The sequence below is a fragment of the Microbacterium sp. BWR-S6Y genome (assembly GCF_041379845.1).
GTDB lineage: Bacteria > Actinomycetota > Actinomycetes > Actinomycetales > Microbacteriaceae > Microbacterium > Microbacterium hydrothermale.
Map to the genome: position 1 here is coordinate 170,025 of NZ_JBFECV010000007.1, position 56,121 is coordinate 226,145.

At 71.1% G+C, this 56,121-nt stretch carries 55 protein-coding genes and 1 riboswitch (2 of these 56 running past the window's edge); of the genes, 22 read left to right on the plus strand and 33 right to left on the minus strand.

Annotation, left to right across the window (positions count from 1 at the left end; translation table 11 throughout):
• The 4 genes from AB1K56_RS15195 to AB1K56_RS15210 form a co-directional block, all read right to left on the minus strand.
• On the minus strand, window positions 1–791 hold the beginning of the coding sequence (locus AB1K56_RS15195) for an ABC transporter ATP-binding protein (RefSeq protein WP_371206328.1). It extends 874 nt beyond the left edge of the window; the window shows 791 of its 1,665 coding nt (coding positions 1–791); its start codon is at window positions 789–791; its stop codon lies off the left edge, out of view.
• Complete coding sequence (locus tag AB1K56_RS15200) at window positions 788–1,735, minus strand: ABC transporter permease (protein ID WP_136585288.1); 948 nt, start codon at window positions 1,733–1,735, stop codon at window positions 788–790. Before AB1K56_RS15200 ends, AB1K56_RS15195 begins: the two co-directional genes overlap by 4 nt.
• The gene (locus AB1K56_RS15205; protein ID WP_136585287.1) at window positions 1,725–2,654 is read right to left on the minus strand and encodes an ABC transporter permease; all 930 of its coding nucleotides are present in this window, start codon (window positions 2,652–2,654) and stop codon (window positions 1,725–1,727) included. Before AB1K56_RS15205 ends, AB1K56_RS15200 begins: the two co-directional genes overlap by 11 nt.
• Before the next feature lie 164 nt (window positions 2,655–2,818).
• Window positions 2,819–4,438, minus strand: coding sequence for an ABC transporter substrate-binding protein (locus AB1K56_RS15210; protein ID WP_371206329.1), 1,620 nt, complete (start codon window positions 4,436–4,438; stop codon window positions 2,819–2,821).
• 164 nt (window positions 4,439–4,602) lie between these two features.
• Here AB1K56_RS15210 and AB1K56_RS15215 point away from each other — a divergent pair, with 164 nt between their 5' ends.
• Window positions 4,603–5,460: a CPBP family intramembrane glutamic endopeptidase gene (locus AB1K56_RS15215; RefSeq protein ID WP_371206330.1), complete on the plus strand. Its 858-nt coding sequence runs from the start codon at window positions 4,603–4,605 to the stop codon at window positions 5,458–5,460.
• 79 nt (window positions 5,461–5,539) lie between these two features.
• Here AB1K56_RS15215 and AB1K56_RS15220 read toward each other — a convergent pair whose 3' ends face one another.
• From AB1K56_RS15220 to AB1K56_RS15255, 8 genes are all read right to left on the minus strand, one after another.
• Window positions 5,540–7,285, minus strand: coding sequence for an ABC transporter substrate-binding protein (locus tag AB1K56_RS15220; protein ID WP_371206331.1), 1,746 nt, complete (start codon window positions 7,283–7,285; stop codon window positions 5,540–5,542).
• A 275-nt stretch (window positions 7,286–7,560) separates the two neighbouring features.
• Window positions 7,561–10,470 carry an aminomethyl-transferring glycine dehydrogenase gene (gene gcvP / locus AB1K56_RS15225; protein WP_371206332.1) on the minus strand — a complete coding sequence of 970 codons (2,910 nt, stop codon included), beginning with the start codon at window positions 10,468–10,470 and terminating at the stop codon, window positions 7,561–7,563.
• Complete coding sequence (gene gcvH, locus AB1K56_RS15230; RefSeq protein ID WP_108318411.1) at window positions 10,467–10,841, minus strand: glycine cleavage system protein GcvH; 375 nt, start codon at window positions 10,839–10,841, stop codon at window positions 10,467–10,469. Before gcvH ends, gcvP begins: the two co-directional genes overlap by 4 nt.
• Complete coding sequence (locus AB1K56_RS15235; RefSeq protein ID WP_371206333.1) at window positions 10,838–12,043, minus strand: aminomethyltransferase family protein; 1,206 nt, start codon at window positions 12,041–12,043, stop codon at window positions 10,838–10,840. Before AB1K56_RS15235 ends, gcvH begins: the two co-directional genes overlap by 4 nt.
• 163 nt (window positions 12,044–12,206) lie before the next feature.
• A riboswitch (glycine riboswitch) is annotated at window positions 12,207–12,301 on the minus strand.
• A gap of 60 nt (window positions 12,302–12,361) precedes the next feature.
• On the minus strand, window positions 12,362–12,859 hold the full coding sequence (locus tag AB1K56_RS15240; RefSeq protein ID WP_371206334.1) for a hypothetical protein: 498 nt from the start codon (window positions 12,857–12,859) through the stop codon (window positions 12,362–12,364).
• A complete protein-coding gene (locus tag AB1K56_RS15245) occupies window positions 12,843–14,669 on the minus strand; it encodes an alpha/beta hydrolase (protein WP_371206335.1) in 1,827 nt (608 codons plus the stop codon). Before AB1K56_RS15245 ends, AB1K56_RS15240 begins: the two co-directional genes overlap by 17 nt.
• Window positions 14,654–14,950: a hypothetical protein gene (locus tag AB1K56_RS15250; protein ID WP_371206336.1), complete on the minus strand. Its 297-nt coding sequence runs from the start codon at window positions 14,948–14,950 to the stop codon at window positions 14,654–14,656. Before AB1K56_RS15250 ends, AB1K56_RS15245 begins: the two co-directional genes overlap by 16 nt.
• Window positions 14,951–15,098: 148 nt before the next feature.
• Window positions 15,099–16,274, minus strand: coding sequence for a MarP family serine protease (locus AB1K56_RS15255; RefSeq protein WP_371206337.1), 1,176 nt, complete (start codon window positions 16,272–16,274; stop codon window positions 15,099–15,101).
• A gap of 229 nt (window positions 16,275–16,503) precedes the next feature.
• Here AB1K56_RS15255 and AB1K56_RS15260 point away from each other — a divergent pair, with 229 nt between their 5' ends.
• The 6 genes from AB1K56_RS15260 to AB1K56_RS15285 are packed head-to-tail and all read left to right on the plus strand — an operon-like array spanning window position 16,504 to window position 22,952.
• Entirely contained in the window at window positions 16,504–17,229 is a 726-nt protein-coding gene (locus tag AB1K56_RS15260; protein ID WP_371206338.1) for an NUDIX domain-containing protein, read from the plus strand.
• 12 nt (window positions 17,230–17,241) lie between these two features.
• Entirely contained in the window at window positions 17,242–18,573 is a 1,332-nt protein-coding gene (gene nadA / locus AB1K56_RS15265; RefSeq protein WP_371206339.1) for a quinolinate synthase NadA, read from the plus strand.
• On the plus strand, window positions 18,570–20,081 hold the full coding sequence (gene nadB / locus AB1K56_RS15270) for an L-aspartate oxidase (protein WP_371206340.1): 1,512 nt from the start codon (window positions 18,570–18,572) through the stop codon (window positions 20,079–20,081). Before nadA ends, nadB begins: the two co-directional genes overlap by 4 nt.
• A complete protein-coding gene (gene nadC / locus AB1K56_RS15275) occupies window positions 20,075–20,932 on the plus strand; it encodes a carboxylating nicotinate-nucleotide diphosphorylase (protein WP_371206341.1) in 858 nt (285 codons plus the stop codon). The genes nadB and nadC overlap by 7 nt, the downstream gene beginning before the upstream one ends.
• Complete coding sequence (locus tag AB1K56_RS15280; protein WP_371206342.1) at window positions 20,929–22,059, plus strand: cysteine desulfurase family protein; 1,131 nt, start codon at window positions 20,929–20,931, stop codon at window positions 22,057–22,059. Before nadC ends, AB1K56_RS15280 begins: the two co-directional genes overlap by 4 nt.
• The gene (locus AB1K56_RS15285; RefSeq protein WP_371206343.1) at window positions 22,056–22,952 is read left to right on the plus strand and encodes a glycosyltransferase family 2 protein; all 897 of its coding nucleotides are present in this window, start codon (window positions 22,056–22,058) and stop codon (window positions 22,950–22,952) included. The genes AB1K56_RS15280 and AB1K56_RS15285 overlap by 4 nt, the downstream gene beginning before the upstream one ends.
• Before the next feature lie 90 nt (window positions 22,953–23,042).
• On the opposite strand, the gene AB1K56_RS15290 is transcribed toward AB1K56_RS15285, so the two are convergent.
• A complete protein-coding gene (locus AB1K56_RS15290; protein WP_371206344.1) occupies window positions 23,043–24,986 on the minus strand; it encodes an ABC transporter ATP-binding protein in 1,944 nt (647 codons plus the stop codon).
• 189 nt (window positions 24,987–25,175) lie between these two features.
• On the opposite strand from AB1K56_RS15290, the gene AB1K56_RS15295 reads away from it, so the two are divergent.
• Window positions 25,176–26,666 carry an MDR family MFS transporter gene (locus AB1K56_RS15295; protein WP_371206345.1) on the plus strand — a complete coding sequence of 497 codons (1,491 nt, stop codon included), beginning with the start codon at window positions 25,176–25,178 and terminating at the stop codon, window positions 26,664–26,666.
• A gap of 107 nt (window positions 26,667–26,773) precedes the next feature.
• Here AB1K56_RS15295 and AB1K56_RS15300 read toward each other — a convergent pair whose 3' ends face one another.
• On the minus strand, window positions 26,774–26,911 hold the full coding sequence (locus tag AB1K56_RS15300) for a hypothetical protein (RefSeq protein ID WP_264631130.1): 138 nt from the start codon (window positions 26,909–26,911) through the stop codon (window positions 26,774–26,776).
• A 183-nt stretch (window positions 26,912–27,094) separates the two neighbouring features.
• Here AB1K56_RS15300 and AB1K56_RS15305 point away from each other — a divergent pair, with 183 nt between their 5' ends.
• Window positions 27,095–27,643: a type 1 glutamine amidotransferase domain-containing protein gene (locus tag AB1K56_RS15305; protein ID WP_136585270.1), complete on the plus strand. Its 549-nt coding sequence runs from the start codon at window positions 27,095–27,097 to the stop codon at window positions 27,641–27,643.
• A gap of 318 nt (window positions 27,644–27,961) precedes the next feature.
• Here the strand turns inward: AB1K56_RS15305 and AB1K56_RS15310 are convergent, their stop codons facing one another.
• Window positions 27,962–28,777 carry a DNA-formamidopyrimidine glycosylase family protein gene (locus AB1K56_RS15310; protein ID WP_371206346.1) on the minus strand — a complete coding sequence of 272 codons (816 nt, stop codon included), beginning with the start codon at window positions 28,775–28,777 and terminating at the stop codon, window positions 27,962–27,964.
• 13 nt (window positions 28,778–28,790) lie between these two features.
• Complete coding sequence (locus tag AB1K56_RS15315; protein ID WP_371206347.1) at window positions 28,791–30,194, minus strand: SPFH domain-containing protein; 1,404 nt, start codon at window positions 30,192–30,194, stop codon at window positions 28,791–28,793.
• A 173-nt stretch (window positions 30,195–30,367) separates the two neighbouring features.
• On the opposite strand from AB1K56_RS15315, the gene AB1K56_RS15320 reads away from it, so the two are divergent.
• On the plus strand, window positions 30,368–30,778 hold the full coding sequence (locus AB1K56_RS15320; RefSeq protein ID WP_136585268.1) for a glucose-6-phosphate dehydrogenase: 411 nt from the start codon (window positions 30,368–30,370) through the stop codon (window positions 30,776–30,778).
• A gap of 62 nt (window positions 30,779–30,840) precedes the next feature.
• On the opposite strand, the gene AB1K56_RS15325 is transcribed toward AB1K56_RS15320, so the two are convergent.
• Complete coding sequence (locus AB1K56_RS15325) at window positions 30,841–31,809, minus strand: aldose 1-epimerase family protein (protein ID WP_264631132.1); 969 nt, start codon at window positions 31,807–31,809, stop codon at window positions 30,841–30,843.
• A 117-nt stretch (window positions 31,810–31,926) separates the two neighbouring features.
• Window positions 31,927–32,097 (minus strand): CsbD family protein, encoded by a 171-nt coding sequence (locus AB1K56_RS15330; protein ID WP_136585266.1) that lies wholly within the window; start codon window positions 32,095–32,097, stop codon window positions 31,927–31,929.
• A gap of 173 nt (window positions 32,098–32,270) precedes the next feature.
• Between AB1K56_RS15330 and AB1K56_RS15335 the strand changes: the two genes are divergently transcribed.
• Both AB1K56_RS15335 and AB1K56_RS15340 read left to right on the plus strand, forming a co-directional pair.
• The gene (locus AB1K56_RS15335) at window positions 32,271–33,587 is read left to right on the plus strand and encodes a D-alanyl-D-alanine carboxypeptidase (RefSeq protein WP_371206348.1); all 1,317 of its coding nucleotides are present in this window, start codon (window positions 32,271–32,273) and stop codon (window positions 33,585–33,587) included.
• 134 nt (window positions 33,588–33,721) lie between these two features.
• Window positions 33,722–34,405: a hypothetical protein gene (locus AB1K56_RS15340; protein ID WP_371206349.1), complete on the plus strand. Its 684-nt coding sequence runs from the start codon at window positions 33,722–33,724 to the stop codon at window positions 34,403–34,405.
• A gap of 54 nt (window positions 34,406–34,459) precedes the next feature.
• Here AB1K56_RS15340 and AB1K56_RS15345 read toward each other — a convergent pair whose 3' ends face one another.
• From AB1K56_RS15345 to AB1K56_RS15355, 3 genes are read right to left on the minus strand one after another with little or no spacing between them, the layout of a single operon-like run.
• Entirely contained in the window at window positions 34,460–35,071 is a 612-nt protein-coding gene (locus tag AB1K56_RS15345) for a response regulator (RefSeq protein ID WP_371206350.1), read from the minus strand.
• On the minus strand, window positions 35,068–36,450 hold the full coding sequence (locus AB1K56_RS15350) for a sensor histidine kinase (protein ID WP_371206351.1): 1,383 nt from the start codon (window positions 36,448–36,450) through the stop codon (window positions 35,068–35,070). Before AB1K56_RS15350 ends, AB1K56_RS15345 begins: the two co-directional genes overlap by 4 nt.
• The gene (locus tag AB1K56_RS15355; protein WP_371206352.1) at window positions 36,451–36,981 is read right to left on the minus strand and encodes a hypothetical protein; all 531 of its coding nucleotides are present in this window, start codon (window positions 36,979–36,981) and stop codon (window positions 36,451–36,453) included.
• A 184-nt stretch (window positions 36,982–37,165) separates the two neighbouring features.
• Between AB1K56_RS15355 and AB1K56_RS15360 the strand changes: the two genes are divergently transcribed.
• Complete coding sequence (locus tag AB1K56_RS15360; protein ID WP_371206353.1) at window positions 37,166–38,035, plus strand: hypothetical protein; 870 nt, start codon at window positions 37,166–37,168, stop codon at window positions 38,033–38,035.
• Window positions 38,036–38,143: 108 nt separating this feature from the next.
• Here AB1K56_RS15360 and AB1K56_RS15365 read toward each other — a convergent pair whose 3' ends face one another.
• From AB1K56_RS15365 to AB1K56_RS15385, 5 genes are read right to left on the minus strand one after another with little or no spacing between them, the layout of a single operon-like run.
• Window positions 38,144–38,893 (minus strand): hypothetical protein, encoded by a 750-nt coding sequence (locus AB1K56_RS15365; protein WP_371206354.1) that lies wholly within the window; start codon window positions 38,891–38,893, stop codon window positions 38,144–38,146.
• Between the two features lie 29 nt (window positions 38,894–38,922).
• Window positions 38,923–40,254 (minus strand): MFS transporter, encoded by a 1,332-nt coding sequence (locus AB1K56_RS15370; RefSeq protein WP_371206355.1) that lies wholly within the window; start codon window positions 40,252–40,254, stop codon window positions 38,923–38,925.
• A gap of 23 nt (window positions 40,255–40,277) precedes the next feature.
• Window positions 40,278–40,793 carry a hypothetical protein gene (locus tag AB1K56_RS15375; protein ID WP_371206356.1) on the minus strand — a complete coding sequence of 172 codons (516 nt, stop codon included), beginning with the start codon at window positions 40,791–40,793 and terminating at the stop codon, window positions 40,278–40,280.
• A gap of 49 nt (window positions 40,794–40,842) precedes the next feature.
• Complete coding sequence (gene ychF / locus AB1K56_RS15380; protein WP_371206357.1) at window positions 40,843–41,916, minus strand: redox-regulated ATPase YchF; 1,074 nt, start codon at window positions 41,914–41,916, stop codon at window positions 40,843–40,845.
• Between the two features lie 40 nt (window positions 41,917–41,956).
• Window positions 41,957–42,706, minus strand: coding sequence for a class I SAM-dependent methyltransferase (locus AB1K56_RS15385; protein ID WP_371206358.1), 750 nt, complete (start codon window positions 42,704–42,706; stop codon window positions 41,957–41,959).
• Window positions 42,707–42,950: 244 nt separating this feature from the next.
• Between AB1K56_RS15385 and AB1K56_RS15390 the strand changes: the two genes are divergently transcribed.
• Entirely contained in the window at window positions 42,951–43,544 is a 594-nt protein-coding gene (locus AB1K56_RS15390; protein ID WP_371206359.1) for a 3'-5' exonuclease, read from the plus strand.
• 65 nt (window positions 43,545–43,609) lie between these two features.
• Complete coding sequence (locus AB1K56_RS15395) at window positions 43,610–44,986, plus strand: DNA recombination protein RmuC (RefSeq protein ID WP_371206360.1); 1,377 nt, start codon at window positions 43,610–43,612, stop codon at window positions 44,984–44,986.
• 143 nt (window positions 44,987–45,129) lie between these two features.
• Here the strand turns inward: AB1K56_RS15395 and AB1K56_RS15400 are convergent, their stop codons facing one another.
• Both AB1K56_RS15400 and glpX read right to left on the minus strand, forming a co-directional pair.
• Complete coding sequence (locus tag AB1K56_RS15400; protein WP_136585252.1) at window positions 45,130–45,342, minus strand: UDP-N-acetylmuramyl pentapeptide phosphotransferase; 213 nt, start codon at window positions 45,340–45,342, stop codon at window positions 45,130–45,132.
• A gap of 357 nt (window positions 45,343–45,699) precedes the next feature.
• Complete coding sequence (gene glpX / locus AB1K56_RS15405) at window positions 45,700–46,689, minus strand: class II fructose-bisphosphatase (RefSeq protein WP_136585251.1); 990 nt, start codon at window positions 46,687–46,689, stop codon at window positions 45,700–45,702.
• Between the two features lie 178 nt (window positions 46,690–46,867).
• Between glpX and fbaA the strand changes: the two genes are divergently transcribed.
• Entirely contained in the window at window positions 46,868–47,896 is a 1,029-nt protein-coding gene (gene fbaA / locus AB1K56_RS15410) for a class II fructose-bisphosphate aldolase (protein WP_264631150.1), read from the plus strand.
• A gap of 77 nt (window positions 47,897–47,973) precedes the next feature.
• Here fbaA and AB1K56_RS15415 read toward each other — a convergent pair whose 3' ends face one another.
• Genes AB1K56_RS15415 through AB1K56_RS15435 form a run of 5 tightly spaced genes read right to left on the minus strand, consistent with a single transcriptional unit; the run spans window position 47,974 to window position 51,440 of the window.
• Window positions 47,974–48,519 (minus strand): MOSC domain-containing protein, encoded by a 546-nt coding sequence (locus tag AB1K56_RS15415; protein ID WP_371206361.1) that lies wholly within the window; start codon window positions 48,517–48,519, stop codon window positions 47,974–47,976.
• 30 nt (window positions 48,520–48,549) lie between these two features.
• Entirely contained in the window at window positions 48,550–49,251 is a 702-nt protein-coding gene (locus AB1K56_RS15420; RefSeq protein ID WP_371206362.1) for an anti-sigma factor, read from the minus strand.
• Complete coding sequence (locus AB1K56_RS15425; protein WP_371206363.1) at window positions 49,248–49,751, minus strand: sigma-70 family RNA polymerase sigma factor; 504 nt, start codon at window positions 49,749–49,751, stop codon at window positions 49,248–49,250. The genes AB1K56_RS15420 and AB1K56_RS15425 overlap by 4 nt, the downstream gene beginning before the upstream one ends.
• Before the next feature lie 55 nt (window positions 49,752–49,806).
• Window positions 49,807–50,382, minus strand: a complete 576-nt coding sequence (locus AB1K56_RS15430; protein WP_371206364.1) for a DUF6264 family protein — start codon at window positions 50,380–50,382, stop codon at window positions 49,807–49,809.
• Window positions 50,379–51,440: a 4-hydroxy-3-methylbut-2-enyl diphosphate reductase gene (locus tag AB1K56_RS15435; RefSeq protein ID WP_205822518.1), complete on the minus strand. Its 1,062-nt coding sequence runs from the start codon at window positions 51,438–51,440 to the stop codon at window positions 50,379–50,381. The genes AB1K56_RS15430 and AB1K56_RS15435 overlap by 4 nt, the downstream gene beginning before the upstream one ends.
• Window positions 51,441–51,570: 130 nt before the next feature.
• Between AB1K56_RS15435 and xseA the strand changes: the two genes are divergently transcribed.
• From xseA to AB1K56_RS15465, 6 genes are all read left to right on the plus strand, one after another.
• Complete coding sequence (gene xseA, locus AB1K56_RS15440) at window positions 51,571–52,923, plus strand: exodeoxyribonuclease VII large subunit (RefSeq protein ID WP_371206365.1); 1,353 nt, start codon at window positions 51,571–51,573, stop codon at window positions 52,921–52,923.
• A 1-nt stretch (window position 52,924) separates the two neighbouring features.
• On the plus strand, window positions 52,925–53,161 hold the full coding sequence (locus tag AB1K56_RS15445; RefSeq protein ID WP_136585244.1) for an exodeoxyribonuclease VII small subunit: 237 nt from the start codon (window positions 52,925–52,927) through the stop codon (window positions 53,159–53,161).
• Complete coding sequence (locus tag AB1K56_RS15450) at window positions 53,161–53,793, plus strand: DUF4245 domain-containing protein (protein WP_264631156.1); 633 nt, start codon at window positions 53,161–53,163, stop codon at window positions 53,791–53,793. The genes AB1K56_RS15445 and AB1K56_RS15450 overlap by 1 nt, the downstream gene beginning before the upstream one ends.
• The gene (locus tag AB1K56_RS15455) at window positions 53,790–54,446 is read left to right on the plus strand and encodes a carbonic anhydrase (RefSeq protein ID WP_371206366.1); all 657 of its coding nucleotides are present in this window, start codon (window positions 53,790–53,792) and stop codon (window positions 54,444–54,446) included. Before AB1K56_RS15450 ends, AB1K56_RS15455 begins: the two co-directional genes overlap by 4 nt.
• A 91-nt stretch (window positions 54,447–54,537) precedes the next feature.
• Window positions 54,538–55,932, plus strand: coding sequence for a class II fumarate hydratase (locus tag AB1K56_RS15460; protein ID WP_264631157.1), 1,395 nt, complete (start codon window positions 54,538–54,540; stop codon window positions 55,930–55,932).
• A gap of 46 nt (window positions 55,933–55,978) precedes the next feature.
• Window positions 55,979–56,121, plus strand: partial view of a sensor histidine kinase gene (locus AB1K56_RS15465; RefSeq protein ID WP_371206367.1) — the 5' portion only. 1,273 nt of this gene lie beyond the right edge of the window; 143 of the gene's 1,416 nt are visible here — the first part of the coding sequence; the start codon lies at window positions 55,979–55,981; its stop codon lies off the right edge, out of view.

Here is a 56,121-nt window from a genome sequence, read left to right on the forward strand (position 1 = left end):
GCCGCGGCGACCAGCCGCTGGGTGTACGGGTGCTGCGGGTTCTCGAGGATCTCGCGGCTCGGGCCCGACTCGACGATCTCGCCCTGGTTCATCACGACGATGGTGTCGGCGCGCTCGGCGGCCAGACCCAGGTCGTGCGTGATGAGGAGCACCGAGGTGCCCCTCTCCCGGGTGAGGGATGCCATGTGGTCGAGGATGACGCGCTGCACCGTGACGTCGAGGGCCGAGGTCGGCTCGTCGGCGATCAGGAGCTTCGGGTCGGCCGCGAGGCCGATGCCGATGAGCGCGCGCTGGCGCATACCGCCCGAGAACTGGTGCGGGTACTGGTGCAGGCGACGCTCGGCGTCGGCCAGACCGGCCTGCTTGAGCACCTCGATGGCGCGCTTCTCGACCTCTTTGCGACCGGTGGCGATGCCGTTCGCGCGGATCGCCTCCTTGACCTGGAAGCCGATGCTCCACACCGGGTTGAGGTTGGACATCGGGTCCTGGGGGACGTATCCGATGTCCTTACCGCGGACCGACTCGAACTGCGACGAGCTGAGACCCGTCAGTTCTCGCCCGTCGAGGGTGATGCTGCCGGCCGTGACGTGACCCGTGCCGGGGAGCAGGCCGATCACCGCGGAGGCGGTGGTCGACTTGCCCGAGCCGGACTCGCCCACGATGGCCACGGTCTGGCCGGGGTAGACGTCGAGGCTCACGCCGTGGAGCACCTCGCGGGAGCCCCCCTCGCCCTCGAAGGCGACCTTGAGGTCGCGGACGGACAGCAGAGGCGTCATGGTGGCGTCGCTCATCGGCGGGCCCTCGCTCTCGGGTCGATGGCGTCTCGGATGAGCTCGCCCAGCAGGATGAACGCCAGCACGGTCACGGTCAGCGCAACCGACGGCCAGATGAGCGCGGCCGGCGCGACACGCAGCGACTGCTGCGCCTGGCTGATGTCGTTACCCCACGACATGGTGTCGCCGCCGAGACCGACGCCGAGGAACGACAGGGTCGCCTCGGCCACGATCGCCGCCGCGAGGCTGATGGTGGTGACCACCAGGAGCGGGGCGATGGCGTTCGGGATGACGTGGGTCAGCAGCGTCTTGAAGCGCGACTGGCCGAGCGCCTGCGACGCGGAGACGTAGTCGGCCTGGCGCACGCGCAGCACCTCGGCGCGCACCACGCGCGCCGTGGACGCCCACGCGAACCCGCCGATCGCGAACGCGAGGGTGAGCACGTTGCGGTACTGCGAGAACACGCTCATGACGACGATCGCCGCGAGGATGTAGGGGATCGAGAAGAAGATGTCGCCGACGCGCGAGATCACCGCGTCGAGCCATCCGCCGTAGAAGCCCGACAGCGCGCCCATGATGAGGCCGATGATCGTGCCGATCGCCGTGGCGAGCAGACCCACCGACAGCGAGGTGCGCGCACCCCACACGATGCGGGAGAACGTGTCGCAGCCCTGGAAGGTGAAGCCCAGGATGTGACCCGGCTGCGGACCGCCGTTGCTGTTGGAGAGCTGGCAGTCGTTGTTCGGCGGCACCTGCGTGAACAGGGTCGGGAACGCGGCCATGAGGATCACGATGGCCATGACAGCCAGGGCGATCCAGAACGTCGGGCGACGACGCAGGTCGCGCCACGCGTCGAGCCAGAGGTTGCTCTTGCGGGCGGCGACGCGCACGGCGTCGACCGAGATGGTCTCGGTCTTGATGGGGGCGACGTAGTGCGGCGCCGGGAAGTGACTACTTGACATAGCGGATCCTCGGGTCCAGAAGGCCGTACAGGAGGTCGACGACGAGGTTGACCAGCACGTAGATGATGACGAAGACGGTCACGAACGAGACGACCGTGGGGCCCTCGCCGCGGATGGTCGCCTGGTAGAGCGTGTTGCCGACGCCGGGGATGTTGAAGATGCCCTCGGTCACGGTCGCGCCCACCAGGAGAACGCCGAAGTTGGTCGCCGAGTTCGTGATCACGGGGATGAGCGAGTTGCGCAGCACGTGCACGGGGATCACGCGACGACGCGAGAGGCCCTTGGAGTAGGCGGTGCGCACCCAGTCCTGGTTGAGCGTGTCGATGACCGACCCGCGCATCAGGCGCATGCTCGTCGCGAAGAGGCTGAAGCCCAGCACGATCGCGGGGAGCAGCAGATCGCCCCAGTTGTTCTGGGCTCCCACCGTCGGGCGGAACCACCCGAGTTGGATCGCGAGGAAGTACTGCGCGAGGAAGCACGCGACGAAGATCGGCAGGGCCACGAACAGCAGCGCGACGATCAGCGCGACGTTGTCGAACAGCTTGCCCTTGCGGATGGCCGAGATGGTGCCGACGATGATCGCGAGCACGAACTCGATCGCGAGGGCCATCACGGCCAGTCGCGCCGTGACGGGGAGCGTGCGTGCGAGGACCTCGTTCACCGACTGGCCGGAGAAGGTCGTCCCGAGGTCGCCCTGGAAGATCCCGCCCAGGTACAGGAAGTACTGGATGATGAAGGGCTGGTCGAGGTGGTACTGCGCCCGCAGGGCTTCGACGACCTGCGGAGCGGGGGTCTTGTCACCGAAGAGCCCGAGGATCGGGTCTCCCGGCATGGCGAAGACCATGAAGTAGATCAGCAGCGTGGCCCCGAAGAACACGGGGAGCACCTGCAGCAGACGTCTGAGGATGTAGCCGAGCATCCGCTCTCTTTTCGAACGTGGGAAACGCCTCATCGGACGTTCATGTGGGGGGCGGGGCGCAGAAGGGCCCGTGCCGTTTTATCACACGTCGTGATGAGGCCTGGCTGGCAGACCGCGAGGCGGTGACGAATCCGTCACCGCCTCGCGGCCCGAGATCGGAAGGGTTACTTCGTGATCTCGTAGTACAGCGGAACCGAGTTCCACCCGAACTTGACGTTGTTCACGCCCTCGGCGAATCCACCGGTGACGTTGGAGTACCAGAGCGGGATGGCGGGCAGGTCCTGGAGCAGGATCTCCTGAGCCTTCTGGAAGTCGGCGTTCTGGGCGTCGACCTCGGTCTCGGCGATACCGGCGGAGAGCAGGCTGTCGAACTCGGGGTTCGAGTAGTCACCGTCGTTCGACGAGGCGTCGGTCGCGTAGAGCGGTCCGAGGAAGTTGTACAGACCGGGGTAGTCGGCCTGCCAACCGGTGCGGAAGGCGGTCTGGATGCTGCGGTCGGTGATGGCCGTACGCGCTTCCTTGAACGTCGGGTACGGCGCGCCGGACGCGTCGATGCCGAGGGTGTTCTTGATCGAGTTGGTCACCGCGTCGACCCACACCTGGTGTCCGCCGTCGGCGTTGTACGCGATCTGGAACGTGCCGCTCCACGGCGAGATGGCGTCGGCCTGGGCCCACAGCTCCTTCGCCTTGGTCTCGTCGTACTTCAGCACATCGGCGCCGGTGAGCGAGTCCGACCAGCCGTCGATGACGGGCGAGGTGAAGTCGCTGGCCGGGGTGCGGGTGCCCTGGAAGATCGTCTTGGTGATCTCGTCGCGGTTGATGGCCATCGACAGCGCCTGACGACGCAGCTTGCCCTCTTCGCCGCTGAAGTGCGCGAGGCGCTCCGGGATGGTGAACGACTGGAACACCGCGGCCGGCTGGTTGACCGCGCGGTCGCCCAGGTCGGACTCGAAGGTGGCCTGCGAGGCCGAGGGGATGGCGTCGATCACGTCGACGTTGCCGCCGAGGAGGTCGGCGTACGCGGCATCCTGCGTCGCGTAGAAGACGACCGTCAGGCCGCCGTTGGCGACCGTGCGACCACCCTGGTAGTCGTCGTTCTTGACGAGGTCGATCTGCACGTTGTGCTGCCATGCGCCGTCGCTGGCGAGCTTGTACGGACCGTTGCCGACCGGGTTCTCACCGAAGGCTGCCATGTCGTCGAACGCGCTGTCGGGCAGCGGGAAGAACGCCGAGTAGCCCAGGCGCAGCGCGAAGTCGGCGGCGGGCTTGGACAGGGCGATCGTGAAGGTGTAGTCGTCGACCTTCTGCAGACCGGTCAGCTCCGAGTCGGCGTCGTAGCTGAAGCCGACGATGTCCTCGAAGAAGTAGCTGTTGAGCTGGTTGTTCGACAGCTGCGCGCCGTAGTTCCAGGCCTTGATGAAGTTGTCGGCCTTGACCTCGGTGCCGTCCGTGAACTTCTGGCCCTTCTTCAGGGTGACCGTGAGGTTCTGCGCGTCGTTGGTGACGATGGACTCCGCCATGTCGTTCACCGGGGCGCCGTCGGCGTCGTAGTAGACCAGACCCGCGAAGATCGAGTCGAGGATCTTTCCGCCGCCGACCTCGTTGGTGTTGGTCGGGATCAGCGGGTTCTGCGGCTCCGAACCGTTGGTCCGGATGATGGCCGAGGCGTCGCCGCCCGAGGCCGAGCCGCTGCCGCCGTTGTCTCCGCCCGAGCAGCCGGCGAGCATGAGCCCGACAGCTCCCAGCAGGGCGAGACTGGAGAGGGCAATCTTGTTGCGCTTCACAGTTCCTCCAGGGAAGGGATGATCATCGCCCGCGCAGGGTTTTCACGCAGCACAAGGCGCGGGGAAATCCGTTCGGGCAGGATGAGAACACATTAGGCACGTTTACCCAGGTGCCCCAAACTCCTTGGATAAACGTTACAGAGGATTTACTCGAGAGGCTCTAGATGTGGCAATCTGACAAGTCGTCGCGCCAGACGCTGCCCGTCGGCTGGACGTATCCTCCGACTTTGGCCCCGACCGAGCGCTACGCCCGCACCCGCCTCGCCTGGGAGATCGTCCTCGTCCTGCTCGTGAGCGTCGGCCAGTCGGCGATCTACTCGGTGGTCTCCTTCGTGCGCGCGGCGACGCGGGCGCCCATCTCGCAGCAGCAGACGCAGCTGAACCCCTCGCGCAGCGCGGAGCCGCTGTGGGATGCGATCTACCAGTTCCTCGACATCTTCTTCTCCCTCGCCCTGGTCGCCCTGGCGCTGTACCTGCTGTGGGAGCCGGCGAACAACGCGCTGCGGCGCATCGGTCTCGATTTCCGCAGCTTCGGCTCCGACCTCGGCCGTGGTGTGCTGCTCGTGGTGCTCATCGGCGCTCCCGGCATCGGCGTCTACGCGATCGGCCGCGCGATCGGTCAGAGCATCACGGTGGTGCCCGCGCCGCTGGACTCGTCGTGGTGGGTCATCGCCCTGCTCGTGCTGGCGGCGCTTCGGGCGGGCCTGACCGAGGAGGTCATCTTCCTCGGCTACCTCTTCGACCGCCTGCGCCGTCTCGGGTGGTCGTGGACGGGGATCATCGTCTCGACCGCCCTCCTGCGCGGGAGCTACCACCTCTACCAGGGCTGGCCCTCCGCCCTCGGCAACGTCGTGATGGGGCTCGTCTTCGGATGGTGCTACAAGCGCTGGGGCCGGGTCATGCCGCTGGTGGTGGCGCACACGATCATCGACATCGTCGCCTTTGTCGGCTATCCCCTCGCCGCGGCGTGGTGGCCGGGCATCTTCGCGCCGCCGACGCCCTCGCCGTCCCCGTCCAGCTGACGCGCGGCGCGCTCGGCGCCGCGGGGCGAGGCACCGCCGATCGGCGCGGAGCCGGGGTCCCGGCATCCGGAGACCGAGCTCAGCTCTGCGGCGGCGTCCAGGTCCAGAACGCGGGCGGGATGCCGTCGGGCTCCGACGTGTACGCCACTCCCCCGACGCCCTTCGCGGTGACGACCGCCCCGGTGCGTTCGAGGAGCGGCACGCCCGCGTACGCCGCGAACAGGGACCGGTCGATCTCCTTCGCCTCCGACAGCACGTCGACCGGGTCGGTGTGCACGGTGAGGTCGTCGAACAGCTCGTTGGTGTTCGCACCCTCGATGCCTTCCGCGATGCGGTCGCGCGCCGAGCGGTAGAGGCTCTCGTCTTCGCCGACCCAGGCCAGGGTGGCATCCGCCTCTTCGGGCGTGGTCGCCAGCCGGACCGCAATGCCCGCGCGGGCCCCCATCGACACCAGCCGGGGGAAGACCTGGGCCGAGACGTCGTCGGTGGTGTCGTAGGCCACGCGCAGCACGGCGGCGCGGTCGCCGAGGGCACTGCGCGCCCCGTCGACGTCGCTGCCCGTTCCGGGGGCACCGTTGCCCGACACGAGGTCGGCGTACAGCGAGCCCGCCGCGGGCGACGACAGGAACGACTGCAGCGGCTGCGCGTCGGGGCGCACGGCCCCGAGCACGTCCTGCACGAGGGAGGAGCGGTCGATCGCGAGGGTCATCGCCTGACGCAGATCGGATGCCGTGCGCTCGGCGAACCGCAGGTGCAGGGTCTGCGTGGTCGGACCGACCTGCACCTGGAACCCCGCGTCGGTCAGCGTCTTGTTCTCGGCCACGTCGATGTCGCCGACGTTCGCCACGTCGACCACCCCCGCCTCGATCGCCGACAACTGCGCGGCGCGATCCGCGAAGAAGCGGACCGTGAGCTGCTCGAGGCCCGGGAAGTGCGCCCCCTGGTACGAATCCCGTCGCGCGAGCTGCACGGTGTCGGCGGTGATCTCGGTCACCGTCCACGGGCCCGCCGACACCACTCCCGCGGGATCCGGCGTGCTGCCCGGCGCGATGTCGAAACCGGTGTTCCACGTCTGCGCCGCTGCGAGGAGCACGGGGTTGGGTGTCTGCGGAGCGTCGGGGTCTCCGGCGGGGGTGGTGAGGATCGCGGTCATCAGGTCTTTCACGCTCACGCCCGCGCGCTGCGCGATGACGTGCACGGGCCGGTCGAGCAGCCACTGGCGGTTCCAGTCGGCGAACGGCTGGTCGTAGGTGAGGGTGAGCGTGTCGTCCGCGCGGTCGATGCTGGGGCGGGTCGTGCGCGCGTTCGGGTCGGCCGGCATGGCCGTGTCGAAGTAGCGCGTCCCCGAGACGATCTGTCCGCTCGCGTCGTAGGTCGCGTCGTCGAAATAATGGGAGGTGACGGCCCAGCCGAAGAGGAGGTCGTCGAGGGTGACCGGGGTCCCGTCCGACCAGACACGGTCGGGGAAGAGCTCGTAGCTCACCTTCAGCGGATCGCCCTGCACGCGGGTGATACGCCCCATACCGTTGTTGGGGACCACCTGCAGGTCGCCGTCGAGCGAGCCGAGTCGCTCGTCGAGCAGGGCCGACAGCGCGCGGTTCGCGGGGGTGTCGCCGGTGGCGCTCGCGGCGTTGAAGCTCGTGAGCGAGCCCACGACCCCGACGGTGAGGCTGGTGGGGGCCTGCTCGACGGGGGCCGGCTCCGGCTCCGGCGCGGAGCATCCGGCCAGCAGCACTCCGGTCGCGGCGAGCAGGGCGGCGATCCGTGCCGCTGCGCGGCGTCGTCGAGTCGGTCGAGGATCGTCGTTCAGCCCACGGTGCAGCACAGGGGGAACTGTACTAAACCCGTCCTGAGGGATTCCCGGGGCGCACGCCGCCGGGGCGGGGCGTGTGCCGGCCGGTGGGGCCTGCGGGCCGGCGGGGCGTGCGTTGCCCTGCGGCGCCCGGCTGCCGTCCAGACTGCACGCCACCGACGACTCGGCGGCATCCTGCCCCCGAAACGTCAGCACGCTGCAGTCTCGCGCCTCAGCGCCGCCTGCGTGCGAGGGCACGAGTGAACGGCGGCGGCCCCGGATGCCGGGAACCGCCGCCGCGACGCGGGTCAGGCGAACGCCTCCGGGGGCGGGCACGAGCACACCAGGTTGCGGTCGCCGTAGGCCTGGTCGATGCGGCGCACCGGGGGCCAGTACTTGCCGCGGATGAGCGAGCGCACGGGGTACACGGCGGTCTCACGCGAGTAGGGGTGCTCCCACTCCCCCACGACCACCGTCTCGGCGGTGTGCGGGGCGTTCACCAGCGGGTTGTCGTCGGCGGGCCACTCCCCCGCGGCGACGGCGAGCGCCTCGTGCTTGATCGCGATCATGGCATCCACGAAGCGGTCGAGCTCCGCGAGGTCTTCGCTCTCGGTCGGCTCGACCATGAGGGTGCCGGCGACCGGGAACGACATCGTCGGCGCGTGGAATCCGTAGTCGATGAGGCGCTTGGCCACGTCGTCGACGGTCACCCCGGTCTGCTCCTTGAGCGGACGCAGGTCGAGGATGCACTCGTGCGCGACGAGACCGCCCTCGCCGGCGTAGAGCACCGGGTAGTGCTCGCGCAGGCGCGTGGCGATGTAGTTGGCCGACAGCACCGCCGCGGCCGTGGCCTGACGCAGTCCCTCGGCGCCCATCATGCGCACGTACGCCCACGAGATCGGCAGGATGCCGGCGGAGCCGTGCGGGGCCGCCGAGACCGGTCCGCCATCGAACACGCCGCCGGCGTGCTCGGCACGCTGCGAGAACGGGTGCGAGGGGAGGAACGGTGCCAGGTGCGCCTTCGCGGCGACCGGGCCCACGCCGGGACCGCCACCGCCGTGCGGGATCGCGAACGTCTTGTGCAGGTTGAGGTGCGAGACATCGCCGCCGAGGTCGCCGAAGCGCGCGAAACCGAGAAGCGCGTTGAGGTTGGCGCCGTCGACGTACACCTGCCCGCCGGCATCGTGCACGGCCTGCGTGATCTCGAGCACGTCGTGCTCGTACACCCCGTGGGTCGAGGGGTACGTGATCATCAGGGCCGACAGCTCGGCCGCGTGGTGCGCGATCTTCGCGCGCAGGTCGCCGAGGTCGACGTTGCCGGCCTCGTCGCACGCGACGACCACGACCTTCATGCCCGCGAGGATCGCCGAGGCGGCGTTCGTGCCGTGGGCCGACGACGGGATGAGGCAGACGGTGCGCTCGGTGTCGCCGTTCGCGAGGTGGTAGCCGCGGATCGCGAGCAGGCCCGCGAGCTCGCCCTGCGATCCGGCGTTCGGCTGCAGAGAGACGGCGTCGTAGCCCGTGACCTCGGCGAGCCACCGTTCGAGCTGCTCGATCATCTCCAGGTAGCCGCGCACGTCGGCCTCGGGGGCGAAGGGGTGCACGCGCGAGAACTCGGGCCACGACACCGCCGCCATCTCGGTCGCGGCGTTGAGCTTCATCGTGCACGAGCCCAGCGGGATCATGCCGCGGTCGAGCGCGTAGTCGCGGTCGGCGAGGGTCTTGAGGTACCGCATCATCGCCGTCTCGCTGCGGTGCGCGTGGAAGACGGGGTGCGTGAGGTACTCGTCGTCGCGGTGCAGCGCGTCGTCGACGCCGCGCAGAGCCTCGCCCTCGGGCAGGTCGATCGCCGCCGAGCCGAAAGCGCCGGAGCCGAAGCCCTCGAGGCCGAACGCGTCCAGCACGGCCGCGAGGTCGGCATCCGTCGTCGTCTCGTCCACCGAGACGCCCACGGTCGCATCGTCGACCCACAACAGCTGATAGCCCCGCTCACGTGCGCGATCGACGACGTCCTGCGCCCGACCGGGAACGTGCACGCGCACGGTGTCGAAGAACGCGTCGCTCGCGAGGGTGAGATCGTACGACCGCAGAGCGGATGCCAGGGAGTCGGTCGTGCGCGCGACGCGGGTCGCGATCGCCCGCAGCCCGTCGGGGCCGTGGTACACGGCGTACATCGCGGCCATGACGGCCAGCAGCACCTGGGCGGTGCAGATGTTCGACGTCGCCTTCTCGCGGCGGATGTGCTGTTCGCGCGTCTGCAGCGACAGGCGGTAGGCGGGGGCGCCGACGGCATCCTGGGACACCCCGACCAGGCGCCCGGGCAGCTGGCGCTCGAGACCCGCACGCACGGCCATGTAGCCGGCGTGCGGTCCGCCGAAGCCGAGGGGAACGCCGAAGCGCTGGGTCGTGCCGACGGCGACGTCGGCGCCGAGGGCACCGGGCGAGCGCAGCAGCGTGAGGGCGAGCAGATCGGCGGCGGCCACGACGAGACCGCCGTTCGCGTGCACGGCCTCGGCGACGGCCGAGAAGTCCCACACGCGACCGGTCGCGCCGGGGTACTGCACGAACGCGCCGAACGCTTCGGGCACCTCGCCCCCGAACGACGTCTCGACGATGCGGATGCCGACCGCCGCCGCACGGTGGTGCAGAAGCGCCTTGGTCTGCGGCAGGGCGTCGACGTCGACGAGGAAGACGTCGGTCTTGGCCTTCGAGGCGCGGCGGGCGACGAGCATGCCCTCGACCACGGCGGTGGACTCGTCCAGCATCGAGGCGTTCGCCGTGGCGAGCCCCGTCAGGTCGGTGACCATCGTCTGGAAGTTGATGAGCGCCTCGAGGCGCCCCTGCGAGATCTCGGGCTGGTACGGCGTGTACGCCGTGTACCAGGAGGGGTTCTCGAGGACGTTGCGCGCGATCACCGACGGGGTGAAGGTGTCGTAGTAGCCGAGGCCGATCATCGGGCGGGCGGAACGGTTCGCGATCGCGAGCTCGCGCAGTTCGGCCAGCGCCTCGGCCTCGGTCGCGGCGACGGGGATGTCGCTGGTCTCGCGGGGGCGGACGTGGATGGATGCCGGAACGGCGGTCTCGACGAGAGCCTCGACGCTGTCGTACCCGACGACCTCGAGCATGTGCGCCTGCGCGTCGGGTCCGATGCCAATGTGGCGATCTGTGAAGGCGGCCGGGGTTCCGGCATCCGTGCGGGAAGGAAGGACGGTGCTCATGCGGTGAGGTCCTCGTAGGCGGCGCGGTCGAGCAGGTCGCCGGGGAGCTCGCCCTCGACGCGGATCTTGATGAGCCAGCCGCCGGCGAAAGGTTCGGCGTTGACGAGCGAGGGGTCGTCGACGACGGCGTCGTTCACCTCGACGACGGTTCCCGACAGCGGCGCGTAGAGCTCGCCGACCGACTTGGTCGACTCGATCTCACCGCAGACGTCGCCCGCGCTGACCGCGGAGTCGGCGCCCGGGAGTTCGACGAACACGACGTCGCCGAGCTTGTCCGCGGCGAAGTCGGTGATCCCCACGGTGGCGATGTCGCCCTCGAGGGCGATCCACTCGTGCTCGGAGGTGTAGCTGAGGGCGGTGAGGTCGGTCATGCGTTTCTCCGGTAGAAGGGAAGGGCGATGACGGTCGCGGGGATGCGGGTTCCGCGCACGTCGATGGTCAGTTCGGTTCCGATGGCGGATGCCGCGGGGGCGACGAACGCCATCGCGACGGGGTGGCCGAGGGTGGGGCTGAGGGCGCCGCTGGTGATCTCGCCGACGGTGTCGTCGCCGTGCAGCACCGAGTAGCCGGCGCGTCCGGCGCGGCGGCCGTCCGACACGAGTCCGACCAGCACGGGGGCGTCGGCCGGTCCGGACGACAGTCCCGCCTTCCCGACGAACGTCTCTTTGTCGATCGCGACGACGCGGCCGAGGCCCGCCTGAGCGGGGACGGTGTCGCGCGAGAGCTCGTGACCGTAGAGCGGCATGCCGGCCTCGAGGCGCAGGGTGTCGCGCGCGGCGAGTCCGCACGGGACGAGCCCGCGGTCGGCACCCGCGGCGAGCGCGGCATCCCACAGGGCGCCGGCCTGCGCGGTGGGGATCATCAGCTCGTAGCCGTCTTCGCCGGTGTAGCCGGTGCGGGCGACGAACAGAGGCGCGCCGCCGAAGGTGCCCGCGGTCCAGGCGTAGTAGCCGAGCTCGTCGAGCGGAGTGCCGGTGATCTCGACCCCCGGGGTGGAGCTCAGGATGCCACGCGCCTCGGGGCCCTGGAGGGCGATGAGGGCGTAGGAGTCGGTGACGTCGGTGACCGTGAGGGTTCCGGTCCCTTCGACGGTCTCCGGGACTTCGGTCGCAGCGTCGGGGGCGGCGGTCGCTGAGCCCGTCGACGCGTCCGACGCGGACCCCCAGGTCGCCTGCGCGGTCGCGAACGCAGCGGCCACGGCATCCCGGTTGCCCGCGTTCGAGATGACGAGGAAGGAGTCGTCGCCCGTGCGGTAGACGATCACGTCGTCGATGATCCCGCCCGACTCGGCGAGAACGAGCGAGTACTTCGCCTTGCCCACCTTCATGGTGGAGAGGCGACCGGCGAGCACGTGGTCGAGGAACGCGGCCGCTCGCGAGCCGTCGACGCGGAACTCGGCCATGTGCGAGATGTCGAACAGGCCCGCGGCTTCGCGCACGGCGCGGTGCTCGGCGAGGTCGGAGGTGTAGCGCACGGGCATGTTCCAGCCGCCGAAGTCGGTGAACGAGGCACCGAGGGCCTCGTGCCGGTCGTGCAGCGGCGACGTGCGCGGTGGAGCGGGGGTGTCGGTCATGAGTTCTGCCGTTCGCGGTGACGGACAGACGCCGGTCGGCGCCTGAAGAACTCCCCCTCTGTCATGGGCCTGAGAGTTTCACCGGCGCAGCGTTTCGGGCGGCGCGGCTTTCACCGTCGGCGGGTTCGGGGACGTGGCATCCCGAACCTCTTTCCAGAGTGGCCCGATCGACGCGGTACGCGTACCTGAGAGATTGGCGGGGAGGCTTGCTCCTTCGGTGCCCGGCTGCGTTCGCCGGAGCTCTCCCGCATCGATCATGGGGCCGGTGTGGACTTGTGGGGTCAGCCTAGCGGAGCATCGACGACCGCCGTGAGATGTTCAGCCGTTGTCCTGTTTACGGATTTCGTCGGCGTCGCCGGGGACGCAGAGGGAGGTTCCGGATATGTAGTAGTCGCCGGGGGCCGTAGAAAACGCCAAGCCACGAACAGGACCCCCTTCCCCATAGACGACGACGAGAGGTTCCTCGACTATCCGCACCGTCATCCCGAGCGATTGCCAGTAGTCCGCGATCTTCTTCGCATCCGCGGCGCGATCGGAGTCGGGGGGCGGCGCGCCGTACCCGTACATGTAATTGACCCGCTCACCGGGCCGGGCGCCGCAATTCCCGACCTCCGGCGCCCCGTCCCAGGTCCAGCCGACAGCGTTCAGCAATGCCGCACTATTCTCGACAGTCGCGACTAACGCGTCGCGTGCTTGTTCCGGTCTCATCGGATCCTCTCGTGCGATGCCGCAAGCCGACGTCGACACCAAGACAACCCCCAACACCATGGTGGCCAGCAGGAATGGCGTCGGCAAGCTTCTAAGTCCCATAGCCATGAGTCAGTCCCCTCGTGATGGCTTGCTCGAAAGGTGTAGGCGACGGTGGGGTGTATACCGAAACAGCCGCCCCTTTACCTGTTGTCGCGAGCGCGGTGTTTCGCAGGGATTCCGTACCGGAATCGAGGTATCCCGCCCCCTCGGGTGTACTCGCGACGTGATCAAGCACGGCGTTCAGACCGTCGCCGCCGGAGACGTCAAACGTCTGAGCTCCGAATTCAGGCGCCATGGGATTCACGGGGTGATGGGGCGAGGTGCGTCCGACCCACGCCCACCGATCTCCGCCCGCAGGATCGACCAAGGACACGTCCTGCGCCTGCCCCGCGAAGACGTGACCCGCATGCAGATCACTAGCATCTTCGATTCCTTCGGGAAGACCAGCAGACCCGAGCGTGACGAACGCATCGACGTTCACGTCGTCTTGCGTGAGCGCAAACGACGCCGCCGTTGTTCCGTAAGAATGGGCGACCACACTAATCTCGGCGTCTCCGCGAACAGCCGCGATAGATCGTAGGTCTTCGGCCAACGATGTGCCGCCCTTCTGCGCCAACTCGTTGCTGAAGACGTCAAAGCCACCTTCGGAAAATGGAACGGGTGGAGTTTTGTAACCGACCCACGCCACAACCGCATGACTTTCAGCACTGTCTACCCGATCTTGTTCCGACAGCAGAGACTGGGCGCATCGCACCCAGTCCCCTATTTGTTCCGTCGTTGTCCCCATTCCGGGAATCGCGAAGCTGACGGTGCCTGCAGTGTCGAGATCGCCGATTGAAAGGGCAGCCAGCGGAGGGGCGTCGGCGGTCAACGACACGAGGTATCGGGACGCTTTCCCTTCGGGCACGACGAGACTCACCGCGATGTTCTCCAACCCCGCCACCCGCGCCCGGGCCGCCTCCAGGCGGTCGGCGTAGGCGACCGCTCCTGCATACCTGTCGGCCGGCCCTCCGAATGTCGGCGCCCCCTCCGCCTCCGCCACCTCCGCGCGCGCCTCGGCGAGCTGCGCGTCGAGCCACAGGCGGTTGGCCCGGTCGCGCGCGGCGTAGGCGACCCCACCGAGGTTGCCGATCACGGCGGGGGCGGCGAAAACGAGGGCGTTGCGCTGGGCGTCGGAGAGGGCCGCCCACCAGGGAGCGACCGCGGAGGGCTCCGCCTGGGCCAGGACGTCGGCGAGCGCGGGCTTCGCGCGCAGCACCGCGGCGAGGCTCGGACCGTCGGCGCCGGCGATCGCGTCGAGCATCTGTCCGGCGGAGATGCAGCCCGTCAGCACGGCGAGCCATTCGTCCGCGTCGAGGCCCGGGGTCGCGATGGCGGCGCGGAGGGCGGCGGCGGCCCGGTCCGCCGCCGCGGCGAGCGCGGAGCGCGCGTCGTCGAGAATCGATCGGGCCTCGGCCCGCGGTTCGAGGCCGCGCAACGGCTGCCGATCCGGTGCGGGGAAGGCCGGTGTCGTCGTCGCGGCGGCGTCCATCGCCTCCGCCTGGTTCCACAGATCGACGGCGTCACCGGCGCGTGCGCGAGCGGCGTCGAGGGCGGCGGCGAACTCCTCCAGGGCCGCGTGCGCCGCGCGGAAGGCCGAGGCCATCGCCTCCCACCGCGACGCTCCGGCCGTGACGCGTCGCTCGTAGGCGTCGGCCGCCTCGCCCGCCCAGTCCGGCACCGTCCGCAACGGGCGTAGTGCCGCGGCGGATCGTTCCGCGTCCTCCGCGCGAGCCCTCCAGAGTGCGACGGTGCGGTGCAGGGCGTCTGCGTCTCCGGCGATGAGTCGCACCGGATCCGCGGACTGCCCGAGTTCGGCCGTCACCGGAGGGTCCATCCGACGCTCGCGGCGAGCGCGCGGTACTCGTCGACGGCATCCGCTTCGCCACGCTCGAAGAGATCGGCGACCTCGCTCAGCCCCGTCGACAGCGCCTCGATCTCCCGCTCGCGCTCGGATCGGCAGTCGTTCATGCAGGCGACGAACTCGGCGATCGCGAGGGAGAGATCGGACTGGCCGGGGATGTCCAGGAGCGACAGGGGGCGCAGGCCGGCGGAGACGTCCTTCACCTTCGTCGCGGCCCGCCGCACCTCGTCGAGGGAGAGGGAGATGAGCGGCATGGCAGAGAGCGTAGGGAGCCGGCGCGGGTCGTCCCGTCACCCTGTGGACAACTTCACCCCCGCAGGCGGGAGCGCTCGCGAACCCCCGCGCTCCGCGTTCTCGCCATCGCCTTCGGGGAGCGCACCGAACCGACGGACGAGACGGGCCTCAGCCGCGCGTGCAGCTCCCGGATGCCACGGGCGTCGACAGAGCGCCGATCTGCGCCATCACCGGTTCGAGTTCGGCGGGCGTCATCGCGTATCCGACGTTGTCGTCGGTGTCGGAGCGAGCGAAGACGATACCGGCCACCTCTCCCGAGGTGGTGAGCAGCGGACCCCCGGAGTTGCCGGGGCGCACGATGCCCGCGATGGCGTAGATGTCGCGGGGGGCGGAGGAGGCCTCGTAGATGTCGGGCACGGGCACCGTGCCCTCGGAGAGGATCTGCGCGCTGCCGGAGGTGAAGGGGCCGCCACCGGGGTAGCCCTGGACGACGGCGGAATCGCCCACGGCGAGCGTCGGCACGATGGGGAGGGCCGTGGCATCCAGTTGGTCCACCGAGATCACCGCGATGTCGTCGGTGGGATCGAAGTAGGTGACGCGCCCCTCTCGCGCGGGCCGACCGGGGAGCTCGACAAGCGGGGTGTCGACCCCGGCGACGACGTGGGCGTTGGTGACGATGCGGTCGTCGGCGACGACGAAGCCCGATCCGCTCGAGGTGATGCCGCACGCGTAGGCGGTTCCCGAGATGCGCGCCACCGACTGCGCGGCCTGCGTCAGGGCCGGATCGTCGAGGGCGATCGCGGGCGCGCTGGGCACCGGGCCGATCTGGATGAGCGAGCCGAAGCTCGGGATGCCGCCGGCGAAGACTTGTCCGCGCAGGTCGGCGAGCGCTCCGCGCACCGGCGCCGGGGTGAGGTCGTCGATCGTGCGCACCACGGCCGACGAGCCGAGGGCGGCCGAGACGACCGGGAGCCCGACCGGGGTGAGGGATCCGGCGACGAACGAGACCGTGAGCGCGGCGGCGGCGACGTTCACCACCCCGCCGAGCAGGCGCTCGGGCACGCGCAGCTTGATGCGGTCGGCGCCGCGGCGGAAGAACCCGCCCACGGCGCTGCCGAGGCCCGATCCGATCAGCAGAAGCAGGATGCCGGTGAGGATCATCGCCGGTCCGCGCCAGGCGGGGGCGGTCACCCACTGGCCGACGAACGGCGTCACCCAGTAGGCGGCGACGGCCCCGGCAGCGAGCCCGGCGAAGAAGCCGATCGTGGCGAGGAAGCCGCGCGACAGGCCCGTGATGAGAGCGATCGCGAGAAGGGCGATCAGAACGATGTCGATGATCGGCATCCGACCTCCTGAGTCCTTCTCGAGGCTAGGCGGCGCGTCTGGGAGAACGCTTTCGACGCGCGGCGACCCCCGCGCTCCCCCGCTCGTTCGGCTGGAGAAACGCCGGCGCTGACGAGACACGCGGCGTCCGACCGTGTCTCACCACGGACGGCGTTTTTCGCGACGGATTAGCTGGATTCGCCCTTCGGGTCGGAATGACACTAAGATCGAAGCCGGAGATATGGTCACCATGACACGAACCCCTCGCCCCGAGTCCCGCGACGCCGACGTGCGCGTCGCGGTGTCGACCGTGATCTTCAGCGTGCGCCGCGACGCCGACGACGAGCCCGTGCTGTCGCTCCCGCTCGTCCGCCGCACGCGCGACCCGTTCGACGGCCGGTGGGCACTGCCCGGCGGATGGCTGGATGCCGCCGAGGGCCTCGACACCGCGGCATCCCGGACCCTCGCCGAGACGACCGGCCTCACCCCGAGCTACCTCGAGCAGCTGTACGCCTTCGGCGCCGTCGACCGCTCCCCCACCCGCGTCGTGTCGATCGTGTACTGGGCCCTGCTGCGCTCCGACGAGGTCGACGCCCAGGTGGCCGCGCACGCGCGCGAGGGCGACGCCCCCGAGAACGTCGAGTGGTTCGACGCGACCGACTTGCCGGCGCTGGCCTTCGACCACAACGACATCGTCGAATACACGTTGTGGCGCCTGCGCAACAAAGTCGGCTACAGCCGCATCGCGCACGGACTGCTGCCCGACGAGTTCACCCTCGCCGACCTGCGCGAGGTCACCGAGTCGATCCTCGGCAAACGCCTCGATCCGGCGAACTTCCGCCGCCAGGTCGACACGAGCGACACCCTCATCCCGACCGAGCGCTTCCGCACCGGAAGCCATCGCCCCGCCCGCCTCTACCGCTACAACCGCGACGTGGAGCTCGCCGACCGCGGCCCGCTCCCGTCCCGTCACTGATCGGAAACGCCCATGTCCGCCACACCCCTCACCCTGCAGCCGCGTCCCGCGATCGACCCCAGCGTCGACCACGCGATCCAGGCGATCGTCTCGGGCGCCTCGACCGACGCGACCTGCACGACCGACCTCGCCGTGGGCCCCTGGGACTTCGACACGCGCCCGGGCTACGGTCCCGGCTCGTCGATGGGTGACGTCATCCCCACCGGCGCCCCGCGCCAGGGCGAGCTTCCGCAGCAGTACCGCGACGCGTCCGACGACGAGCTCGACGCCCGCATCCGCGCCGCGAAGGCGACGCTGGGCGATCGTGTCGTCGTGCTCGGGCACTTCTACCAGCGCGAAGAGGTCGTGCGCCACGCCGACTACGTGGGCGACTCGTTCCAGCTCGCCAACGCCGCGAAGGAGCGCCCCGAGGCCGAGGCGATCGTGTTCTGCGGCGTGCACTTCATGGCCGAGACCGCGGATCTGCTCTCGCGCCCCGAGCAGGCCGTGATCCTGCCGAACCTCGCCGCGGGCTGCTCGATGGCCGACATGGCCGACATCGACCAGGTCGAGGAGTGCTGGGAGCAGCTCGAAGACGTGCTCGGAGACCTCGAGACCCCGGATGCCGAGGGCCTCGTGCCCGTGATCCCGGTGACGTACATGAACTCCAGCGCCGCCATCAAGGGCTTCGTCGGTCGCCACGGCGGGATCGTGTGCACCTCGTCGAACGCCCGCACCGTGCTCGAGTGGGCCTTCGCGCGCGGACGCCGCGTGCTGTTCTTCCCCGACCAGCACCTCGGCCGCAACACCGCGAAGGCGATGGGCGTGCCGCTCGAGCAGATGCCGATGTGGAACCCGCGCAAGGCCCTCGGCGGCTCGACCGCGGAACAGCTCGAAGACAGCCGCGTCATCCTGTGGCACGGCTTCTGCTCGGTGCACCGCCGCTTCACCGTCGACCAGATCGAGAAGGCCCGCGCCGAGCACCCCGGCGTGCGCGTGATCGTGCACCCCGAGTGCCCGATGGACGTCGTGGATGCCGCCGACGAGGCCGGATCGACCGACATCATCCGCAAGGCGATCGCCGCCGCGACGGAGCCCACGACCTTCGCGATCGGCACCGAGATCAACCTCGTGCAGCGCCTGGCCGCGCAATATCCGCAGCACGAGATCTTCTGTCTCGACCCGGTCGTGTGCCCCTGCTCGACGATGTACCGCATCCACCCGGGCTACCTCGCGTGGGTGCTCGAGTCGCTCGTCGCGGGCGAGGTCGTCAACCGCATCACCGTCCCTGCCGACGTGGCCGAGCCCGCGACCGTGGCGCTGGAGCGCATGCTCGCCGCCAAGCCGAACGGTGCGGTGAAATGACCACCGTCGTCGTGGTGGGGAGCGGCATCGCCGGTCTCACGGCGGCGCTGCACGCCCACGAAGCCGGATGCCGCGTCACCGTCGTGACCAAGGGCGCCCTGCCCGACACGAACACGCGGTGGGCGCAGGGCGGCATCGCCGCCGTCACCGACCCGGCCGACACGATCGCCTCGCACGCCGCCGACACCCTCACCGCGGGGGCGGGTCTGAACGACCCGGACGCCGTCGACGTCCTCGTCGGCGAGGGCCCCGCCCGCATCGCCGAGCTCGTGGCGCGAGGCGTGGCGTTCGACCGGGCCGCGGACGGCGACTTCTCGCGCGGACTCGAGGCGGCCCACGCCGTCGCGCGGGTGCTGCACGCCGGAGGCGACGCGACCGGCGCCGCCATCCAGGCCGCCCTCGGCGACGCGGTGCGCCGCGCCGGCATCCCCCTCCGCGAACACGCCCTGCTGCGCGACCTGCTGCGCGAAGACGACCGGGTCCGAGGGGTCGAGCTCGCCGACGGCGAGCGCCTCGCCGCCGACGCCGTCATCCTCGCCACGGGCGGCGCCGGACAGCTCTACGCGCACACCACCAACCCCGTCGGGGCGACCGGTGACGGCATCGCCGCCGCGATCCGCGCGGGAGCGGCGGTGGCCGACCTCGAGTTCGTGCAGTTCCACCCGACGGCCCTCGCGGTCGGCGCCCCCTTCCTCGTCTCCGAGGCGGTCCGGGGCGAGGGGGCCGTTCTCATCGACGACAGCGGACGCCGTTTCGCCTTCGACGCCCACCCCGACGGCGAGCTCGCCCCCCGCGACGTGGTGGCCCGCGCCAACGCGCGCGCCATGGCGACGCAGCACGGACGCCCGGTCCGCCTCGACGCCACGGCTCTGGGCGCCGAGCGTCTCGCCCAGCGGTTCCCCACGATCGATGCGGCCGTGCGCGAGCGCGGACTCGACTGGGCGCAAGAGCCCATCCCGGTGACACCGGCGGCGCACTACCTGATGGGTGGGGTCGTCACCGACCTCGACGGACGCACGAGCGTCCCGGGCCTGTACGCGGTGGGCGAGACGGCCCGCACAGGCGTGCACGGCGCCAACCGGTTGGCATCCAATTCGCTGCTCGAAGGGGCCGTGTTCGGAGCACGGGCGGGAGACGCCGTCGCGACCGACCGCGCGTGGCCCGTCTCCCCGGCGGTCGTCGCGCCACCGGCGCCGGTCGCGGTCGCCGACGACGCCCCGGCGTTCTCGCGCGCCGCCCTCCAGCAGCTGATGTGGGACCACGCGGGCCTCGAACGTGACGCCGCGGGGCTCGACCGCGCGGCCTCGACCCTCGCCGCGTGGGCGGCCCGGTCCGTCCCCCGCTCGATCGAGGACGACAACCTGCTGCTGCTCGCCACACGCGTCGTCGACGCGGCGCGAGCGCGCACGACCTCGGTGGGAGCGCACTTCCGCTCCGACGCCGCCGGCCCGCTCACCGCCGCCGCCGCGGCATCCATCCCCTCTCCCTCGGAGGCCCTCGCATGCTGACCCGCGCCACCATCGACCGCGTCGTCACCGCCGCCCTCGACGAGGACGCCCCCTGGGGCGACCTCACGAGCGAGACACTCATCCCCGAGGACGCCGTCGCCCGCGCCGAGCTCGTCGCGCGGGTCGAGGGCGTCTTCAGCGGGGCCGCGGTGTTCGCCGCCGCCTTCATCCTCACCGACCCCTCCATCGTGGTCGAGCAGCGCGTCGCCGACGGCGCGCGCTTCGCGCCGGGCGACACGCTCGCCGTGGTCACCGGTCCCGCGCGAGCGGTGCTGACCGCCGAGCGCATCGGGTTGAACTTCGTGCAGCGCATGTCGGGGATCGCCACCCTCACCAGCCGATACGTGGCCGAGGTCGCGCACACCGGCGCGCGCATCGTCGACACGCGCAAGACCACGCCGGGCTTGCGCGCCCTCGAGAGGCAGGCCGTGCGCGACGGCGGCGGACACAATCACCGGTTCTCGCTGTCGGATGCCGTCATGGCCAAGGACAACCACCTCGCCGTCCTCACCGCGAACGGCCTTTCGGTCACCCAGGCCCTCGAGAGCGCGATCGCCCGCCTGCCGCACACCACGCACGTCGAGGTGGAGGTCGACCGTCTCGAGCAGATCGACGCGGTCCTCGCCGCCGGTGTCGGCACGATCATGCTCGACAACTTCTCGCTCGACGACCTGCGCACCGGTGTCGCCCGCATCGCCGGGGCGGCCCAGGTCGAGGCGTCGGGCGGCGTGAGCCTCGAGACCGTGCGCGCGATCGCCGAGACCGGCGTCGACGTCATCTCGGTCGGCGCGCTCACGCACTCGGCATCCGCTCTCGACCTGGGCCTGGACATCCGCATCGAGACGGCGTGAGCCTCTACCTCGACAACGCCGCCACGACGCCCGTGCGCCCCGAGGTGCTCGAGGCGATGGCCCCGTACCTCACGCGCGTCTTCGGCAACCCGTCGAGTCATCACGAAGTGGGCGAGGCCGCGGCATCCGCTCTCGACGACGCCCGCCGGCGCGTGGCCCGCATCGTCGGCATGCGTGCCGGCGACGTCGTCTTCACCTCCGGCGGCACCGAGTCGAACAACGCCGCGATCAAGGGGCTCGTGCTCGGCTCCGCCCGGACGCACCTGGTCACGACGGCGATCGAGCACGAGTCGGTGCTCGCCTCGGCCGACTACCTGCGGCGACTGCACGGCGTCGAGGTGACCCACGCCCCCGTCGACGCGACCGGCAGCCTGACCCCCGACGCGCTCGCCGGCGCCCTGCGCGAGGACACCGCCCTGGTCTCGATCGGGTACGCGAACAACGAGATCGGGACGATCCAGGATGCCGCCGCCCTCGCCGCCGTCGCACACGAACGGGGGGTCCCCCTGCACCTCGACGCGGTGCAGGCCGCCGGGTGGCTCCCCCTGTCGGACACCGGAGCGGATGCCGTGACCATCGCCGGCCACAAGGTCGGCGCGCCGAAGGGCACCGGAGTCCTCGCCGTGCGCGGCCGCCTGCCGTTCGAACCGCTGCTGCACGGAGGCGGACAGGAGCGCGGCCGTCGCTCCGGAACCCCCGACGTCGCCGGTGCCGTCGCGATCGCCACCGCGCTCGAACTCGCCGAGGCCGAGAGGGGCGAGGCCGCCGCCCGCGTCGGCGCCCTGTCGGCCGCGTTCATCGCCCGCGTCCTCGCGCACGCGCCCGGCGCGCGCCTCACCGGACACCCCTCGCACCGGCTCCCCGGCACCGCGAGCTTCGTCTTCCCCGGCACGAACGGCGAGACCGTCCTCCTCGAGCTGGAGCGGCGCGGGGTGGTCTCGTCGAGCGGATCGGCGTGCGCGGCGGGCAGCGACGAGGCGTCGCACGTGCTGCTGGCGGTCGGCGTCGACCACGACGAGGCGCGCACCGCCGTGCGCTTCACACTGCCGCGGTCGCTGACGGGATCTCTCGACGCCGTCGCAGATGCCGTCGTCGCCGCCGTCACCGCCGTAGGATCGCGCGGGTGAGCACCACCGGAGTCACCGTCATCGTCCCCGGCTTCGACGTCGCCGAATACGCCGAGGAGGCCCTGGACTCCCTCCGCGCCCAGTCGCACCCGCACTGGACGGCCGTCCTGGTCGACGACGCCTCGAGAGACGACACGGCCCGGATCTTCGCGGATGCCGAGGCCGACGACCCCCGGTTCCGCGTCGTCCGACACGACGAGCAGCGCGGCCTCGGCGCCGCCCGCAACACCGGACTCTCCCTCGTCCAGACCCCGTACACCGCCTTCCTCGACGCCGACGACGTGATGCGCCCCGACGCCCTCTCGCGCCTGGCCGACACGCTCGACCGCACCGGCAGCTCCTTCGTCGTGGGCGCGTACGTGCGACTGCGACCGGATGCCGACGGCCCCGGCTACACCGCCGGCGACGTGCAGCCGTGGGTCGCGGCGGCCACCGACCCCGCCCGGTCCGCGACATCGCTCGCGCAGCACCCGGCGGCATCCGGGAACATCGTCGCGTGGTCGAAGATGAGCCGCACCGACTTCTGGGGAGAGCAGGGACTGCGCTTCCCGGAGGGGCGGTACTACGAGGACCAGGTGCTCGCGCAGCGGATGTACACCGCGGCCGCCGCGTTCGACGTCATCCCCGACGTGATCGTCGAGTGGCGCCAGCGGCGCGACGGCGGCTCGATCACCCAACGACTCGGGGAGGTCGAGGTGCTGCGCGACTACCTCGAAGCCCTCGGCGAGGGAATCGCGGTGCTGCGCGCCGCCGGGGCGGATGCGGCGGTGCGCGAGCGCGGTGCGCTCATCCGCACACTCGATCTGCCGCCACTGCTCGCCATCGCCGAGACGCATCCCGACGCGGCGTACGGCATCGCGCTCGAGGCGTTCGTGGAGTCGCTGCCCGCGTGACGCCCGCCGCGGGCGTCGTGTCCGGCGGGCTCGCTGGCGCTCGGGGCGCGTGACAGGCCCCGGGGAGTGACGGCGTGCTGTGGGCGCGCCTCAGGCAGGAGCCTCGTCGGCGCGACGCGCCGGGAGGGCAGCGCGAGCGAGGCCCGCTTCGTCGAGCTGCTCCTCGGCGAGCACGAACGACGCCGCCAACTGCTCGGCGGCGAGGCTCGCGTACAGCCCGCCCCGAGCCAGCAGCTCACCGTGCGTTCCGGATTCGACGATGCGGCCGGCATCCACCACGTGGATCCGGTCGGCGCCGATCACCGTCGAGAGACGGTGCGCGATGGACAGGGTGGTGCGTCCGTGGGACGCGGTCTCGAGGGCTTCCTGCACGATGCGCTCGGAGACGGTGTCGAGCGCGCTCGTCGCCTCGTCGAGGAGAAGGACCGGTGGGTCTTTCAGCAGCACGCGGGCGATCGCGATGCGCTGCTTCTCGCCGCCCGACAGGCGGTAGCCGCGCTCGCCGACGACGGTGTCGTAACCCGCTTCGAAGCCCGCGATGACGTGGTGGATGTTCGCGGCGCGGCACGCGGCCTCGATCTCGTCGTCGGTCGCATCGGGGCGGGCGTAGCGCAGGTTCTCGCGGACCGTGGCGTGGAAGAGGTAGGTCTCCTGCGAGACGATGCCGATCTCGTCGATGATCGAGGCGCGGTCGAGCGTGCGCACATCGGCGCCCGAGAACATCACCGCGCCGCCCGTCGCCTCGTACATGCGCGGGGTGAGGTACAGGATGGTCGTCTTGCCCGCACCCGAGGGCCCCACGAAGGCGACGTGCTGACCGGGCTCGACCGTGAACGAGACGCCGTCGAGAGTCGGACGAGCCTGTTCGGGGGCGTCGGGATAGCGGAACTCGACGTCACGGAACTCGATGCGCCCGAGCGGACCCGGAGCCGCGGACACCGGGAGCGCATCGGGGGCGTCGACGATCGCCGGACGCAGATCGAGGTACTCGAAGATGCGGGCGAACAGCGCCGACGAGGTCTGCACGTCGAGCGCCACGCGCATGAGTCCCATGAGCGGCATGAGCAGCCGCGCCTGCACCGTCGTGAAGGCGACGATCGTGCCGGCCGTGATCGCGCCCACTCCCCCGCCGATCAGGTAGCCCGAGACGAGGTAGATGACCGCGGGCACGCTCGACATGATCACCTGCACCACGGCGAAGAAGCCCTGGCCGCTCATCGCACGACGCACCTGCAGGCGCACCTGGTTGTCGTTCTCGGCGTCGAAGCGCGCCGACTCGGTGCGCTGACGGTTGAACGATTTCGACAGCAGGATGCCGGACACGCTCAGGGTCTCCTGCGTGATCGCGGACAGCTCCGAGAGCGACTCCTGCGTCTCGCCCGCGATGCGCGCGCGCACCTGGCCCACGCGGCGCTGCACGAAGATGAGGAAGGGCATGAGCGCGACGGCGATGAGCGTCAGCCGCCAGTCGATGAGGATCATCGCCACGAGCGAGGCGATCACCGTGACCGCGTTGCCGAGGATGCTCGTGACCGTGTTGGTCAGCACGCCCGACACCCCGCCGACGTCGTTCTGCAGGCGGGACTGGATGACACCGGTCTTCGTGCGCGTGAAGAAACCGAGCTCCATCGCCTGCAGGTGGTCGAACAGCCGCGTGCGCAGGTCGCCGGTGACGCGGTTGCCGACCGTGGCGGTCAGCCAGGTCTGTCCGACGTTCAGGCCCGCCGACAGCAGGAAGAGACCGATCATGACGCTCACGAGCATCGCGAGCAAACGCAGGTCGGGCGACGAGCCGTCGACCGGGAACAGGGCGTCGTCGAAGATGCGCTGGACGAGCAGCGGGGGGATGACGGCGACCGCGGCGCCCACGACGACGAGGAGCGCGGTGAAAGCGATGCGCCAGCGATACGGCCGGAACAGCTCCACCACACGGCGTCCGAGGTCGGCCACCCGCGGCGCCTGCGCGTTGCGCTTGCGCTGCATGTCGGCATCCACACCGCGGAACATGCTCCCGCCACCTCCGTGCATGCTCATGCGGGCCAGCCTACGTCCGCCCACCGACACCGGCTCGCGAGGGGCCGATGTCGGAGGTCGCCGATAAGCTCGGCCCGCCCGTCGACGACTTTCCTCGACGGTGGAATACCTCGGCACCGCGAACCGTTGTGCCTGTCGCAGTCGCCTCCGCGGCACCACCGAAGCCCCCCGCACGATAAGGACCTCGTCATGGCCGCCACTGGCACCATCCCCGTCTCCCGAACGCGCAGCGCGTCGGCTCCCGAAGCGGCGCCGCGCACCGGCCCCGTCATCGCGCTCCTCGTCGTCGCGGCGTTCGTCGTGATCCTCAACGAGACGACCATGTCGGTCGCGCTGCCCGTGATCATGGCCGACTTCGGCGTGAGCGCGGCGACGGGGCAGTGGCTTACGTCCGCGTTCCTGCTGACCATGGCCGTCGTCATCCCCCTCACCGGCTTCCTGCTGGAGCGCTTCCCGATCCGCGTCGTGTTCTTCGCGGCGATGGGCGTCTTCGCGCTGGGCACTCTGATCGCCGCTATAGCCCCGGTCTTCGGCGTCCTCCTCGCGGGGCGCATCATCCAGGCGATGGGCACGGGCGTCATGATGCCGCTGCTGTTCACGACCGTGCTCAACCTGGTTCCCGCCGACAAGCGCGGTCGGGTGATGGGCGTCGTCACGATCGTGATCGCCGTCGCCCCGGCCGTCGGTCCCACCGTCTCCGGGCTCATCCTCTCGGCCCTCACGTGGCACGCCATCTTCTGGCTGATCCTGCCGATCGCCCTGATCGCGATCGTCCTCGGCGCCCGCTGGGTGCGCAACGTCACCGAGACGCGTCCGGACGCACGCTTCGACAAGCTCTCCGTCGTGCTGTCGGCGCTCGGGTTCGGGGGTCTCGTCTACGGGCTCAGCGCGATCGGCGAGTCCGCGTCGGGACACGCCTCGATGCCGGTGTGGATCCCCCTCGCCGTGGGCGCGGTGTTCGTCACGGTCTTCGTCCTGCGCCAGCTGCGCCTGCAGCGCTCGGACTCGGCCCTCCTCGACCTGCGCGTGTTCCAGAGCCCGTCGTTCCGCCTCGCCGTCCCGCTCGTCGCGATCGTGATGGCGGCGCTGTTCGGCTCGCTCATCCTGCTGCCGATCTTCCTCCAGCAGGCTCTCGGCCTCAGCAGCCTCACCGTCGGGCTCATGCTGCTGCCGGGTGGCGTGCTGATGGGCGTGATGGCGCCGATCGTGGGGCGGCTCTTCGACCGCTTCGGCCCCACTCCGCTCGTCATCCCGGGCATGCTGATCGCCGCTGCCGTGCTGTGGACGATGGCGCTCACCTTCGGGCAGACCACGCCGATCTGGTGGATCGTCACGGTCTACCTCGCGCTCAACCTCGGCCTGGGTCTCGTGTTCACTCCCCTGATGACCTCGGCGCTCGGCTCGCTTCCCCGCCGGCTCTACTCCCACGGCAGCGCCGTGGTGGGCACCGCTCAGCAGGTCGCGGGCGCCGCGGGCACCGCGGGGTTCGTCGCGATCATGACGGTGTTCTCGAGCGCCGCCGCCGCGGGCGGCGCGGAACAGCCCGCGGCGATCGCGTCGGGAGTGCACGCGTCGTTCCTGGTGGGTGCGGTCATTGCGACCGCGGCCGTCGTGCTCTCGTGCTTCGTCCGCAAGCCGGCCGAGACCGAGGACGCCGAGTCCCCCGTCGTCGCGCACTGATAACGACCCGCCGGAGGGTGGGTCCGGCGCGTCACCTCGAGCTCGCTGATCTGCGATCCGGGGTGCCGCGCCGCGATGGACGTCGGCGGGGAGCCGTCAGAACGACGTCAGAGCGAGCACGACCCGCCGCCGCAGCACTGCGACGCGGGGCGGTCGTCGTCGGAGTCGTCGACGTCGGGCGCATTCAGCAGCGTGAGCAGGGGCTTCGGCGAGGGCGCGCTGTCGGTCGTGGTGTCTCCGGACATGCGCTCCATGCTACGCCCGCGCGTGCGGACGAGGGCCGCGCCGCCGCTGCCCCCGGGGATCACCGCATCGGGCCCGCGGGAGGCGCGGTACCCGCGGCATCCGGCATCCGCAACCCCCGGTCGCCGGGCGCACGACGTTCCTAGCGTGGAAGCACCCCATCCACATCGAAGAGAGGCGTATTCATGACCGATCTCACCGGCAAGCGCATCGCATTCCTGGCCACCGACGGATTCGAAGACAGCGAGCTGACGAGCCCGTGGGAGGCGGTGACCTCCGCCGGCGCGGAAGCGGTCCTGGTCTCTCCGAACGAGGGCAGCATCAGCGGCGAGAAGGGCCACGAGCAGAGCGTCGACCTCGCCGTCGCGAGCGCCTCCGCGGGAGACTTCGACGCGCTCGTCCTCCCCGGCGGCGTGCAGAACGCCGACGACATCCGCATCGTGAAGGATGCCGTGTCCTTCACCCGCGCCTTCTTCGACCAGCACAAGCCGGTCGCGGTCATCTGCCACGGCGGGTGGATCCTGACCGAGGCCGACGTGCTCAAGGGACGCACGCTCACGAGCTACCCGACGCTGCAGACCGACCTGCGCAACGCCGGCGCGACGTGGGTCGACGAAGAGGTGCACGTCGACCAGGGCCTCGTCTCGAGCCGCAACCCCGACGACCTCCCGGCCTTCAACGCCAAGCTCGTCGAAGAGGTCGCCGAGGGGAAGCACTCGGGCCAGACCGCCTGAGAATTCCCGCACAGAAGGGCCCCGGACCACGGTCCGGGGCCCTTTCGCGTCCGCTCCCCCGGCCGATCCTCAGCGATCCGCACAACCTCAGCCCCGAACCGCCCCCGCGAACAGAGGATGCGCGAATCGCCGAGGTTGCGCCGCAGCCGCGCACCCACGCACCCACGCAGCCTGGGCCCGCGCAGTCCCGCGCGCCGCCCCGGCCAGGCACCCGCGCAGCCCCGCCCGGCGCCGCAGCCTCAGCCCCCGCAGCCGCGCAACCTCACCCCCCACACCACAGCCCCGCCGCCCGACGCCCCACCGCACGCGCCCCGAGCCTCACCGGCCCTGGCACGACGGGCACCACTGGCCGCCGCCCTTGGTTCCGGGGATGTCTTCGACGACTCCCCCGCACCCGGGGCACGGCTCACCCGTGCGGCCGTGCACTTTCATCGCGGCGACCTTCGCGGCCTTCTGCTGGGCGATCGGCACGCCGCGGCGCTCCGCCACGGCCGTCGCGAGCGTGTCATGCAGGGCGTCGTACAGCCGCGTGACGTCGGCGTCCGTGAGCGCCGAAGCGTGCGCCGTCGGCGACAGTCGCGCGGCGAAGAGGATCTCATCCGAATACGCGTTGCCGATTCCGGCGAGCGTCTCCTGCTCCTGCAGCAGCGCCTTGAGCTGTTTGCGACGGCCGCCGAGCGCCCGCACGAGCATCTCCCGCGAGAAGCCCGGGTCGGCGGCATCCGGACCCAGCTTCGCGACAGCGGGAACCTCGGCCGGATCGTCCACGAGATGCAGCTGCACCGACAGCCAGTCCCCCGCGTCGACGATGCCCAGGATGCCGTCGTCGAACACGAGGCGCGCGATCACCGCCGCGGCCGGAGCGGCGTCGTCAGCCGGGGCGTCCGCCTCCTGCCACGTCGCCCACCCCGCCCGACCGAAGCCGAGCGAGAGGTGCGCACCGTCGAGGTCGAGGTCGATGTGCTTGCCGTACCGCGTCACCGCGGTCACCCGTCGCCCGACGAGCCCGTCGAGCGGGCGCGCGCGGGTCTTCCACGCGCGCCCCTCGACCAGCTCGGTGGCCCTCACCTCGTGACCGGTCAGGCGCTCGCGCAGAAACAGAGCGAGCGCCTCGACCTCGGGGGCTTCGGGCATCGTCGGGAGGCGCTCAGGCCTCGGTCTCGGCGACGGCCGTCGCGGGCGCCGGGTGGGAGTCGTCCGCCGGCGCGGGACGACGCGCGGATTCGGCGAACGCGTCCGCCACGGCACGACCCTGGATGATCTGCGTGAGGTCGATGCCGGTCGCCGCCTTCACGGCCTCGAACGACGAGCGCAGGCCCGTGGCCGACTCCGTCGCGAGGTGACCGCTCGCGCCCTCGCCGCCGAGCACCGTGACGTTGCCGACGCGGTCGTAGCCCTTGGCGAACTCGGCCATCATCGGCACCAGCGCCTCGAGAGCGCGCTGGGCGAGCAGGGCTTCCTGGTTCTGCGAGAGCGCCTCGGCCTCTGCGCGGATCGCCTCGGCGCGCGCCTCACCGGCCAGACGCACGGCCTGCGCGTCGGCCTCGGCGCGCACGCGCACGGCGGAGGCCTCCTGCTCGGCGATCTGCGCGCGCGCCTCGGCCGCCTTGATCTGGGCGTAGGCCTCGGCGTCGGCGTCCTTCTGCCTCTGATAGAGGTCGGCGTCGGCGACGCGGGAGACCTCGGACTCGAGGCGCGCCTGCGTGTTCTGCGCCTCCTGCTGCAGGACGGCCTGGCGCCGCTCGGCCCGGGTGAGGGCCTCGGCCTGCTCGGCCTCGGCGTTCGCGCGGCCGACCTCGGCCTTGGCCGCGGCGCTGTTCTTGTCGAGCTTCGTCTGCTCGATGAGGTTCGCCTCGTCGGTGGCGATCTGGCGGGCACGGATCTCGCGCACCGCGTTGATGCGGGCGACCTCCGCCTCGCGCTTGACGCGCTCGACCTCGGTGGCGCCGAGGGCCGCGATGTACCCGTTGCCGTCGGTGACGCCCTGGATCTGGAACGAGTCGAGGATGAGACCCTGCGACGACAGGTCGCCCTTGATGCCCTCGGCGATCTGGTCCGACAGACGCTGACGGTCGCGCATGAGCTCCTCGACCGTCAGCGTGGCCACGACGCCGCGCAGCGCACCCTCGAGCTGCTCGGTGGTGAACTGCTCGATGGCCTTGTCCTGCGAGGCGAAGCGCTCGGCCGCGCGGCGCACCGACTCGGGGTCGGAACCGATCTTGACCAGTGCCACGCCGCTGACGTTGACGGTCACACCGTTCGACGACTGCGCGGTCGGCTCCATCTTGATCTGACGGGCGCGCAGCGAGATCATCTCGCCGCGCTGCGTGAGCGGGTTCACGATGGCGCCGCCGCCGGTGATGACGGTGATGCGCGAGGACTCCCCGTCGGCCCCCCTCTGCCGCTTACCGACGATGACCAGGGCTTCGTCGGCCTTGGCGACGCGGTACCACCCGCGTATCAAGCCCGCGACGATCAACAGGACGACGACGACAACGACGAGTGCGATGACCACGACGATGCCGATCGCCCCCAGAGCAGCAAATTCCATGGTTCTCCTTCGACAGGCGCCACGAACCGCGGCGCGGGGGAATTGCTTCCAACCTATCCGGGGCGATGCGGGCGCTGTCCAGCCCCGCAGCGCACGATCGACGTCGCCGCCGGGCCGGCCGGGAGCGTACCGTTGAGGGTGAGGCGGCCCGAACCGCCGAAGAAGGGTCCCCCATGAAGATCGTTTCGTCGCAGGACTGGCGGGATGCCATCCGCTTCGACGCTCCCGTTCTCGTCGCCGACGTCGTCCCGGGCGAAGCCACCCGGTGCGTCGCGTGCGGAACCGACGGTCCGCTCTACGAGCGCACCGAGCTGTGGGCGGTCAAGCACCGCCACCCCAAGCACCACGGCGGCTTCGTCCGCTTCTACTGCGAGGCGCACAAGCCGGCTGCTCCCCCGCCGCCGCCCGCCCCGACCATCGAGATGCGTCGCGCCCGCGCCGCGGCTCCGAAGGCCGAGCGGCGCACCACGAGCCCGAAGCCCACGCCGATCACCGATCGTCCGACGCGGGCGATGTGCCCCGACTGCTTCGTCGAGGTCTCGGCCGGCGGCGAGTGCGGCATGTGCGGCACGCAGGTGGTCTGACCCCCCTCACGACAGAACCGCCCCGGATCACTCCGGGGCGGTTCTGTCATCGGGGGGGGCTCTCAGCGAGCCGAGATCGTCCACCCGGCCTCGTGCGACGCGCCGGGATCGAGCGAGACCACGCCCGTGGCGAAGTCGTAGGCGTCGTCGTTGAAGGCATCCGGCGCGCAGGTCATCGGCTCGACGGCGAGGCCGGCGCGGTGACCCGGCGTCCCCGGTCCCGTCGGCAGGTCCGCGGTGTGGATCTGCACCCACGGGCACTCGGACGCCCAGCTCATCGCCACCGCCGACCCCGAAGGATCGGTGACCACCACGGTCGCGCGGTCGTCGGCATCCCGGATCAATCCGGTGTAGGCGTGGTCGATCTCGACGGAGCCGAGCACGCGCGGGGCGCGGTAGTCGAAGCGATCGGCGTCGACCTCGACGGATGCCAGGGCCACCGGCGCGAGACGGTCCGGGGTGACCTCGAGCACGGTGTCGGCCGGGAGCGACAGGGTCCACTCGTCGAGGGCCGCGGGGCCCGCCACGAGGTAGGGGTGCGGTCCGGTCCCCCACGGCGCGGGGGTGTCGGACAGGTTGGTCGCGCGGACGGTCTGCGTGAGCCCGTCGACGCCGAGGCGGAAGGTGGTCGACACCACGAGCCACCACGGGTACCCGGCCTGCGCGGTCACGGTCGCGGTGAGGGTGACGGCCTCGTCGGAGGCGTCGAGCACGTTCCAGTCGACCCACGACAGCAGGCCGTGCAGCGCGTGACCGCGGTTCGGCTCGGTGAGGGGCAGCTGGTGCTCGACCCCGTCGAAGCGATGGATGCCGTCGACCACCCGGTTCGGCCAGGGCGCGAGCGTCGTACCGCGATAGGCGGGACGCAGTTCGTCGGCGTCGAAGGGAACGACGAGGTCACGGCCCTCGAAGGTGAGGGAGCGGAGGGACGCACCGACGCTGGCGATGGCGGCTTCGTAGCCGTGGGCGCGCAGGACGACGGGGGTGCCCGAGACGAGCGTGGGCGTCTCGGTGGGAACGGCAGCGGTCATGACGCCATTATCCCGGGCGTGCACGCGGGATCCCGGCATCCCTCCCGAACCAGGTTCACCCGCGAACAACGAATGCCCCGACGCCGCAGGGCGGTCGGGGCATTCGGGGAGGGCGACTTACTTGAAGGCGTCCTTGACGTTCTCGCCGGCCTGCTTGGCGTGGGCCTTGGTCTGGTCCGCCTGGCCCTCGGCTTCGAGGCGCTCGTTGTTGGTGGCCTTGCCCGCGGCTTCCTTCGCCTTGCCCGCGATGTTCTCAGCGGCGTTCTTGATCTTGTCGTCGAGTCCCATGTCGGCACCTCCCGTTAGGTTTCCGGGTATCTCCCGATGTGCGTCCACGCTAGGTCGGCTCGACCGGGGCGGCGGGGGGGCTTGAAATTCGCGTGCACGTGAGGCATGCCGACCGGCTAAGTTCGGAGAATGCGCCGGGGGGAAGCATCATTCGCAGCGGTCGGTCTCGTCTCATGACCGCGCCGGACACGCTCGCCGATTTCTCGAACCTGCTCGAGGAGGCGCCGCGCGAGCCCGCGCCCGCGGGACGCGGCGGGCGGATCGCGCTCATCGTCTTCCTGGTCGTCCTCCTCGCCACTCTGGGCGGGGGCGGCGCATACGTGTGGTGGGCGTCGTCGGCCGCCCTGCCCGCACCGAGGGTCACCTCGCAGGCTCCGGTGGCGAGCCCCGGGGCCCCGGCATCCCTCGTCGTCCCCGCCGACGGATCCCTGCGGCTCAGCGTCGACGGCGGCGAGCAGTACCTGGGGCCCGACGCGTCGGGCGTGTTCGCCTCGTCGGGCGGTGACGACGCTCGACCGATCGCGAGCATCGCCAAGCTCGTGACGGCACTGGTCGTGCTCGACGCGCACCCCCTCCAGGGCGCCGACGATCCCGGACCCACGGTGTCGTTCACCGAGGCCGACACCGACCTGTACGACCGGTTCTACGTGCAGGGCGTCACGATCGCGAAGATGCCCGACGGCACCCGCATGCCCCTTCACGACGCCCTGGCGACGATGCTGCTGCCCTCGGCGAGCAATTACGCGGTCGCGATCGCCCGGTGGGGCTTCGGCTCCGAGGGGGCCTACGTCGACGCGGCCCGATCGTGGCTCCGCGACAACGGCCTGAACGACACCCGCATCGTGGATGCCACCGGGATCGACTCCCGAAACACCTCGACGCCCGGCGACCTCGTCGCCCTGGGGCGCCTCGCCGCGGCGAACCCCGCGATCGCCGCGATCACCTCGATGCGCTCGATCAGCGTGACCGGGGCGGGCACCGTGACCAACACGAACGACCTCCTCGGGACGCTCGGCGTGGACGGACTGAAGACCGGGAACCTCGGCGACGGCACTTTCAACCTCCTCTTCACGGCGAGCCTCGATGTCGGGATCGGCTCCCCGCTGAAGATCACGGGCGTGCGCCTGGGCGGGGCGACCCACGACAGCACCGACGGCGACGTGGCCCGCGTGCTGCAGAGCATCAGCGACGGCTTCCACGATCTGCAGGTGGGCAGCCTCGGCGAGACGATCGGCACGATCACCACGCCGTGGGGGTCGGAAGCGGAGCTCGTGCTCGCGAAGAACGCGGAGGTGCGCACCTGGTCGGACACCCCCGTGACGGTGACCCTCGACACCGTGACGCCGCGCACCTACGCCGACGGCGAGACCGTCGGATCCGTGACGTGGACGGCCGGCCCGCAGACGGCCACGGCCGACGTGAAGATCGCCGGCGCGATCGAGGAGCCGACCCTCCTGTGGCGCCTGACCCACCCGGGCGAGCTCGGCTGACGAGCGCCGTCGGAGTGTGCCGGATCATGCACGCTCGACACCGTCGTTTCGTCCCGGCCCGGCGGACTCCGGGCCGTGACGACGGGTGCGCGTGGCGCCGGAAGAACGGAAGTGCCACCCCCTACGATCGCCGTATGCGCCGCTCGCGAACCGCCCTCGCCCTTCCGTTCGCCGTCATCCTCGCCGTCGGACTCGCCGCGTGCACGGCGGCACCCGAGGCGGCTCCCTCGACGCCCGCGGCGGTGGACACCCCCGCGTCGTCACCCTCGGCCAGCGTCACGCCGATGGCGTCCGCCTCAGCGACGGCCGGGGCGGACGCCTCGGTGAGCGATGCCGTCGTGACGCTGTCGCTCGACGGCGCGTCATCGGCCGACGGGTCGACCCTCGCCTACTCGATCGGCGCCGTCGACGCGTGGACCGAGGTATTGGGAACCGCACCCGCCTCGTCGCCGGTGGAGGGCCCCTACGGCGGCACGCTCGCGTACACGTCGCTCGACTGGGCCGGCCTGAAGGTGACGGTCCCCGATGACGGCTCGACGAACGGCGCCCGCGTGTTCGTCTCCACCCCCACCGTGGCCGGGCACCCGATCGTCACCACCGGCGGCATCGGGGTCGGCTCGACGCGCGCAGAGGCCCTGGCCGCAGGGGCCGTCGAGGGCTTCGACGCGACCGAACTGCGCCTCGACGTCCGCGATGTCCCCGGAACGACCTCGCTGCAGCGCGCGGGCGAGACCGGTCGGCAGTACGTGATGCTCGTGCTCGAGGGCGATTCCGTCGCCGCGATGCACCTCCCCGCAGACGACTTCAGCGACATCTGAGCCGCGTCGTCGCCCCGCTCCCGCTCGACGACGGCCCCGCGACGACTCCCGCGCTCAGCGCAGGTGGTCGCGGGCCCAGAGGGCGGCGCTGGTGCGGTCCGCCACGCCGATCTGGCGGAACACGGTGCCCAGGTGCGCCTTGACGGTGCGCTCCGAGATCCCGAGCGCCGCGGCCACCTGTTTGTTCGCGAGCCCTTCGGCCACCAACCGCAGCACCTCCTCCTCGCGCGCGCTCAAGCCGCTGCCGGCGGCGGGCTCCTCGGGCAGCAGCGCCCCCGCGACCCGCGGATCCAGCGGAGCGTGTCCCGCGTGCACGGCCCGGACGGCCGCACGGAGGTCGCGGGGCTCGGCATCCTTCAACTGATATCCCGTCGCGCCCGCCGCGACGGCACGCCGCACCTGCGCACGGTCGCCGAACGAGGTGAGCACGAGCACCCGGATGCCGGGAACCCGGGCGCGCAGCGCGCGGGTCGCCTCCACGCCGTCCATGACCGGCATCGACAGGTCCATGACGGCCACATCGACCTCGACGGAAGCGACGGTGGCGAGGGCCTCGGCGCCGTTCGCCGCGGTCGCCACGACGGCGATGTCGCCTTCGGCTGCGAGGACGGATGCCAGCCCCTCGCGCACCATCGAGTGGTCGTCGACGACGAGGACGCGGATCATGGGGTCTCCCGGGGTGTGTCGGTGAGGCGCAGGCGCCAGCGGGTGCCGTGTCCCGGGGCCGTCGCCAGGGCGAGCTCGGCGCCCGCGTCGGTCGCGAGGTCGCGGAGCACCCGCAGGCCGAGGTGCCCCTCCTCCGGCGCGTCGAGAACCTCCGCGGCCTCGAAGCCGCGGCCGTCGTCGGCGACGAGCAGCTCGATGCGTCCGCGCTCCGCGGTGAGGGTGACGGTGACCGTGCAGGGGGCGGCATGTGCGACGGCGTTGCGCAGCGCCTCTTGGGCGATCCGGTAGATCAGCCGCTCGTGGGCGTCGGCGAGCGCGTCGAGCGGCGCGCGCAGGTCGAGCACGACCTCCACCCCGCGCGAGCGTGCCGTGGCCGCGAGGTCGTGCAGCGCCGAGGCGAGCCCCGATGACGTGAGGCTCGCCGGGTAGATGTCGACGAGCAGCGACCGCAGCACCCGCACGTTGCCGCGGACGGCGCCCGCGACCTCGCGCATGCCGGCGGCTCCCTGCTCTTCTCCGCGCGCGTCGGCGGCGACGGCGGCGGCCTCCGCCCCGTAGCTGGTGGCGACGAGCTCCTGCACCGGACCGTCGTGCAGCGAGCCGGCGATGCGTCGACGTTCGGCATCCGAGGCGTCGACGGCCCGCTGCAGCAGCTCCGCGCGCCGCGCCTCGGCGCCGCGCAGCTGTCGCAGCAGCGTCCAGACGATCGGGGCGGTGAGCACCACGAGGAGCAGCAGGCTGCTCGTCGTCACGCCCGCGAACCCCCGCCACAGCTCGGCCGAGCGCGCGGCCACCGGCTCGTACGGGTAGTACACCTCGAAGAGCACCTGCTGACCGCTGGGCGTCCACAGCGGCCGGTACACCTCCAGAAGGCGCGACCCGGTCTCGAACTCGTTCTCGTCCTCCGCGAGGTCGGAGACCGCCGCACGGGTCGACGGTGCCGCCAGCGCCGCACGCTGGGCGTCGTCGAGCGCGAAGGTGCGACTGATCAGCTGGGGCTCGTCGGCGTAGAGGACTCGCCCTCCGGTGCTCCAGACCTTCACCCGGATGACGTCGTCGCCGAGGATCTGCGCCCGCACCGTGTCGTCGAACGCGGCGAGCGCGTCGGCCTCCCCCGCCACCAGGCCGTCCGTGAGCACGGGCCGCACGACGGCATCGGCGAGCACGTTGGTGACCTGTGCGGCGTCGTTGACCGCCTCGCGTTCCGCCAGCCATTGCGCCCCGAACCCGGCGAGGGCGGCGACCGCGACGAGCACCGCGGCCAAGCCCGCCGCGAGGCGGACGAGCACCGCACGGGTCGACAGACGTCGCGGTGTCGCCGAGGTCGCGTGCGCCTCGACGAGCACCTGCCAGGCCGGGGCGGGCGGGTCGGATGCCACTCAGTCGTCTCCCCCGCGATCGTCGCGGCCGCCGTGGTCGCCGGCGTCGCGGCCGCCGTGACGACCGTCGTCGCGCGAGGAGGAGTCCTCGGTCGTCGAGCCGCCCGCCCCCGAGCCGCCCGTCGAGGAGTCGTCGGCGCCGGTGCGCGGGTCGTCGGTGGTTCCGGCATCCGCCGTTCCCCGGTCGTCGCCCGGCTCGACGCGATCGTCACGGGGCGCATCGCCCCCGTGGTCGTCGCTCCCCGAGGGCGCCGTCGCGTCGTCGCCGCGGGAGCCGTGGTCGTCGGAACCCGCGTCGCCCCCGTCCGTCGCGCGATCGTCGCCGGGTTCGCTCCGCTGATCCCGGTCGCGGTCACCGCCGTGGTCGTCGGCGATCGGGGTGGCGTCGGGGGCGACGCCGACCACCTGGACCGACGCCGGGACGGGCACCGGAACGGATTCCGCGAACGACGCGTTGCCCCAGAGGCCCACGACCGCGGGGGCGGCGGCGAGCACGAGAGCGCCCGCACCGATGAGGATCCGCTTCTTCATGTCATCCGTCCCTCCGCCCCTGCATTGCATTGTCGCCTGTGCCGGGGGCTGTCCTGTTCCCACCCTGCGCGAAGCGGCGCCGCGGGGCCATCGGACGATGGTCGTAGTACCAAGGTCGCATTGCCCGGTCCGAGGCCGCGGGCCGACGGTGGACACAGCTCGCCCACCGACGAAACGAGAGAGCATGAGCATCAGCACCCCGTCCCGCCGCCGCCTGACCCGTGGCACCGCGATCGTCGCGGCCGCCCTGGTCGCGGCATCCGGACTCCTCCTCCCCACCGCGGCCCAGGCCAAGACGACGTCGACGGGCGGGGACTACGCCGTCACCGTCAACGGCACGACGTACAACCCCGCTCCCGGCAAAGACGCGAAGCTCAAGGACGTCGCGGTCTCGGGACGCATCACCGTGAGCGGAACGAACAACCGCTTCACCATCGATCCGGCGACCCTCGGCGTGTACGACTACACCCTCACCGGCGCGCCCGACACGCAGCGCATGGTCACGAGCCCGACCGTGGTGTTCGCGTCGAAGGTGCCGACCCTCACCGCGGCGCAGCGCGCGGGCACCCGGCTGTCGAGCCTCGAGGTGCGTGACGACGCGCTCGTGGCGATCTTCACCACCGCCGCCGGGAAGCTGAAGATCCAGGCGAAGGACGGCGCTCAGGGCGGCATCTTCCAGATGGAGCCGGAGTTCGCCGCGCCCGTCGAACTCGTGCACACGCTCGGGCCCGGCCTGTACTACTTCGTGAACCAGTACACCGGGAAGATCAACTTCGGAAACGGCGTGGATGCCGTCGCCTCCGGCGCGAACGCTCACCAGATGCTGCTCGGCAAGGACAGCCCGCAGGTGGCGACGAAGACGTACCAGGATGCCACCGTGACCCGCTGGACGGTCGCCTCGGGCGGTCGCATGGGCGGTGTCCTCGGGGAGGATGCCGTGGAGCTCTCGGCCGGCGCGACGAACTGCACGAGCCAGTGCCAGGCGCAGAATCGCATCAACGGTTCGCTCCCCGTCCCGCCCGACCCGACGAACCCCACCCCGATCGGCGGCTGAACCCCGCCGACGCGTGGAGCCCCCGGTCGACTGGCCGGGGGCTCCGTGGCGTTCCACCCGTCCCGTCGGCCGCCCGACGCGCGCGCTGTCCGCCGGCACTCCGCCGGCTCAGAGACCCGCGGCCCCCTGTGGCCCGACCGTCGTCGGGGCGAACCCGGCGAAGCCGTCGATGCGCTGCTGCGCAACCGTGGTGCCGAGCTCGGAACGCAGGTGGGGGTGGGTCCAGTAGAAGTGCGTCGCCGCGTACACGGCACGCGGGGCGGCATCCAGGGCGAAGGTCGCGATCTTCCACGACCGCAGCTCCCCCGAGGCGAGGTCGACGTCGCGCTCGATCCGCAGGATCGGGATCTTGACCGGGCGGGCCTGCTGCACCCCGGAGTCGTTCGTCGTGGTCGCGACGACGGCCTTCACCTCCGACCACGGGATGTTCGTGCCCACCCCCTGGAACCGCACGGCGATGCCGCTGCGCCCCACCGCCACGCACTGCCGGTTGCCCCACGACGCGCGACTGCGCGAGGCGAAGAGCAGGCTGACGAAGGAGATGAGGAAGAACAGTCCGATCAGCCCGAAGACGCCCGCGATCACGTAGGGGATCGGGCCCTCCATCGCCGGGGTCGTTCCCGCCTGCAGCAGCACGGAGATGACCACCCACCCCAGGAACAGGGCGATGACGCCGGTCACGATGGTCAGGAAGAGCGGGGGCTTCTTCAGCGGAGCGACGTGCAGCCAATCGTCGGGCGCGCGCTCGAACGTGCTGTTGAACATCTCGGCGGGAAGGAGGGCCAGCCTCTTCTTGGATGCCGCCGGCCACACCCACCCGGGAGGCACGAACGCGATGCGGGGGTCGGGGGTGTCCATGCGCACCAGTGTAGGAAGCGCCCACGGGCTCACGCGTGCTCGCGCGGCGCGTCCAGGGCACTGGGCACCCCGCCGCGCATCGCGATGGCCGCGACGAGCGTCACGGCGAGCAGCACCGTCAGGTACACGACGAACCCGACGCCCCCGTCGCCGACGGTCGCGTGGTACACCAGCGGCGCCGTGCCCCCGCACAGCGAGTTGGCCACCGCGTAGCCGAATCCGACCCCGAGCGCCCGGATGTGCGGCGGGAAGACCTCGGCCTTCGCGATGCCGTTCACCGACAGGTAGCAGGTGAGCACCGCGAACGCCAGGATCAGGATGCCGAACACCGCGGGTGGCGAGACGATCCGGGCCGCGGCGTTCACGAGGAAACCGGCCCCCAGCACGCCCAGCGCCCCGAACGCGACGAGCAGCGGCTTGCGACCGATCCGATCGCTGAGCGCCCCGCCGAGCGGCTGCATCACCATGAGGACGACGAACGCGGCGAGGACCACCCCGGTGGCGGCGGACTCCGCCCCCGCTCCCCCGGTTCCGAACGCGGCCTCCCGCACGATGTAGGGCACGGTGACGGTCGCCGTGTAGAACGCGGCGCTCCCTCCCGCGGTCAGCAGGATCACCCAGACGAGCGGGCGCCCGTACCCGCGCAGCAGCTCCGCCATCGTCGCGGGGCGCCGGGGTCCGGTGGGCGTGGGTGGGGTGACGGATGCCGCCCGCCCCGCGCCCCGCGACCACCACAGCGACACGAGCCCCGCGACCCCGCCCGCGACGAACGCGACCCGCCAGCCCCACTGCGAGATCGCCGCACGATCGCCGACCACTTGCAGCAGCAGGAGCAGCGCCTGCGCGAGCACGAGCCCGCCCACGATCGTCATGGCCTGGAAGGACGCGAAGAAACCGCGATGCCCCCGCGATCCCGACTCCGACAGGAGGACCGTGGCCGCGGCGTATTCACCGCCCGTCGCGATCCCCTGCACGATGCTCACCACCACGAGCACGACGGCCGCCCACGCACCGATGCTCCTCTCGGTGGGGGCGACGGCGAGCACGACCGATCCGAGCGACATCACGGTCACCGCCATCACCAGGGCCTGCTGACGACCCCGCGTGTCGGCAAGTCGACCGAACAGCCAGGAGCCGAGCGGCCGCACCACGAACGTCAGGGCGAACAGTCCGTAGACGTAGACGAGCGAATCCGGAGAGTCCGCCGGGAAGAACTCGGTCCGGAAGTACGGCGCGAAGGTCGCGTAGACGTACAGGTTGAACCACTGCACGAGGTTCGGCACGGATCCCGCCAGGATGGCCCGCACCCGGGCGCGCCGTTCCGGCTGCGGCCGGGTGCCGGCCGGGTCAGGACGAGTCATGAGACGACCCTAGAGAACCGCGGCTAGGCGGAGGGCCCTCCGAGCGCGTCGACGATGAGCCGCGGATCAATGTCCAGGTTCTCCGCGGAGACGGTGCGACGCCGCCGCCGGCGCCCGTCGTGCCGCGTGAACACGACGAGGGACGTCGACAGCAGACCGGATGCCGCGCGGATCTCGGCACGCGTACCCTCGCGGGGCCACTCCTCGGCGCGCACCCGCGGAGCGAGACCCGACGGTCGTTCGAGGGCGGGGAACTCCACCGTCGTGGGAGTGATCGCGACCGCGAAGTCCGGCATCCGCGGCCGTCGCCGCAGCTGACGCACCCCGAACACGCCGATCGCGAGGGGGACCGCCAGCGGCAGGACGAGCAGAAGTGCGGCGCCCCCTCGTCCGTCCGCGGCCACGACCACGATCGGCAGCAGCGTGACGAGTCCCCACAGCGCCGCGAGAGCCAAGGCTGCGACGCCCTGCCCGCGCACGAGCTTCCGCAGGGTGCGTTCCACCGCCGCCCGCGCGGCCGGGTCGTAGCGCGCGATCATGGTCTCTCGGGGAGTCAACGATCGTGCCATTCCGTGCGTCGCGCGAGCCTCAGTTGTTGAAGCGGAACTCGACCACGTCGCCATCCTGCATGACGTAATCCTTGCCCTCGAGGCGGGCCTTGCCCTTGGCGCGGGCCTCGGCGACCGATCCGAGCTCGAGGAGGTCGGCGAACGAGATGACCTCGGCCTTGATGAAGCCCTTCTCGAAGTCGGTGTGGATGACACCGGCCGCCTGCGGCGCCTTCGCACCCTGCGGGATCGTCCACGCGCGGGCTTCCTTGGGGCCGGCCGTGAGGTAGGTCTGCAGACCGAGGGTGTCGAAGCCGATGCGGGCGAGCTGGTCGAGGCCCGACTCGTCCTGCCCGGTGGAGGCCAGCAGTTCGGCGGCGTCCTCGGGGTCGAGGTCGATCAGTTCGGACTCGATCTTGGCATCCAGGAAGACGGCCTTCGCGGGGGCGACCAGGGCTGCGAGCTCATCCTTCTTGGCCTGATCCGTGAGCACGGCCTCGTCGACGTTGAAGACGAAGATGAAGGGCTTCGCGGTCAGCAGGCCGAGCTCGCGGATCGGCGAGAGGTCGAGACCGGATGCCGAGAGCAGCACGCCGCGCTGCAGCGCGTCCTGGGCAGCCTTCGCGGCGTCGAGCACCGAGGGGTCGAGCTTTTTGCCCTTGACCTCCTTCTCGTACCGGGTGATCGCCTTCTCGAGGGTCTGGAGGTCGGCGAGCTGGAGCTCGGCGTTGATGGTCTCCATGTCGCTCGCGGGGTTCACCGCTCCGTCGACGTGGACCACGTCGTCGTCGGCGAATCCGCGGACGACCTGGGCGATGGCATCCGCTTCACGGATGTTCGCGAGGAACTGGTTGCCGAGGCCCTCGCCCTCGCTCGCCCCGCGGACGATGCCGGCGATGTCGACGAACGACACCGCGGCGGGCACGAGCCGCTCGCTCTGGAACACGTCCGCGAGCTGCTGCAGGCGCGCATCGGGAAGGTTCACGACCCCGACGTTGGGCTCGATCGTTGCGAACGGGTAGTTCGCGGCGAGCACCGAGTTCTTGGTCAGGGCGTTGAAGAGGGTGGACTTTCCCACGTTGGGAAGGCCGACGATTCCGATGGTAAGAGCCACGGGAGTCCAGGTTACCCGGCTCGGGCCGCGCCCACCTGCGTCAGGGCCTGCGTGCGCGGAACGCGTGGGTGACGTACGGTAACGCCACAGTGCCCCCGTCGGCCAGTCCGGGGACGGATGCCACGACCTCGTCGACGGCCGCGTCGATGCGCTCACGCGTCGAGGGGTCGGCCGTGATGATGTCGCTGCGCGAGGACACCAGCTCGCGCAGGACGGGGAGGGTGAGGTGGCGCTCCCACCTCCATTCGCGATGCTCGAGCGGCCCGAACGGCTCGGCGACGCGCGGACCGGTGGTGGCGAGCAGCACCTCGGCGTTCGATCCGCCCATGGCCGCGGTGAGACGTCGGACCCAGTCGACGGCGTCGTCGCGGATGTTCCAGATGAGGCCCAGCGAACCGCCGCTGCGCAGCACGCGGCCGACTTCGCGCGAGGCCGCCTCGACGTCGACCCAGTGCCAGGCCTGCCCCAGGACGACCGCGTCGAGACCGGCGTCGGGCAGCGGCAGGTGCTCGGCGGTACCCGCGAACGTGGGCACACCGCGCACCGCTTCTCGCAGGGCGGCGAGCATGTCGGCATCCGGATCCACGGCCACCAGGTCGGCGCCCAGCTCGACGACCGTGCGCGTGAGCTTGCCCGTTCCCGCCCCCACGTCGGCCACGCGCAGGGCGCGCCCCTCTTCGCGGACGGGCTCCAGGAGCCAGGCCACGGCGTCGGCCGGGTAGCCCGGACGCCCCGACTCGTAGGCGGATGCCGCCTGCCCGAACGACGTCGACTTCTCACTGCGAGCCATGCCCCCGACCCTACGCCGCCCCTCCGACACCGCCGCAGGGCGATCGGACCCGCCTTCGGTGGCGTTTCCCACGGCGCGGGAGCCGTCGCGCGGAGTCGGTGCTCGACGCGCCGATGCCGGAGGCCGAACGCCGGCGTGTCGCCGGTGAACTCCGCGCGACGGTGCCCGTCGACCCCTCCACCGGGGAGGGCGGACCTCGGCGCGCCTCCCGGGCGACGCCCGTCCCACGGCGCAGGGTGAAGACGTGGCACTGGATTTCACCGCGATCGACTTCGAAACGGCGAACTCCAGTGGTGCGTCCGCGTGTGCCGTCGGGCTGGCGCGCGTGCGAGGCGGTCGGGTCGTCGCGACCGCGGCCTGGCTGATCAAGCCGCCGCCCGGGCACGACCACTTCGCGCCGATCAACATCGGCATCCACGGCATCGAGCCCGCCCATGTCGCGGACGCCCCGTCCTGGAGCGCCCAGCTCGAGCGGCTCACGGCGTTCGCCGGCTCGGACGTGCTCGTCGCGCACAACGCCGGGTTCGACATGTCGGTGCTGCGTCGCGCCTGCGCCGCGACCGGCGAGGACTGTCCCCCGTACCGCTACCTCTGCAGTGTGCAGATGTCACGCAAGACTTACACGCTCGACTCCTACCGGCTGCCGCTCGTCGCGGCGGAGGCCGGCTGCTCTCCCTTCGCCCACCACGACGCCCTCGCCGACGCCGTCGCCTGCGCCGAGATCACCATCGACTGCGCCCGACGCGCCGGGGTCGACGATGTGCAGGGCCTCGCCGCCCACCTGGGCGTCCGCATCTCGCAGATCGCCGCCGAGCCGGCCGAACGCGCCGTCGCCTGAGCGCGTCCCGGTCCCGCACGGCCCGTCTTTCCGGCGATGTCGGAGGTCTGTAGCAAGCTGACCCCATGGATGCCGTCACCCTGATCCTTGTGATCCTCGCCCTCGCGCTCGGCGTCGCCGGCGGGTGGTTCGTCGGGGGCGCCCGTGCCGCCGCACGGCACGCCGCCGCGCAGAACGACCTCGGCGCGCGCGTCGCCGCGGCCGAGACCGAGCGCGACGGTCTGCGGCAGCAGCTCGATCGACAGGGCGCGATGTACCGAGAGCTCGTCGGTCAGTCCCGCGCCGACCAGGCCGCACGCGAAGAACGTGAGCGTCGTGAGCAGACGGTGCTCCGCGCGCTCGACCCCGTCCGCGAGACGCTCGACGCGATGCAGCGCAAGGTCGACGGGCTCGAGCGCGACCGCATCGAGCAGTACTCCGCTCTCGGCGAGCAGCTGCGCCTGTCCCGCGAAGCCGACGAGGCGCTGCGCGCGACCACCGAGTCGCTCGCCTCCGCCATGCGCTCGGGCACCACCCGCGGCGTGTGGGGTGAAACTCAGCTTCGGCGGGTGGTCGAGGCGGCGGGACTCACGCGGTACGTCGATTTCGATCTGCAGACCGCGATCTCCAGCGACGCCGGAGCGGGTCGTCCCGACATGGTGGTGCGCCTGCCCGGCGGCAAGGCCCTCGCGGTGGATGCCAAGGTCCCCCTCGAGTCGTACCTGCAGGCCAGCGCGATCGCGGTGACGGCCCATGGAGACGAGGGGGCTCGACGCGCCGCGCTGATGAGCAAGCACGCCCGCGCGGTCCGAGCCCACGTGGATGCCCTGGCGAAGAAGGCCTATTGGGCGGGACTCACGACCAGCCCCGAGTTCGTGGTCTGCTTCCTGCCCAGCGAATCGCTCCTCGCGTCCGCCCTCGACGAAGACCCCACCCTGCTCGAGTACGCCTTCACCCGACGCGTGGCCCTCGCCTCCCCGGTCAACCTCTGGGCCGTGCTCAAGACCGTCGCGTTCACGTGGACCCAGCAAGACGTCTCCGACGAAGCGCGCACGCTCTTCGCGCTGGGGACCGAACTGTACGACCGCGTGGGGGTCCTCGCCACCCACGCCAACGATCTGCGACGCGCGATCGAGAAGACGGTCGACAGCTACAACAAGTTCGCCGGTTCGCTCGAGTCCCGAGTCCTCGTCACGGCCCGGAAGTTCCCCGGCATCGACGAGACCAAGCTCGACTCCGTGAACGCTCCTCCGGCGCTCGACGCCACGCCCCGTCGGTGGACGGCACCCGAGATGCTCGACATCGACGCCCCGCCAATCACCGACGCCCCGCCGATCGCCGACGCCCCCGCTGCGCCCGCCGCGCCCGGCGAGGTCCACGCGACGCCCGGCTACGCCGACCTCGGCAGTGTCCGCGCCCGGGCGGGCCTTCCGGAGAACCCGACCACTCACTCCGACGTGTGATCACCCGGAGGCGCAGGGAACCGGCGTTCGTCCCAGACGCCGGGAAGGCCTTGTCCCGCCACGCCCGCCCACCCGCAACATCACGCGCGAACGCAAAAACGGGCCGACCCTGACAGATCGACCCGGTTCGAGAAACGGAAGGCTCAGGACCCGCCAGGCACCCAACTGAGCAGGCTCACCACGGCCGCGGACACGCCCACGAACGCGCCAATCATCCACCACGCGCTGACCTCGTGGCCCTCGTCGCGGCGTACGCGCAGCAGGACGTCGGGGCGTCGAGCGGGGTCGACGGCGCTGGCGATGACCGCCTGCGCACCTGTCTGAGGTGCGGTCTGATTCGTCGGAGCTGTTGCCATGGACGATCCCCCTTCGGGTCTCGGAAGAACACAGCGTCGCCGTTGACACTCCTAGAGATTCTGCCAGACGAGGTCCGAGGGGCCGGTCACGCTTGCGTCACGACACGCCCGGCTGTATCTGCACGTCGGCCGCGCCGACCCGACCGCCGAGACTGCACGCCACGGACGAAACGGCGCCACCCCGCCACCGAGATGTCACCCACCCGCAGCCTCGCCGCCCCGGGCCCCGCCGCGCCACGCCCGCAGCACACCGCGCCACGCCCGCAGCACACCGCACCGCGCCCGCAGTGCCCCGCAGCACCCCGACGCCCGCAGCGCCCCGCGAGCCCGCGACACCGACGCCTCAGCGGCTCAGGCTCACAGCCACTTCGACGTGAGGTGCTCCGACGAGATGCGCCGCAGCGTGCCCGAGGCTCCGCGCAGCACGACGCTCTCCGTGTAGATGAAGTCGCCGTCGCGGCGCACGCCCTGAACGAGCTGACCGTCGGTCACTCCGGTCGCGACGAAGATCGTGTTCTTGCCCGTGACCAGGTCGTCGGCCTCGTACACCGTGCCGTCGACCTTGAGCCCGGCATCCAGGCCCTTCTGCTTCTCGTCGTCGGTGCGGGGAGCGAGCACGCCCTGGATGTGCCCGCCGAGCGCCTTGATCGCGCAGGCCGTGACGATCCCCTCGGGGCTGCCGCCGATGCCGACGCACATGTCGGTGCGGGCGTTGTGGCGAGCCGCGTTGATCCCCCCGGCCACGTCGCCGTCGCTCATCAGACGTGTTCCGGCGCCCGCTTCGCGGATGTCGGCGATGAGCTGCTCGTGGCGGGGTCGGTTCAGCACCGACACGACGATCTCGTCGACCGGCTTGCCCAGCGCTTTGGCCAACAGACGGATGTTCTCGCCGATGGGGAGGCGGATGTCGACGACGCCGACGCCGGCGGGACCGGTGACGAGCTTGTCCATGTAGAACACGCTCGACGCGTCGAGCATGGTGCCCTGGTCGGACACCGCGATGACCGAGAGCGCGTTCTGTCGCCCCGCCGCCGTGAGCGAGGTGCCATCGATGGGATCCACCGCGACGTCGCACCGGGGACCGCGGCCGCTGCCCACGCGCTCACCGTTGTAGAGCATGGGCGCGTTGTCCTTCTCGCCCTCGCCGATCACGATCGTCCCGTCGAAGTTGACGGTGCTGAAGAAGGCCCGCATCGCGTCGACAGCGGCGCCGTCGGCCGCTTCTTTGTCGCCTCGCCCGATGAAGGGAACGGCGCGAATGGATGCCGCCTCCGTCGCCCTCACCAACTCCAGAGCCAGGTTGCGGTCGGGGTGCAGAGGGCTCATGTCGGCAGTCAGGCTCACCATGGGCCCACTGTATCCAGCGAAGTCGACACATCCGTCGGATTTCCGCCTCGCGAGCGCGAAGGAATCGCGCTTCTTAACGAATCGACAGAAGTGGCCGGTTCCTGTCGCCACCGCACCGTCATGATCCGGCGGCTTCGCTAGAGTGACGATGTCCCGACAACGACCAAGGAGCACCTCCATGCCCGTCGCTTCCCCTGAGCAGTACGCCGAGATGCTGGACCGCGCGAAGGCCGGTAGCTTCGCGTATCCCGCGATCAACGTCTCGAGCTCTCAGACCATCAACTCGGTGCTCCAGGGCCTGACCGAGGCCGGCTCCGACGGCATCCTGCAGGTCACCACCGGTGGCGCCGACTACTTCGCCGGACACACCGTCAAGGCGCGCGCCACCGGCGCCCTCGCCTTCGCGAAGTACGTGACCGAGGTCGCCAAGAACTACCCCATCACGGTCGCTCTCCACACCGACCACTGCCCCAAGGACGCGCTGCCCGGCTTCGTCCTGCCGCTGCTCGAGGCCTCCGAAGAAGAGGTCAAGGCCGGCCGCAACCCGATCTTCCAGTCGCACATGTGGGACGGCTCGGCCGTTCCCCTCGACGAGAACATCGACATCGCCGCGGAGCTCCTCCCCCGCCTGAAGAACATCAACGCCATCCTCGAGATCGAGGTCGGCGTCGTCGGCGGCGAAGAGGACGGCGTGGCGCACGAGGGCTCCAACGAGGCGCTCTACACCACCGTCGCCGACGTCACCAAGGCCGTCGAGCGCCTCGGCCTCGGCGAGAACGGCCGCTACATCTCGGCCCTCACCTTCGGAAACGTGCACGGCGTGTACAAGCCCGGTGGTGTGAAGCTCCGCCCCGAACTGCTCGGCGAGATCCAGGAGGGCATCGCCGCGAAGTTCGGCACCGGCCCCAAGCCCCTCGACCTGGTCTTCCACGGCGGCAGCGGCTCGACCGACGAAGAGATCGCCCTCGCGGTCCGCAACGGCGTCGTCAAGATGAACATCGACACCGATACGCAGTACGCCTTCACGCGCTCGATCGCGGGCTACATGTTCTCGAACTACGAGGGCGTGCTGAAGCTCGACGGCGAGGTCGGCAACAAGAAGCAGTACGACCCGCGCGCGTGGGGCAAGGTCGCCGAGTCGGCCATGGCCGTGCGCGTGGTCGAGGCCACGAAGCAGCTCGGTTCGTACGGCCAGTCCCAGAGCTGACACGACCTCGCGTCATCCCTCGAACGCCCCGGCCTCGGCTGGGGCGTTCGTCGTTCCCGGATGCCGCCGGCCGGCCCTCAGCGGCGATAGACCTCGAGGACCGTGGGCGCACCCTCGGGCGACGACACCACCTCGATCGGGTCGCCCGCGCGGACATCCCCCGCGCGTCGCACGCGCAGGTAGGCGCCCAGCCGTCCCTCGTCGGAGAAGCGCTTGACCCAGCCGCGCGAGGCGGCGCCGCCCACCCAGCGCGCGAACGTCGAGCACGGCGTGCGGGGCATCGTCACCTCGACCTCCACCGTGTCGCCGATACGCCAGATCTCGCCGATGCGCGCGCCGTTGACGTCGAGCCCCTCGACACGCAGGTTTTCACCGAACCATCCCGCGTGCAGCTCCCTGTCGAGCTCGCGCTCCCAGAAAGCCGCGTCCTCCGCCGCGTAGGCGTAGACGGCCTTGTCGGGGCCGCCGTGATGTTTGCGGCTCGCCTGCACGTCGGCGCGCACGCCGAGCTTGCCGACGCGCACAGCGCCATCGAGAGCGCGCTTGTCGATCGCGGTCACTCCGACCGAACCGGCATCCGGATGCAGGGAGTGGACGGCGCAGACGGCGACGAGACGAGGCATGCGTCGATGCTAGAGCGTCCGGCGCCCGGCTCAGGGCGTCGAGAACTCGCGACGCATCACGACCGTCGTCCCATCGAGCGTGCGGATCTCGACCGAGCCGATGTCGGCGGCCGCCAGATCCGTGCCCGCGCTCAACTCGGTCGTCGACCCCGGTCCGGCGCGCCAGGTCGAGAGCACGCTCGTCGATCCCTCGTCGTCGGTGATCGCGAGGGCGTACGGCCATCCGCCGGGCGGGGCGTCGAGCACCTCGCCCGTGTACTGGCAGACGAGGTCGATCCGCGTGCCCCATGGGGCCGACGTCAGCTTCACCGAGGCCTCCAGCGGCGCCCCCGCCACGTCGTCCAGCGCGTACACCGTCCCCGCGGGCTGCACCGCGCTGCCGATCGCGACGACGCTGGGCACGGCGATCGCGACCAGGGCGATGGATGCCGCGAGCGCCCACACCGTGACCCGTCGCCGCCGACGACGCCGAGCGGTCTCCACGACCCGGGCGCGCAGCGCGGGATCGGGCGCCGCCACGGGCGCCGGTCCGGCACCCGCGTCGATCCCCCTCGCACGGTCGGCCGACAGCCGTGACAGCAGCCCCGCCGTCGGCGCGATCTCGGAGACCGCAGCCCGACACTCCGCGCACACGGCCAGGTGGGCTTCGTACTCCGCGCGATCCGGGGCCGACAGCGCGCCGAGGACGTACGCGCCGTCCCAGCTCGAGAGCCGTTCGTGGTCGATGCTCATCGGGTCACCCCCCTCTCCTGCAGAGCGAGCCTCAATGCCCGCACCGCGTAATGCAGTCGCGACTTCACCGTGCCGGCGGGGATGCCGAGCTCCTCGGCCGTCTGCGCCACGCTGCGCCCGCCGTAATAGGCGCTGACGATCACCGCCCGGTGGTCGGCGGTGAGGGTGGCGAGCGCCTCCTCCACGAGGAGCGCGTCGAACATGGCATCCGTGTCGTCGGCATGCGCCGTCTCGGGGAGTTCGTCGACGGGTTGCTCGTGCCGTCGCCGGGCGCTGCGGGCCTCGTCGATCACGATGTTGCGCGCGACCGTGTACATCCACGAGCGCAGCGACGCCGGGTCGTCGCTCATCACGCGCGACGTCCGCCACGCGCGCAGCAGGGTCTCCTGCACGACGTCGTCGGCGCCGGCGTGATCGCCGGTCAGGCTCACGACGTAGCGCCAGACGGGGGCCGCATGCGCGTCGTACAGCGCCGTCAACTGCGCGTGTTCGTCCTTCACCGCGGCTTCCCCTCTCCCTCGCTCACAGGGGACACGGGATGCCGGGCCGTGCGGTTCAGTTCGGGACGCTGTCGATGATCGCGGTCATGAACTGCTGGTCGCCCACGAGGGCCATCGTGATGCAGACGCCCGCGACCAGCGCGGTCGCGACGAAGCCGACCAGGGGGATCCAGAACGCGAGACGACCGCTCTTGAGGCGCCGCCAGGTGAAGACCGCGGTCAGCAGCCATCCGATGCCATAGACGAACGCCGCGGCCGCACCCCAGACGTATCCGGCGGACAGGTTGGTGAAGGTCGCTGTCACGCCGAGCATCTGCGCGCCGCGCTCGGCGTACTCGGGGAAGTTCAGCAGCTGCACGATGGTCGTGACGACCGAGAACAGCCCGTAGAAGAGCAGACCGAACGTCACGATGCGGTCCACCCGGCCGCCCCGCGTCGCGGGGACGGAGAACGCGGCGGGCGCCTCCGGGGTGGGTGCCGGTTGCGGGGCGACCCCGGCCTCGAGAGCCTCGGTCACCTCCGGGCGCTGGATGCGCGCGCGCTGCTCCTCCGCCGTGGCGTACTCGCCGAACTGCGGGCGAGGGCGCTCGGCGCCCTGCCCCTCGGTCGAGGGACGGGAGTCGTCGCTCACGCGCGCCCCCGGCCGCCCAGTGCACGGCTGTCGCGCTTGCCGCTGGCATCCTGACGCAGCTCCTTGGGGAGCGAGAAGATCAGATCCTCCTCGGCGGTGCGGACCTCTTCGACATCGCGGTACCCGGCGCCGGCGAGCTCTTCGAGCACTTCGGTCACGAGCACCTCGGGGACCGAGGCACCGCTGGTTACGCCAACGGTCTGCACTCCCTCGAGCCATTCCTGCTTCACCTCGTCGACGTAGTCGACGCGGTAGGCGGCCTTGGCCCCGTGCTCGAGGGCGACCTCGACCAGGCGCACGCTGTTGGAGGAGTTGGCCGATCCCACGACGATCACGAGGTCGGCGCCGACGGCGACCTTCTTGATCGCCACCTGGCGGTTCTGGGTGGCGTAGCAGATGTCGTCGGAGGGCGGATCCTGCAGCTGAGGGAAGCGCTCGCGCAGGCGCCGCACGGTCTCCATCGTCTCGTCGACCGAGAGCGTGGTCTGCGACAGCCACACGACCTTGGAGGGGTCGCGCACCTCGATGGTGTCGGCGTGGTCGGGCGAGTTGACGACGGTGACATGCTCGGGAGCCTCTCCCGCGGTCCCCTCGACCTCTTCGTGACCCTCGTGGCCGATCAGCAGGATCTCGAAATCGTCGCGCGCGAAGCGCACGGCCTCGCGGTGGACCTTGGTCACGAGGGGGCAGGTCGCGTCGATCGCCTGCAGACCGCGATCGGATGCCGCCGACACGACCGCCGGAGACACGCCGTGCGCGCTGAAGACGACGTGGGCGCCGGAGGGGACCTCGTCGACCTCTTCGACGAAGATCGCGCCCTTCTTCTCGAGCTCGGTCACGACGTGGATGTTGTGCACGATCTGCTTGCGCACGTACACCGGGGCACCGTAGCGCTCGAGGGCCTTCTCGACGGCGATCACGGCGCGGTCCACGCCCGCGCAGTATCCACGGGGTGCGGCCAGCAGCACCTTCTTGCGTCCGTCGACGGGGATATCCTGGAGCCGCCCGCGACGACCCGGGATGCGGGGAACGGGCAGGTGGACGGCAGGTGAGCTCACCCCTCGATTCTATCGGGGCGCCCCTGGACACCGGCCGAACCTCCCCCACCGCCACCCGCACGGATACGATGACCCCTCCCCCTCCACCGGCCCGCGCGGGTCGGGTCCCTCTCGCCGACAGCACGCACACATGACCTCCTTCCAGCCCGAGACCGTCCCCGGTCAGGCCCCTCCCGCCGACAGCGTGCACCCCCGGGATTCGCGCACGGACGCCCCCACGTCGGTCTCGCGCCTGAACGACACCATCCGCGGCTTCATCGAGAGGTGGGGGTCGGTGTGGGTCGAGGGCGAGATCACCTCCTTCAACCGGCGCGGCGGCAACGTGTTCGGGCGGCTGAAAGACCTCGGCACCGAGTCGACCGTGTCGTTCCGCATCTGGTCGAGCACGCTCGCGCGCCTGCCGAAAGACCTCAAGGTCGGCGACCACGTCGTCGCATGCGTCAAAGCCGACTACTTCCCGCGCACGGGTGACTTCTCGTTCGCGATCTCGGCGATGCGCCACGTCGGCCTCGGGGAGCAGCTCGAGCGCCTCGAGCGTCTGCGCGCGCAGTTGCGCTCCGAAGGCCTGTTCGACCGGGCGCGCAAGAAGCGCCTGCCCTTCCTGCCCCAGTGCATCGGCCTCATCACGGGCGAGAACTCGGACGCCGAGAAAGACGTCCACCGCAACGCCGAGCTGCGCTGGCCGCGCGTGCGGTTCCGCACGCGGCACGCCGCCGTGCAGGGCGATCGGTGCGTGCCCGAGACCATCGCCGCCCTGACGGCCCTCGACGCCGACCCCGAGGTCGACGTCATCGTCATCGCGCGCGGCGGCGGCGACCCGCAGACGCTCCTGGGCTTCAGCGACGAACGTCTGCTGCGCGCCGTGGCCGCGGCATCCACCCCGATCGTGAGCGCGATCGGCCACGAGAACGATCGACCGCTGCTCGACGAGGTCGCCGACGTCCGCGCGTCGACGCCGACCGACGCGGCCAAGCGCGTCGTGCCCGACGTGAGCGAGCAGCGCGCTCTGGTGGCGCAGCTGCGCGCCCGACTGACCGGCCGTTTGACGCAGCGGGTGGTGCACGACATCGCGCAGCTCGAGCAGATCCGCTCGCGTCCCTCGCTGCGCACCCCGCACGCGATGCTCACCTCCCGCGCCCAGGAACTGTGGATGCTGTCGAACCGCGGTCGCGACGTGGTGGATCGGCGCCTCGAGAGCGAGCGCCGTCGCACGAGCGAGCTGAGCGCGGCCCTGCGCGCGCTCTCGCCCCTCGCGACCCTCGCCCGCGGCTACGCGATCGCGCAGCTGGACGACGGCACCGTGCTGCGCGACGCGGCCGACGCCCCCGCCGGCACCGCTCTCCGTCTCACCGTCGAGCAGGGCACGCTCGCCGCGGTCTCGGAGGGCGCCGTGCCGGATGCCGTGCCGCACGGCTCCTCCCCCGCCACCGCTCCGTTCGACGGCGAGGCACCCGGCGCCGGTCCCTCCGACGGGGCCGCCTAGAATGGATGCCATGACCGCGACACCCGGCTCCGCTGCCGACGTCGCCACCCTCTCCTTCGAGCAGGCCCGCGACGAACTCGTGCGCGTCGTCGCCGAACTGGAGCAGGGCGCTCCCACCCTCGAGCAGTCGCTGGAGCTCTGGGAGCGCGGCGAGAAGCTCTACGCCCGGTGCGAGGAGTGGCTGCTGGGCGCCAAGCGCCGCCTCGACGCGGCCCGCGGCGACGGAGACGACGACTGATGGCCCGCGTCGTCGCGCACCTCGGCCGCCCCGAGACCCCTCAGGAGACCGCCGACCGGAAGGCCGAGTCCTCGCGTCGGTACCGCTCGAGCAAGACCTTCCGCAACCTCATCGCCGCCCTGTTGGTGACGGTCGCCCTGGTGTTCGTCGTGATCGCCGCCGTCCCGCGCGGCGAACCGGCTCCGCGACCCGCTCCCGATGTGCCGGCCCTCGCCGCCGACATCGAGGCAGACCTGGGCCGCCCGGTCCTCTCGCCGGCGCTCGGCGACGACTGGCGCGTCAACCAGGCCACGACCGAGGGCGTCGGAGGCACCGAGGCCTGGACCATGGTCTACGTGCGCTCGGGCGAGTCGGGCTTCCTCCGCGTCGCGCAGGGCTTCGACGCCGACGAGGCCTGGGTCGGACAGGTGCTCGACGGCACCCGGAGCACCGAGACCGTCGACATCGACGGCATCACCTGGAACGTGTACCGCCCCGCCAACCCCTCGGGCACGGGCAACATCGACTACGCGCTGGCCACTCCCGCCGGCCCGGACTACGTGCTCGTCTACGGCGACGCGTCCCCCGAGACCGCGGCCCTGGCGGCCGCGTCCGTGACCACCCAGATCGAACAGTTGAGAGAGGTCCCGTGAGCGAGCGCATGACCCCCCGTCAGGTGTGGCAGCAGATGGTGGAAGGCAACGAGCGCTTCGTCGCCGGCGAGCCCGCCCACCCCCGGCAGGACGTGGAGCGGCGCACCGAGCTCGCGAGCTCGCAGCACCCCACCGCCGCCCTCTTCGGCTGCGCCGACTCGCGCCTGGCCGCCGAGATCATCTTCGACCAGGGCCTGGGCGACCTCTTCGTCGTGCGCAACGCCGGGCAGGTCATCTCCGACTCCGTGATCGGCAGTCTCGAGTACGCCGTGGGCGTGCTCGAGGTCCCGCTGATCGTCGTGCTCGCGCACGACGCGTGCGGCGCCGTGGGAGCCGCCATCGACAGCACCGGCATCGACGCACCGACTTTGCCCGCCTACATCTGGCGCCAGATTGCGCCGATCGTGCCGGCCGTCCGTCGCGTGCAGCGCGAGAGCGCCGTCGACGGCACCGTGCCCGCGCGCGTCGACCCCGAACTCGTGGGACGCGAGCACCTCCGCCACACCGTGGCCGATCTGCTGCGCGCGTCCGAGCTGATCAGCGAGGCCGTCGCCGAGGGCCGCACGGCCGTCGTGGGCGCCAACTACCGCCTCGACGAGGGGAAGGCCTTCCCCGTCGTCATCGTGGGCGACGTCGACGATCCGCGCATCTGACGACCGCGCAGCGCGCAACCGCGCATCACACCATCGCGCATCCGACGACCGCGCGAACGAGAACCGAAGAAAAGACCGGAGGAACGACGACGTGACCGACACCGAGTACCGCATCGAACACGACACCATGGGTGAGGTGCGGGTACCCAAGAACGCCCTGTACGCGGCGCAGACCCAGCGCGCGGTCGAGAACTTCCCGATCTCGGGCAAGGGGCTCGAATCGACGCAGATCGCTGCGCTGGCCCGCATCAAGAAGGCGGCGGCTCTCGCCAACAAAGAGCTCGGCACCCTCGACGGGGCCATCGCCGACGCCATCGCGCAGGCCGCCGACGAGGTCGTCACCGGTCAGCACGACGCGCACTTCCCGGTCGACACCTACCAGACCGGCAGCGGCACCTCGTCGAACATGAACATGAACGAGGTTCTCGCGACCCTCGCCACCGGCATCCTGGGTTCGACCGTCCACCCCAACGACCACGTCAACGCCTCGCAGTCATCGAACGACGTCTTCCCCACCTCGGTCCACATCGCCGTGACCCAGGCCCTCATCACCGACCTCGTGCCCGCCCTCGAGCACCTCTCGGTCGCTCTCGAGGCGAAGGCCGAGGCGTGGAAGGGCATCGTGAAGTCGGGGCGCACCCACCTCATGGATGCCACGCCCGTCACCCTCGGCCAGGAGTTCGGCGGCTACGCCCGTCAGATGCGCCTCGGCATCGAGCGCGTGCAGGCCGTGCTCCCCCGCGTCGGCGAGGTCCCCCTCGGCGGAACCGCCGTCGGAACGGGCATCAACACCCCCCTCGGCTTCCCGCAGAAGGTCATCGAGCTGCTGGCCGCCGAAACCGAGCTGCCGATCACCGAGGCGAAGGACCACTTCGAGGCGCAGGCCAACCGCGACGGTCTCGTCGAGGCCTCGGGCGCCCTGCGCACGATCGCGGTGTCGCTCACCAAGATCAACAACGACATCCGCTGGATGGGCTCGGGCCCGAACACCGGCCTCGGCGAGCTGCACATCCCCGACCTGCAGCCCGGCTCCTCGATCATGCCGGGCAAGGTCAACCCGGTCGTCCCCGAGGCGACGCTCATGGTGTGCGCCCGTGTCATCGGCAACGACGCCACCGTCGCCTGGGCCGGCGCGTCGGGATCGTTCGAACTGAACGTCGCGATCCCCGTCATGGGCACCGCTCTGCTGGAGTCGATCCGCCTGCTCTCCAACGCCATGCGCGTCCTCGCCGACAAGACGATCGACGGCCTCGAGGCCAACGTCGCCCGCGCCGAGGCCTTCGCGGGCATGTCGCCCTCGATCGTCACGCCGCTGAACAAGGTCATCGGCTACGAGGCGGCGGCCAAGATCGCCAAGCACTCCGTGGCCAAGGGCATCACGGTGCGCGAGGCCGTCATCGACCTCGGCTACGTCGAGCGCGGCGAGATCACCGAAGAGGTGCTCGACGCCAAGCTCGACCTGCTGTCGATGACCCACCCGGGCTGAGTCCGCACCGACCACCCACGACGCCGAGGCGCGCCATAATCGAAGGATGAGCCCCGCGACGAGACCTGTCTCGACGCGGGTGCGCTTCCTCGGCGCGATCCTCGGCGTCGTGCTTCTCGGCATGATCGTGGCAGGCGGCGTTACGTTCCTCGTCCAGCGCGATCGCGTGCTCGCGAACGCCCAGCGGCA

Coding starts and splice junctions, on each gene's coding strand:
- AB1K56_RS15340 (WP_371206349.1), top strand. CDS start 33,722: ATGCGCCGCTCGCGAACCGCCCTCGCCCTTCCGTTCGCCGTCATCCTC.
- AB1K56_RS15255 (WP_371206337.1), bottom strand. CDS start 16,274: ATGCCGATCATCGACATCGTTCTGATCGCCCTTCTCGCGATCGCTCTC.
- AB1K56_RS15335 (WP_371206348.1), top strand. CDS start 32,271: ATGACCGCGCCGGACACGCTCGCCGATTTCTCGAACCTGCTCGAGGAG.
- AB1K56_RS15365 (WP_371206354.1), bottom strand. CDS start 38,893: ATGGACACCCCCGACCCCCGCATCGCGTTCGTGCCTCCCGGGTGGGTG.
- AB1K56_RS15315 (WP_371206347.1), bottom strand. CDS start 30,194: ATGGAATTTGCTGCTCTGGGGGCGATCGGCATCGTCGTGGTCATCGCA.
- AB1K56_RS15395 (WP_371206360.1), top strand. CDS start 43,610: ATGGATGCCGTCACCCTGATCCTTGTGATCCTCGCCCTCGCGCTCGGC.
- gcvH (WP_108318411.1), bottom strand. CDS start 10,841: ATGACCGACCTCACCGCCCTCAGCTACACCTCCGAGCACGAGTGGATC.
- gcvP (WP_371206332.1), bottom strand. CDS start 10,470: ATGAGCACCGTCCTTCCTTCCCGCACGGATGCCGGAACCCCGGCCGCC.
- AB1K56_RS15215 (WP_371206330.1), top strand. CDS start 4,603: ATGTGGCAATCTGACAAGTCGTCGCGCCAGACGCTGCCCGTCGGCTGG.
- AB1K56_RS15310 (WP_371206346.1), bottom strand. CDS start 28,777: ATGCCCGAAGCCCCCGAGGTCGAGGCGCTCGCTCTGTTTCTGCGCGAG.
- AB1K56_RS15200 (WP_136585288.1), bottom strand. CDS start 1,735: ATGTCAAGTAGTCACTTCCCGGCGCCGCACTACGTCGCCCCCATCAAG.
- AB1K56_RS15325 (WP_264631132.1), bottom strand. CDS start 31,809: ATGACCGCTGCCGTTCCCACCGAGACGCCCACGCTCGTCTCGGGCACC.
- AB1K56_RS15355 (WP_371206352.1), bottom strand. CDS start 36,981: ATGAAGAAGCGGATCCTCATCGGTGCGGGCGCTCTCGTGCTCGCCGCC.
- AB1K56_RS15420 (WP_371206362.1), bottom strand. CDS start 49,251: ATGAGCATCGACCACGAACGGCTCTCGAGCTGGGACGGCGCGTACGTC.
- AB1K56_RS15205 (WP_136585287.1), bottom strand. CDS start 2,654: ATGCTCGGCTACATCCTCAGACGTCTGCTGCAGGTGCTCCCCGTGTTC.
- AB1K56_RS15400 (WP_136585252.1), bottom strand. CDS start 45,342: ATGGCAACAGCTCCGACGAATCAGACCGCACCTCAGACAGGTGCGCAG.
- fbaA (WP_264631150.1), top strand. CDS start 46,868: ATGCCCGTCGCTTCCCCTGAGCAGTACGCCGAGATGCTGGACCGCGCG.
- glpX (WP_136585251.1), bottom strand. CDS start 46,689: ATGGTGAGCCTGACTGCCGACATGAGCCCTCTGCACCCCGACCGCAAC.
- AB1K56_RS15345 (WP_371206350.1), bottom strand. CDS start 35,071: ATGATCCGCGTCCTCGTCGTCGACGACCACTCGATGGTGCGCGAGGGG.
- nadC (WP_371206341.1), top strand. CDS start 20,075: ATGCTGACCCGCGCCACCATCGACCGCGTCGTCACCGCCGCCCTCGAC.
- AB1K56_RS15445 (WP_136585244.1), top strand. CDS start 52,925: ATGGATGCCATGACCGCGACACCCGGCTCCGCTGCCGACGTCGCCACC.
- AB1K56_RS15295 (WP_371206345.1), top strand. CDS start 25,176: ATGGCCGCCACTGGCACCATCCCCGTCTCCCGAACGCGCAGCGCGTCG.
- AB1K56_RS15235 (WP_371206333.1), bottom strand. CDS start 12,043: ATGACCGACACCCCCGCTCCACCGCGCACGTCGCCGCTGCACGACCGG.
- AB1K56_RS15370 (WP_371206355.1), bottom strand. CDS start 40,254: ATGACTCGTCCTGACCCGGCCGGCACCCGGCCGCAGCCGGAACGGCGC.
- AB1K56_RS15360 (WP_371206353.1), top strand. CDS start 37,166: ATGAGCATCAGCACCCCGTCCCGCCGCCGCCTGACCCGTGGCACCGCG.
- AB1K56_RS15300 (WP_264631130.1), bottom strand. CDS start 26,911: ATGTCCGGAGACACCACGACCGACAGCGCGCCCTCGCCGAAGCCCCTG.
- AB1K56_RS15245 (WP_371206335.1), bottom strand. CDS start 14,669: ATGGACCCTCCGGTGACGGCCGAACTCGGGCAGTCCGCGGATCCGGTG.
- AB1K56_RS15415 (WP_371206361.1), bottom strand. CDS start 48,519: ATGCCTCGTCTCGTCGCCGTCTGCGCCGTCCACTCCCTGCATCCGGAT.
- nadA (WP_371206339.1), top strand. CDS start 17,242: ATGTCCGCCACACCCCTCACCCTGCAGCCGCGTCCCGCGATCGACCCC.
- AB1K56_RS15260 (WP_371206338.1), top strand. CDS start 16,504: ATGACACGAACCCCTCGCCCCGAGTCCCGCGACGCCGACGTGCGCGTC.
- AB1K56_RS15330 (WP_136585266.1), bottom strand. CDS start 32,097: ATGGGACTCGACGACAAGATCAAGAACGCCGCTGAGAACATCGCGGGC.
- nadB (WP_371206340.1), top strand. CDS start 18,570: ATGACCACCGTCGTCGTGGTGGGGAGCGGCATCGCCGGTCTCACGGCG.
- AB1K56_RS15250 (WP_371206336.1), bottom strand. CDS start 14,950: ATGCCGCTCATCTCCCTCTCCCTCGACGAGGTGCGGCGGGCCGCGACG.
- AB1K56_RS15385 (WP_371206358.1), bottom strand. CDS start 42,706: ATGGCTCGCAGTGAGAAGTCGACGTCGTTCGGGCAGGCGGCATCCGCC.
- AB1K56_RS15305 (WP_136585270.1), top strand. CDS start 27,095: ATGACCGATCTCACCGGCAAGCGCATCGCATTCCTGGCCACCGACGGA.
- xseA (WP_371206365.1), top strand. CDS start 51,571: ATGACCTCCTTCCAGCCCGAGACCGTCCCCGGTCAGGCCCCTCCCGCC.
- AB1K56_RS15450 (WP_264631156.1), top strand. CDS start 53,161: ATGGCCCGCGTCGTCGCGCACCTCGGCCGCCCCGAGACCCCTCAGGAG.
- AB1K56_RS15320 (WP_136585268.1), top strand. CDS start 30,368: ATGAAGATCGTTTCGTCGCAGGACTGGCGGGATGCCATCCGCTTCGAC.
- AB1K56_RS15375 (WP_371206356.1), bottom strand. CDS start 40,793: ATGATCGCGCGCTACGACCCGGCCGCGCGGGCGGCGGTGGAACGCACC.
- AB1K56_RS15290 (WP_371206344.1), bottom strand. CDS start 24,986: ATGAGCATGCACGGAGGTGGCGGGAGCATGTTCCGCGGTGTGGATGCC.
- AB1K56_RS15240 (WP_371206334.1), bottom strand. CDS start 12,859: ATGGCTATGGGACTTAGAAGCTTGCCGACGCCATTCCTGCTGGCCACC.